Origin of the sequence: uncultured Corynebacterium sp., from assembly GCF_946998835.1 — a bacterium.
Taxonomy (GTDB): Bacteria; Actinomycetota; Actinomycetes; order Mycobacteriales; family Mycobacteriaceae; genus Corynebacterium.
Genome location: NZ_CAMQAZ010000020.1, coordinates 1 through 47,163 on the forward strand (window position 1 = coordinate 1; position 47,163 = coordinate 47,163).

The 47,163-nt window shown below is 58.8% G+C and carries 69 protein-coding genes, 1 tRNA gene and 1 pseudogene; 10 read left to right on the forward strand and 61 right to left on the reverse strand.

The window, feature by feature from the left end; genetic code table 11:
• The 3 genes and pseudogenes from Q0U90_RS07760 to Q0U90_RS07770 form a co-directional block, all read right to left on the reverse strand.
• Positions 1-1,007: pseudogene (locus Q0U90_RS07760) on the reverse strand (hypothetical protein); the annotation flags it as partial.
• A 13-nt stretch (positions 1,008-1,020) separates the two neighbouring features.
• Positions 1,021-2,871 carry a hypothetical protein gene (locus tag Q0U90_RS07765; protein WP_297453220.1) on the reverse strand — a complete coding sequence of 617 codons (1,851 nt, stop codon included), beginning with the start codon at positions 2,869-2,871 and terminating at the stop codon, positions 1,021-1,023.
• A 12-nt stretch (positions 2,872-2,883) separates the two neighbouring features.
• Positions 2,884-3,960, reverse strand: a complete 1,077-nt coding sequence (locus Q0U90_RS07770; protein ID WP_297453221.1) for a phage tail protein — start codon at positions 3,958-3,960, stop codon at positions 2,884-2,886.
• 194 nt (positions 3,961-4,154) lie between these two features.
• On the opposite strand from Q0U90_RS07770, the gene Q0U90_RS07775 reads away from it, so the two are divergent.
• The 4 genes from Q0U90_RS07775 to Q0U90_RS07790 all read left to right on the forward strand — a co-directional run bounded on the left by Q0U90_RS07775 (position 4,155) and on the right by Q0U90_RS07790 (position 6,409).
• Complete coding sequence (locus Q0U90_RS07775; RefSeq protein WP_297453223.1) at positions 4,155-4,553, forward strand: hypothetical protein; 399 nt, start codon at positions 4,155-4,157, stop codon at positions 4,551-4,553.
• Complete coding sequence (locus Q0U90_RS07780) at positions 4,550-5,461, forward strand: hypothetical protein (RefSeq protein WP_297453225.1); 912 nt, start codon at positions 4,550-4,552, stop codon at positions 5,459-5,461. The genes Q0U90_RS07775 and Q0U90_RS07780 overlap by 4 nt, the downstream gene beginning before the upstream one ends.
• Before the next feature lie 113 nt (positions 5,462-5,574).
• Complete coding sequence (locus tag Q0U90_RS07785) at positions 5,575-5,757, forward strand: hypothetical protein (protein ID WP_297453227.1); 183 nt, start codon at positions 5,575-5,577, stop codon at positions 5,755-5,757.
• Between the two features lie 97 nt (positions 5,758-5,854).
• Positions 5,855-6,409 carry a hypothetical protein gene (locus Q0U90_RS07790; RefSeq protein WP_297453229.1) on the forward strand — a complete coding sequence of 185 codons (555 nt, stop codon included), beginning with the start codon at positions 5,855-5,857 and terminating at the stop codon, positions 6,407-6,409.
• Between the two features lie 160 nt (positions 6,410-6,569).
• Here the strand turns inward: Q0U90_RS07790 and Q0U90_RS07795 are convergent, their stop codons facing one another.
• From Q0U90_RS07795 to Q0U90_RS07870, 16 genes are all read right to left on the reverse strand, one after another.
• Positions 6,570-6,956, reverse strand: coding sequence for a hypothetical protein (locus Q0U90_RS07795; RefSeq protein WP_297453231.1), 387 nt, complete (start codon positions 6,954-6,956; stop codon positions 6,570-6,572).
• The gene (locus Q0U90_RS07800; protein WP_297453233.1) at positions 6,953-7,396 is read right to left on the reverse strand and encodes a hypothetical protein; all 444 of its coding nucleotides are present in this window, start codon (positions 7,394-7,396) and stop codon (positions 6,953-6,955) included. Before Q0U90_RS07800 ends, Q0U90_RS07795 begins: the two co-directional genes overlap by 4 nt.
• Before the next feature lie 2 nt (positions 7,397-7,398).
• Positions 7,399-7,791, reverse strand: coding sequence for a hypothetical protein (locus Q0U90_RS07805; protein ID WP_297453234.1), 393 nt, complete (start codon positions 7,789-7,791; stop codon positions 7,399-7,401).
• Positions 7,792-7,793: 2 nt separating this feature from the next.
• The gene (locus Q0U90_RS07810) at positions 7,794-9,305 is read right to left on the reverse strand and encodes a C39 family peptidase (protein ID WP_297453236.1); all 1,512 of its coding nucleotides are present in this window, start codon (positions 9,303-9,305) and stop codon (positions 7,794-7,796) included.
• Between the two features lie 40 nt (positions 9,306-9,345).
• On the reverse strand, positions 9,346-10,941 hold the full coding sequence (locus Q0U90_RS07815) for a hypothetical protein (RefSeq protein WP_297453238.1): 1,596 nt from the start codon (positions 10,939-10,941) through the stop codon (positions 9,346-9,348).
• Positions 10,935-11,999, reverse strand: coding sequence for a hypothetical protein (locus tag Q0U90_RS07820; RefSeq protein WP_297453240.1), 1,065 nt, complete (start codon positions 11,997-11,999; stop codon positions 10,935-10,937). The genes Q0U90_RS07815 and Q0U90_RS07820 overlap by 7 nt, the downstream gene beginning before the upstream one ends.
• Positions 11,996-16,687: a tape measure protein gene (locus Q0U90_RS07825; RefSeq protein ID WP_297453242.1), complete on the reverse strand. Its 4,692-nt coding sequence runs from the start codon at positions 16,685-16,687 to the stop codon at positions 11,996-11,998. Before Q0U90_RS07825 ends, Q0U90_RS07820 begins: the two co-directional genes overlap by 4 nt.
• Positions 16,688-16,699: 12 nt before the next feature.
• Positions 16,700-16,894, reverse strand: coding sequence for a hypothetical protein (locus Q0U90_RS07830; protein WP_297453245.1), 195 nt, complete (start codon positions 16,892-16,894; stop codon positions 16,700-16,702).
• 143 nt (positions 16,895-17,037) lie between these two features.
• Complete coding sequence (locus Q0U90_RS07835) at positions 17,038-17,466, reverse strand: hypothetical protein (RefSeq protein ID WP_297453247.1); 429 nt, start codon at positions 17,464-17,466, stop codon at positions 17,038-17,040.
• Between the two features lie 77 nt (positions 17,467-17,543).
• On the reverse strand, positions 17,544-18,104 hold the full coding sequence (locus Q0U90_RS07840; RefSeq protein ID WP_297453249.1) for a hypothetical protein: 561 nt from the start codon (positions 18,102-18,104) through the stop codon (positions 17,544-17,546).
• Positions 18,105-18,110: 6 nt separating this feature from the next.
• The gene (locus Q0U90_RS07845) at positions 18,111-18,563 is read right to left on the reverse strand and encodes a minor capsid protein (RefSeq protein ID WP_297453251.1); all 453 of its coding nucleotides are present in this window, start codon (positions 18,561-18,563) and stop codon (positions 18,111-18,113) included.
• Positions 18,560-18,898, reverse strand: coding sequence for an HK97 gp10 family phage protein (locus tag Q0U90_RS07850; protein ID WP_297453253.1), 339 nt, complete (start codon positions 18,896-18,898; stop codon positions 18,560-18,562). Before Q0U90_RS07850 ends, Q0U90_RS07845 begins: the two co-directional genes overlap by 4 nt.
• Complete coding sequence (locus tag Q0U90_RS07855; protein WP_297453255.1) at positions 18,885-19,280, reverse strand: hypothetical protein; 396 nt, start codon at positions 19,278-19,280, stop codon at positions 18,885-18,887. Before Q0U90_RS07855 ends, Q0U90_RS07850 begins: the two co-directional genes overlap by 14 nt.
• Positions 19,268-19,675, reverse strand: a complete 408-nt coding sequence (locus Q0U90_RS07860; protein ID WP_297453256.1) for a hypothetical protein — start codon at positions 19,673-19,675, stop codon at positions 19,268-19,270. Before Q0U90_RS07860 ends, Q0U90_RS07855 begins: the two co-directional genes overlap by 13 nt.
• 73 nt (positions 19,676-19,748) lie before the next feature.
• Positions 19,749-20,663 carry a phage capsid protein gene (locus Q0U90_RS07865; protein ID WP_297453258.1) on the reverse strand — a complete coding sequence of 305 codons (915 nt, stop codon included), beginning with the start codon at positions 20,661-20,663 and terminating at the stop codon, positions 19,749-19,751.
• Positions 20,664-20,675: 12 nt separating this feature from the next.
• Positions 20,676-21,458, reverse strand: a complete 783-nt coding sequence (locus tag Q0U90_RS07870) for a hypothetical protein (RefSeq protein WP_297453260.1) — start codon at positions 21,456-21,458, stop codon at positions 20,676-20,678.
• Positions 21,459-21,535: 77 nt separating this feature from the next.
• Between Q0U90_RS07870 and Q0U90_RS07875 the strand changes: the two genes are divergently transcribed.
• The 4 genes from Q0U90_RS07875 to Q0U90_RS07890 all read left to right on the forward strand — a co-directional run bounded on the left by Q0U90_RS07875 (position 21,536) and on the right by Q0U90_RS07890 (position 23,543).
• The gene (locus Q0U90_RS07875) at positions 21,536-22,060 is read left to right on the forward strand and encodes a hypothetical protein (RefSeq protein WP_297453262.1); all 525 of its coding nucleotides are present in this window, start codon (positions 21,536-21,538) and stop codon (positions 22,058-22,060) included.
• 38 nt (positions 22,061-22,098) lie between these two features.
• Entirely contained in the window at positions 22,099-22,299 is a 201-nt protein-coding gene (locus tag Q0U90_RS07880) for a hypothetical protein (protein ID WP_297453264.1), read from the forward strand.
• A 133-nt stretch (positions 22,300-22,432) separates the two neighbouring features.
• Positions 22,433-23,251, forward strand: a complete 819-nt coding sequence (locus Q0U90_RS07885; protein ID WP_297453266.1) for an antA/AntB antirepressor family protein — start codon at positions 22,433-22,435, stop codon at positions 23,249-23,251.
• A 94-nt stretch (positions 23,252-23,345) separates the two neighbouring features.
• On the forward strand, positions 23,346-23,543 hold the full coding sequence (locus Q0U90_RS07890) for a hypothetical protein (protein ID WP_297453268.1): 198 nt from the start codon (positions 23,346-23,348) through the stop codon (positions 23,541-23,543).
• Between the two features lie 7 nt (positions 23,544-23,550).
• Here the strand turns inward: Q0U90_RS07890 and Q0U90_RS07895 are convergent, their stop codons facing one another.
• From Q0U90_RS07895 to Q0U90_RS07925, 7 genes are read right to left on the reverse strand one after another with little or no spacing between them, the layout of a single operon-like run.
• Complete coding sequence (locus Q0U90_RS07895) at positions 23,551-24,720, reverse strand: phage minor capsid protein (protein ID WP_297453270.1); 1,170 nt, start codon at positions 24,718-24,720, stop codon at positions 23,551-23,553.
• 11 nt (positions 24,721-24,731) lie between these two features.
• Entirely contained in the window at positions 24,732-26,210 is a 1,479-nt protein-coding gene (locus Q0U90_RS07900; RefSeq protein ID WP_297453272.1) for a phage portal protein, read from the reverse strand.
• Positions 26,211-26,243: 33 nt separating this feature from the next.
• Positions 26,244-27,536, reverse strand: coding sequence for a PBSX family phage terminase large subunit (locus Q0U90_RS07905; RefSeq protein ID WP_297453274.1), 1,293 nt, complete (start codon positions 27,534-27,536; stop codon positions 26,244-26,246).
• Positions 27,533-27,937 (reverse strand): helix-turn-helix domain-containing protein, encoded by a 405-nt coding sequence (locus Q0U90_RS07910; RefSeq protein ID WP_297453276.1) that lies wholly within the window; start codon positions 27,935-27,937, stop codon positions 27,533-27,535. Before Q0U90_RS07910 ends, Q0U90_RS07905 begins: the two co-directional genes overlap by 4 nt.
• Positions 27,938-27,997: 60 nt before the next feature.
• Positions 27,998-28,246, reverse strand: coding sequence for a hypothetical protein (locus Q0U90_RS07915; protein WP_297453278.1), 249 nt, complete (start codon positions 28,244-28,246; stop codon positions 27,998-28,000).
• Between the two features lie 18 nt (positions 28,247-28,264).
• Positions 28,265-28,801, reverse strand: a complete 537-nt coding sequence (locus Q0U90_RS07920; protein ID WP_297453280.1) for a ParB N-terminal domain-containing protein — start codon at positions 28,799-28,801, stop codon at positions 28,265-28,267.
• Between the two features lie 3 nt (positions 28,802-28,804).
• Positions 28,805-29,179, reverse strand: coding sequence for a hypothetical protein (locus tag Q0U90_RS07925; RefSeq protein ID WP_297453282.1), 375 nt, complete (start codon positions 29,177-29,179; stop codon positions 28,805-28,807).
• Positions 29,180-29,190: 11 nt separating this feature from the next.
• On the opposite strand from Q0U90_RS07925, the gene Q0U90_RS07930 reads away from it, so the two are divergent.
• Positions 29,191-29,448 (forward strand): hypothetical protein, encoded by a 258-nt coding sequence (locus tag Q0U90_RS07930; protein WP_297453284.1) that lies wholly within the window; start codon positions 29,191-29,193, stop codon positions 29,446-29,448.
• Positions 29,449-29,557: 109 nt separating this feature from the next.
• Here the strand turns inward: Q0U90_RS07930 and Q0U90_RS07935 are convergent.
• The 34 genes from Q0U90_RS07935 to Q0U90_RS08100 form a co-directional block, all read right to left on the reverse strand.
• Positions 29,558-29,629, reverse strand: a tRNA-Gln gene (locus Q0U90_RS07935).
• Positions 29,630-29,939: 310 nt separating this feature from the next.
• Positions 29,940-30,428: a hypothetical protein gene (locus Q0U90_RS07940; RefSeq protein ID WP_297453286.1), complete on the reverse strand. Its 489-nt coding sequence runs from the start codon at positions 30,426-30,428 to the stop codon at positions 29,940-29,942.
• A 57-nt stretch (positions 30,429-30,485) separates the two neighbouring features.
• The gene (gene dut, locus Q0U90_RS07945) at positions 30,486-30,947 is read right to left on the reverse strand and encodes a dUTP diphosphatase (RefSeq protein ID WP_297453288.1); all 462 of its coding nucleotides are present in this window, start codon (positions 30,945-30,947) and stop codon (positions 30,486-30,488) included.
• On the reverse strand, positions 30,944-31,120 hold the full coding sequence (locus Q0U90_RS07950) for a hypothetical protein (protein WP_297453290.1): 177 nt from the start codon (positions 31,118-31,120) through the stop codon (positions 30,944-30,946). The genes dut and Q0U90_RS07950 overlap by 4 nt, the downstream gene beginning before the upstream one ends.
• A 141-nt stretch (positions 31,121-31,261) precedes the next feature.
• Positions 31,262-31,777: a RusA family crossover junction endodeoxyribonuclease gene (locus tag Q0U90_RS07955; RefSeq protein ID WP_297453292.1), complete on the reverse strand. Its 516-nt coding sequence runs from the start codon at positions 31,775-31,777 to the stop codon at positions 31,262-31,264.
• 54 nt (positions 31,778-31,831) lie between these two features.
• Complete coding sequence (locus Q0U90_RS07960; RefSeq protein WP_297453293.1) at positions 31,832-32,029, reverse strand: hypothetical protein; 198 nt, start codon at positions 32,027-32,029, stop codon at positions 31,832-31,834.
• Positions 32,026-32,364 carry a hypothetical protein gene (locus Q0U90_RS07965; protein ID WP_297453294.1) on the reverse strand — a complete coding sequence of 113 codons (339 nt, stop codon included), beginning with the start codon at positions 32,362-32,364 and terminating at the stop codon, positions 32,026-32,028. The genes Q0U90_RS07960 and Q0U90_RS07965 overlap by 4 nt, the downstream gene beginning before the upstream one ends.
• A 184-nt stretch (positions 32,365-32,548) precedes the next feature.
• A complete protein-coding gene (locus Q0U90_RS07970) occupies positions 32,549-32,893 on the reverse strand; it encodes a hypothetical protein (protein WP_297453296.1) in 345 nt (114 codons plus the stop codon).
• On the reverse strand, positions 32,890-33,270 hold the full coding sequence (locus tag Q0U90_RS07975; RefSeq protein ID WP_297453298.1) for a hypothetical protein: 381 nt from the start codon (positions 33,268-33,270) through the stop codon (positions 32,890-32,892). Before Q0U90_RS07975 ends, Q0U90_RS07970 begins: the two co-directional genes overlap by 4 nt.
• Positions 33,267-33,668: a hypothetical protein gene (locus tag Q0U90_RS07980; protein WP_297453300.1), complete on the reverse strand. Its 402-nt coding sequence runs from the start codon at positions 33,666-33,668 to the stop codon at positions 33,267-33,269. The genes Q0U90_RS07975 and Q0U90_RS07980 overlap by 4 nt, the downstream gene beginning before the upstream one ends.
• A complete protein-coding gene (locus Q0U90_RS07985; protein WP_297453302.1) occupies positions 33,669-33,983 on the reverse strand; it encodes a hypothetical protein in 315 nt (104 codons plus the stop codon).
• Positions 33,980-34,225 carry a hypothetical protein gene (locus tag Q0U90_RS07990; protein WP_297453304.1) on the reverse strand — a complete coding sequence of 82 codons (246 nt, stop codon included), beginning with the start codon at positions 34,223-34,225 and terminating at the stop codon, positions 33,980-33,982. Before Q0U90_RS07990 ends, Q0U90_RS07985 begins: the two co-directional genes overlap by 4 nt.
• A 74-nt stretch (positions 34,226-34,299) precedes the next feature.
• A complete protein-coding gene (locus tag Q0U90_RS07995) occupies positions 34,300-34,587 on the reverse strand; it encodes a hypothetical protein (protein WP_297453306.1) in 288 nt (95 codons plus the stop codon).
• A complete protein-coding gene (locus Q0U90_RS08000; RefSeq protein ID WP_297453308.1) occupies positions 34,584-34,931 on the reverse strand; it encodes a hypothetical protein in 348 nt (115 codons plus the stop codon). Before Q0U90_RS08000 ends, Q0U90_RS07995 begins: the two co-directional genes overlap by 4 nt.
• Positions 34,928-35,212 carry a hypothetical protein gene (locus tag Q0U90_RS08005; RefSeq protein WP_297453310.1) on the reverse strand — a complete coding sequence of 95 codons (285 nt, stop codon included), beginning with the start codon at positions 35,210-35,212 and terminating at the stop codon, positions 34,928-34,930. The genes Q0U90_RS08000 and Q0U90_RS08005 overlap by 4 nt, the downstream gene beginning before the upstream one ends.
• Positions 35,209-35,760 (reverse strand): hypothetical protein, encoded by a 552-nt coding sequence (locus tag Q0U90_RS08010; protein WP_297453311.1) that lies wholly within the window; start codon positions 35,758-35,760, stop codon positions 35,209-35,211. Before Q0U90_RS08010 ends, Q0U90_RS08005 begins: the two co-directional genes overlap by 4 nt.
• A complete protein-coding gene (locus tag Q0U90_RS08015; RefSeq protein WP_297453313.1) occupies positions 35,753-35,929 on the reverse strand; it encodes a hypothetical protein in 177 nt (58 codons plus the stop codon). Before Q0U90_RS08015 ends, Q0U90_RS08010 begins: the two co-directional genes overlap by 8 nt.
• Complete coding sequence (locus tag Q0U90_RS08020; RefSeq protein WP_297453315.1) at positions 35,926-36,165, reverse strand: hypothetical protein; 240 nt, start codon at positions 36,163-36,165, stop codon at positions 35,926-35,928. The genes Q0U90_RS08015 and Q0U90_RS08020 overlap by 4 nt, the downstream gene beginning before the upstream one ends.
• A gap of 6 nt (positions 36,166-36,171) precedes the next feature.
• Positions 36,172-36,468, reverse strand: coding sequence for a hypothetical protein (locus tag Q0U90_RS08025; RefSeq protein WP_297453317.1), 297 nt, complete (start codon positions 36,466-36,468; stop codon positions 36,172-36,174).
• 33 nt (positions 36,469-36,501) lie between these two features.
• Entirely contained in the window at positions 36,502-36,984 is a 483-nt protein-coding gene (locus Q0U90_RS08030) for a single-stranded DNA-binding protein (protein ID WP_297453319.1), read from the reverse strand.
• A gap of 110 nt (positions 36,985-37,094) precedes the next feature.
• On the reverse strand, positions 37,095-37,349 hold the full coding sequence (locus tag Q0U90_RS08035; protein ID WP_297453321.1) for a hypothetical protein: 255 nt from the start codon (positions 37,347-37,349) through the stop codon (positions 37,095-37,097).
• Positions 37,350-37,457: 108 nt separating this feature from the next.
• Entirely contained in the window at positions 37,458-37,667 is a 210-nt protein-coding gene (locus tag Q0U90_RS08040) for a hypothetical protein (RefSeq protein ID WP_297453323.1), read from the reverse strand.
• A gap of 35 nt (positions 37,668-37,702) precedes the next feature.
• Positions 37,703-38,047: a hypothetical protein gene (locus Q0U90_RS08045; protein WP_297453325.1), complete on the reverse strand. Its 345-nt coding sequence runs from the start codon at positions 38,045-38,047 to the stop codon at positions 37,703-37,705.
• Positions 38,048-38,152: 105 nt separating this feature from the next.
• Positions 38,153-38,797: a hypothetical protein gene (locus tag Q0U90_RS08050; RefSeq protein ID WP_297453327.1), complete on the reverse strand. Its 645-nt coding sequence runs from the start codon at positions 38,795-38,797 to the stop codon at positions 38,153-38,155.
• A complete protein-coding gene (locus Q0U90_RS08055) occupies positions 38,794-39,279 on the reverse strand; it encodes a hypothetical protein (protein WP_297453330.1) in 486 nt (161 codons plus the stop codon). Before Q0U90_RS08055 ends, Q0U90_RS08050 begins: the two co-directional genes overlap by 4 nt.
• A 4-nt stretch (positions 39,280-39,283) precedes the next feature.
• Complete coding sequence (locus Q0U90_RS08060; protein ID WP_297453332.1) at positions 39,284-40,174, reverse strand: hypothetical protein; 891 nt, start codon at positions 40,172-40,174, stop codon at positions 39,284-39,286.
• Positions 40,175-40,224: 50 nt separating this feature from the next.
• Positions 40,225-40,554, reverse strand: coding sequence for a hypothetical protein (locus Q0U90_RS08065; protein WP_297453335.1), 330 nt, complete (start codon positions 40,552-40,554; stop codon positions 40,225-40,227).
• Positions 40,544-41,287: a hypothetical protein gene (locus tag Q0U90_RS08070; protein ID WP_297453338.1), complete on the reverse strand. Its 744-nt coding sequence runs from the start codon at positions 41,285-41,287 to the stop codon at positions 40,544-40,546. Before Q0U90_RS08070 ends, Q0U90_RS08065 begins: the two co-directional genes overlap by 11 nt.
• Positions 41,288-41,467: 180 nt before the next feature.
• Positions 41,468-42,292 carry a recombination protein RecT gene (recT, locus tag Q0U90_RS08075; RefSeq protein ID WP_297453341.1) on the reverse strand — a complete coding sequence of 275 codons (825 nt, stop codon included), beginning with the start codon at positions 42,290-42,292 and terminating at the stop codon, positions 41,468-41,470.
• A gap of 18 nt (positions 42,293-42,310) precedes the next feature.
• The gene (locus Q0U90_RS08080) at positions 42,311-43,324 is read right to left on the reverse strand and encodes a lambda-exonuclease family protein (RefSeq protein WP_297453344.1); all 1,014 of its coding nucleotides are present in this window, start codon (positions 43,322-43,324) and stop codon (positions 42,311-42,313) included.
• Positions 43,325-43,424: 100 nt separating this feature from the next.
• Positions 43,425-43,610: a helix-turn-helix domain-containing protein gene (locus tag Q0U90_RS08085; protein WP_297453347.1), complete on the reverse strand. Its 186-nt coding sequence runs from the start codon at positions 43,608-43,610 to the stop codon at positions 43,425-43,427.
• A gap of 14 nt (positions 43,611-43,624) precedes the next feature.
• Entirely contained in the window at positions 43,625-44,044 is a 420-nt protein-coding gene (locus Q0U90_RS08090) for a hypothetical protein (protein WP_297453350.1), read from the reverse strand.
• A gap of 94 nt (positions 44,045-44,138) precedes the next feature.
• Complete coding sequence (locus Q0U90_RS08095) at positions 44,139-44,399, reverse strand: hypothetical protein (RefSeq protein WP_297453353.1); 261 nt, start codon at positions 44,397-44,399, stop codon at positions 44,139-44,141.
• A gap of 34 nt (positions 44,400-44,433) precedes the next feature.
• Positions 44,434-44,646, reverse strand: a complete 213-nt coding sequence (locus tag Q0U90_RS08100) for a hypothetical protein (protein WP_297453356.1) — start codon at positions 44,644-44,646, stop codon at positions 44,434-44,436.
• Between the two features lie 194 nt (positions 44,647-44,840).
• Between Q0U90_RS08100 and Q0U90_RS08105 the strand changes: the two genes are divergently transcribed.
• Positions 44,841-45,302, forward strand: a complete 462-nt coding sequence (locus Q0U90_RS08105) for a helix-turn-helix transcriptional regulator (protein ID WP_297453359.1) — start codon at positions 44,841-44,843, stop codon at positions 45,300-45,302.
• 137 nt (positions 45,303-45,439) lie between these two features.
• Here Q0U90_RS08105 and Q0U90_RS08110 read toward each other — a convergent pair whose 3' ends face one another.
• Positions 45,440-46,633: a site-specific integrase gene (locus Q0U90_RS08110; RefSeq protein ID WP_297453362.1), complete on the reverse strand. Its 1,194-nt coding sequence runs from the start codon at positions 46,631-46,633 to the stop codon at positions 45,440-45,442.
• Between the last annotated feature and the right edge of the window lie 530 nt (positions 46,634-47,163).

Sequence of the window (47,163 nt, forward strand, 5' to 3'; positions counted from 1 at the left end):
TCCGGCACGTGCGTCAGCGACGAACACCCAGAGAACATGCCGCCCATGTCGGTGAGGCCATCAAAGTCAATCTCGAACGGCAAATCATCCAACGTCACAATATCGGCACGTTTAAATCCGTAGTGGTTTTCCATCTTCTCCCACCACGGTTCCATGCTCGTGTAGTCACCCATGGCTTGTGGGGCGGGTTTTTCGACGGGTTTTTTGGGCCACTCGAAGTGCTTATCTCCAAGGCTGTTCAAGGCGTTGAGTAGGTAGTTGAGTTTTCGGGTGACTCGTGGGTCTATATCGGCGGTGCGGATTTGTGTTGCCAGTGTGTCCAACTCGGTTTTGGTGGCGAGGTCCGGTTTGTCGGTGATTCCGCCCCAAGTGGTGGTTCCGGGTTCGCCTTTGTCACCTTGCGGTCCCTGCTCACCCTGTGGGCCTGGTTTGCCGTCCACACCATCACGACCAGCCGGGCCACGCTCACCTTGCGGTCCCTGCTCACCCTGTGGGCCTGGTTTGCCGTCCACACCATCACGACCAGCCGGGCCACGCTCACCTTGCGGTCCCTGCTCACCCTGTGGGCCTTGTTCGCCCTGTGGGCCGCGAATAATCGGCTCCACCACACCAACAAGAGGTGCAACCAATGTCAGATCGACTTCACCATCAGGCACCGCATCGAATACGACTGGACGGAGTTTCACGGGCACACCAGCGGACTGCAAATGCTTAAAATCAGCCCGCCACCTAATCAATTCTGGGTTGGCCCCTGGCCCGCCAGCAAACAACTGCACACCCGGCGCGCCACGGTGCATGACCACACCGTCACTAATCCTGGCAGTGACGGGGACGGGCACCACGGTCACCATGCCCTCGCCTGTCTCCACCTGGACACTATCCCCCTCACCCAGCATCGGGGTGAACGTGACTTCGCCGTGTACTTGTTCTACTTCTGGTGTGCGGTCTTTGTCTGGCCCGTCTGCGTGTACGGCTTTGACGGCGCGTTTGACGGTGGTGAAATGCATTCCGGTCTACCTCCTACAGTTGCAGGTAGTCTGTCGGAATATCCGGTTGTCCAACACGCGACAACTGGCGTACGGACAGCTCGGTGTATTCGTCACCGATTTCTGATTGGGATAATGGCGAAGAGCCGCGTCCTTGCCGTGCCCACGTCTCAACATAGATGTAATCGTTCGCTTCTACGTCGAACACTGCATGCATATTCGCGGTCCACGACCAGCCGTCATCACCACCTTCAAGCATCGCTTCGCCAACAAGTGTGCCGGAGCGCAAGTGATTGATTCGCACTCTCACACCTGCACCAATGGCTAGTGCTGGCTTGCCAGGGATATACAGGCGTAGGTTGACCTCCCACTGGCCAGCTTCCAGGAACTGCACCCCGCCACCGGAGCGTTGGCCGTTTGTCGTGATGCTTGTCAGTCTGCAGCCGGATGGGGTGCCTTTCGCCAGATCAAAATCAAAGATATTCCACCTGCCAGGAATCGTGTACCGCTTCGACGCCGTAAACGCGCCATGATTCGTGAGGTGGACCAAACCGAGCGCTTCCGTCAAAGCATAGGTGGCCCTGTTCGTGGCACGTAGTGCGTCACGGGTCGCAGCCGAAGAACTATTCGCAGCCACCACCGACCGGTTCGTCGCAGCAATCGCCCGACTGTTCGCGTCATTCGCCACCGTCACAGCAGACACAGCTTGATTCGTCGCCGTCACAGCACGATTCGTAGACGCAATGGCCGCGCTATTCGCCGACACAGCCGTATTCGTCGCAGCCTGCGCCGTATTCGTCGCCGTAATCGCCCGACTATTCGCTGCCGACGACTCCGACACCGCCGAAATAGCGGTGCTGTTCGCAGCCGACGACGCGGTTACCGCAGCCACAGCCTGATTCGTCGCCTTAATCGCCGTGCTGTTCGCAGCCACAGCCTGATTCGTAGCCACCAACGCCTGACTATTCGCAGCAATAGCCCGACCATGCGCCACCGACGCACGACGCAACGCCTCCACCGCATCATTCGTCGCCTTAAGGGCCGTATTCGTCGCCACAATCGCAGACGTATTCGCAGCAGAAGCCCTAGTCAACGCATCCAAAGCCACCTGACGGCCAGCAGCCGATGACAAATCCGCCGACGCAGCCCGCTGATTCGCCGCCGAAGCCACACCCACCGACGACTCCGACCTCGCCAACGCCGACCCAGACTTCTCCAACGCAGCCGACGCATCACCACGCGCCGATTCCGCTTCCACCAAAGCCGACCCCGCCACCGACAACGACTGCGCCGACCTAGACAGAGACTGCTCCGACTTCGCCAAAGCACGAGCAGAATCCTGCAACGCAGAATCCACAAGCGTGCGCTGCCCCGCCGCCTGCGAGAGCGCTTCATCCGCCCGCGCACGCGCACGACCAGCATCCGACAACGCATCACGCGCCACTTGCAACGCATCACCCGACTGGGATATAGCCACACGCGCCTGACCCACCGCCACAGTAGAATCAGCAATAGCCGCCGTAGATTTATCCACCGCCGCACGTGACTGCGTGCGCGCAACAGCCGCGTCTTTAAGCGCGACCCCTGATTCCTCGATGGCTTTACGTGCTTCTTCACGGGCCTTATCCGACTCACGCAGAGACGCTTCCGACTGGGCCAACGATTCACGTGCCTGCTTGATCAGCTTTTCGACGGTTGGCACCTGGGGAATGGTTTCTGCCAGCTCGAAAAACAGATCCGGCCTAATCCCGAACGTGTCGGCACGCGTTAGCCCGTTGTAGGGGTTTATCTCCCCCGGTTTCGGATCTGGTAGGCGTTGCTGTTCAGCGACCTCGGAGGGGAAGTCCGGCAGCTCCGATGATGGTCTGAAATCAGGTTTTGTCATGCCACACCCCGCTTAGGTGTAGGCCGGGTTGACCGGCATAGCCATGAACGTCAGGCCAGCGTTTTGACGGGTGAATTCCCACGCGCCCACCGACCCGTACACTTTTTCAATAACCACATAAATCGTGGTCGCCGTATTCGCCTTAACCACCCCATAGGTAGAGCCAGGCGTAGCGGTCGCCGTAGCCCACGGATGAATGCTCACGTACTGCAACTGCCTAGCATTACGCACACCCACGCCATGGCCAACAATGTCGCCTTTTTGCGCGTTACCCACACGCACATCAACATTGAGTTGGATGCCCAGATCAGACCACCATTGCAGGTGGCCACCGAGTACGACGGGTCGCCAATCAAACGGTAAGCCCGGCACTGTATAGGACGCGATGAGGTGGTTTTTCTTATCCGCCGACCCGATCAGCTTCTGCTCGAACGAGCGGAATTCGTTTGGTCCCAGCGACCAGGGGCCAACTGGTGCGAGGACGTTACGTGGTGCCCACTTTTGGCCGTTCCAGGTGAGCGCTTCCCCCACTTCAGGCTGACGCGTTAAATCCACATCGGGGCTACTGGACAGGTTGGAAGCTTCACCAACCTCGCCCTGCTTGCCCTGTGGGCCTACTGGGCCTTGTGGCAGCACGAAATCAAGCACAAACGTGTCTGGCGTGGATGCGGCCTGGTTCACGGACACCTTGGCTGCACCGCCGGGGGTCACAGATCCGATCTGCACCCTAGGGGTCACACCAGGCTCGCCACGCAGGCCAATGAAATTCGGGATCTCGAAATAATCCGACCCGTCCCACACCCATAGGGACTTCGACTTCGTGTCTGGGAATGCTGCACCACGGTCAACGTCACGCAGATTTTGGGGAAGTTGGCGCTTGTCGGTAATGAGGTTGCGGAACCAGAAGCCTGGGCCAGGGTCGCCCTTTTCGCCCTTTTCACCGCGTAGGCCGCGTGGGAGTTCGAGGTAGGCGGCTTCGGGTGTGACTTCGATGGTGGCGCGCTGGGTGGCCATGACATCTTCGGTGTCTACCCAGCGTAGAAGCAGTTTTGTTTCGAGGTCTTTGTAGGTGGGGACGGTGTCTGCCATGGTGCTCCTTTGTGTCGGGTCTCATGGCAGGAGTAGTGGACGTGCCTGGTTGTCCGGCCGCACGCACGCATCCACTGACAGCGCGGGAGCAACTGTTAAGAATTGATTGACAGTTGCACCAGTATGGATAGTGTTCTTGACACCATAAAGTGCGCTGCATACTGTGGTAATAAAGACGATAGAAAGGACACACAATGACCACCATCGACCAGCTCGCCGCAAAAGTTGCAGGCGCACTAGGCATCGACGACAAAGCAGCCGCCGACACCGCCGAAACGTACACCTCCCAGATTGAAGCGCTTGAGTCCCGCGAGATCGACCGGGACGACATCTCCCCCACCGACGCAGACTTCATCCTCGAAGCGTGCCGACAAGCACAACGCGCCGGAGACCTCGGAGAACGCGAACTCGCCACCCTCGAAGACCACGCCAAGCGCGTCGAGCACGCGCAAGACACGCTCCTCACAGAATCAGCAGAACGCGACCGTGCAATCATCGCCGCGATCCACGCAGGCGCACGAATCAAAGACGTTATGAACGTCACCGGCCTTACCCGCAGCCGTATCTACCAGATCCGCGAGGGCGTCCGATGAATTGGACACCGCTTGACCTGCCATTTCTTACTGAAAAGGCACGCACAAAGTACAATGACCTCATAGACTTTTGGCAAGCGCAGACCACCGTTGACGCGGCAGGGTTCACGCAACGCATGGAGCGCGCCTCCACCACACTCGCGCAGGCGCAGTTGTCGTGGATCGACAGCGACTTGTGCGACATGCTTGAGTCCGTGTGTCAGGATGTGCCGGATTGGTCGCCAGCGGCATGCATTCCTGGCCCGGTCGGCTTTGCCGGTTTTGAGAAGCCTTTCTTCACCGTGCCCTATGAGTCGGCGGTGGATAACTCGATCTTCGAGGTGCCGGTGCGTGCATTGTCGTGGATGCAGGTCGGTGAGGGGTTGGAGATTTCGTGCTGGGTTGCGGCGGTCGATATTCCGGTTGAGCACCGCTCGCCGTTGCGCAGCGATTTGGTGTTGGAGTCCGCGACAACACTCACGGTGGGGGTCAATGATGTGCTTGATGGGGCGCAGCGGATTGAGGTTGCGGAGACGACGGAGGGGCCACGGGGGCCATACAAGCGGGCCGGTGCGGTGTGCGTGACTGTGGCTGGGTCGATGTTTTTGCTGATGACGCAGCCGCGGGTGGTGTCAGATGAGGAGTCAGAGCCTGTACGGGTGCGTAAGCGTGGGGTTGGGCCGCGTGGTGAGACGGTGCGGGTGCCGGTGCGTGTGTCTGTGAAGTCGCTAGTGGTGCGTGATTCTGCTGGTGGTGCGCGGCGTGGTCAGGCGACTTCGCGGTGGTGGGTGCGCGGTCACTGGCGGCAACAGGCCTGGGGTAAGGGCCGGAAACTGCGGAAGCCGGTGTGGATTGCTCCACATACTGCTGGTGCTGTGGGGGTTGAGGTCGATGACAGGCCGTCTGTGCAGGTGTTTCGTGACGAATAACCCACACTACCCCCACCCACTACCCCCGCACGTTTAGCACGCTTGACACTGTATAGTGCGCTAGGTATATTAATAGTTGTAAGGCAGAGACCAACACCGAAAGGCCAAAGAAAATGACCACCTACAGCACCCGCAACGAAGCCATCGCCCGCGAGATCACCGCCCCGCTCGGCGAGTACGCCGACCAGCACGACATCGACGCAATCGCAGACGAGCTGATCAAGACCGAGGGCCAGGGCTTCTACCTCGACGAGGACGCCGACTTCTGGGCCGTTGTCGAAGCACACGCCCTCTAACCAGCCCAGCAGCCCGGACGGTCGCAGCGGGGGTTCGACTCCCCCGCCGGGCACCACGCCACCAGGCGCACCACCACCCACCGAAAGGACAAAGACAATGATCCAGCTCACCAACCAAGGCCCACACCTCGCCAACGGCACCCAGTGGGACGTAAACCACGACGGGAAGAAAATCGGCACCCTCACCGTCAGCAAATATGAGAACTTGTCGGATACCCCATACTGGCAGGCGAAGCTATCCGACGAGGAAGGCAACCTCATCGCCCGTGGGGAGATGACCCACGCCATGCCCGACATGGAAGATCTCGCTGTGTGGGCAGGACACGCCATCAATCTCGAAAAGCACGATGTTATTGCCGCCGACCTGAAAGACCCGTACGGGCGCAAGCACCGCATCGTATGGCGCGCTGTGGAAATCACAGGGCATGACGAAGCGCTGGAAAACTTAGACGTGCGCTCGTTCATCTGGGGCACCAAGGATGATGCGCCGATTCGCTGGAAGCTCGTCAACGACGAAAACGGAGGACGATACGTTGCCGAGCCCACGGCGGTAAGCCCGCGAGGTGATATTTCGTGGCCGGTTGAGTCCCGCGAAGTTGAGCCGGGCGAAATCCTGGAACCGGGCGACTTCTACATCTGGCGACACAGGTAGGCCCGAACGTGGGCATGAAAAAAGACCCCCACCCTGGCGCATAGCCAAAGGTGGGGGTCAAAGTGTAGGGCTGCCCTGGGGCACATCGTTGATAGGTGCGGGCAGTGCAGCTACGGGTAAGCCTAGCAGGTACGTTCAAACAATATTTGAAACTAGGCCGCTAGGTGTTCGGCGGGGTGCGTGCCCTCGGTGGGGAATCAATCAGCTTCTGCCACCGCTCCACATTGGGTGCGGCTGGTGGGGCGATATGCTCCGGCGCTTTGAAGTGCTCCAACACTTCGGCGATCCATGCCAGCGCGGCGCGTAGCGCGTCACGCAAATCACCGGCATGAGACTGGATAGCATGTAGCTCCCGGCGCGCTGCTTGTAGATCGTCCTCCACGGTGTCTAGGCGTGTTTCGAGCTTGTCGATGCGTGCGGACTGGCCGTCAATCAAGGCGGCGGTTGCGGTGTTGTTGCGTTCGTCTTTGCTGCCGCTTTTGCCGACTGCTGCAACGACGATGGCGACGATTCCTGCGATGATGCCGGTGAGGATTTCTGTGCTCACGGCTCACCTCTGTGACGGGGTGCCCCGTCGCGTGCGATGGTCCAGGTCGTGAAAAGCGCCATGAGTGCGAGTAAGGCGTAGTTTTTGCCTGATACCCAGCCGCGTGGCTCCGCGATGAAAAAAGCGATGGTCCACATGGTGAGCATGGCGGCGGCGATTGACATGCCCGTAATGCGTAGCCAGCGGGAAAAATCCTTGACCTTGGCATGCGAGGTGGCGGGTGCCAGCATCCCCAATACGAGCAGGGTGGCAGCGGCTGCCCAGACGGTCCACACGGGTGCCTTAAACGCCCCGTCTACGGCCTGTAGCTGCTCCGGCACGTGATGCACATAAGCAACCGCGGTGGCTACGCACCATGCTGCCCACACCAATGCGAGTAGGCGCGGTAGGCGACGCATCAGCCAGCCGACACACCTACGCACAGTCAGATTACGTGGCACGATTACCGCCACCCATCACCAGGGGTGACACTGCGCATATACGCCGCATAATCCGTAGCCGGATCCACAGTGTTGGCCACGACAGCATTCCCATCCGCTGGCTTCATGGGGGTGTCGTCCGGGGCGTAGGCGGCGATACGGCCCACCATTGACGGGGTAATCCCGTCCTTAGTCAGCCGGTTCGCCATAAACGTCAGCACGGTCGCCACACCCGTGAGAATTACGCCGGTGTTGGTGCCTTGCCAGTCGGGTGATTCCGCGAGCTGCGCGACAATCGCGACCACACCTGTCAGGATGATCAGGATGCTGCCCTTGTAACGCAGCCAGGTGGGGTCAGCGTTACGTGCCTTGGTGACAGCGTTCGCAATAGCAGTAAAGTTTTTCAGCCTAGCCATGGCTACTTCACCATCGCTTCCAAAGCTTCAATCAGATACGCAATGGAATCATTGGCACCTTGGAGGGATTCAGCCATGTGCTGGTTCTGCTTCTGCAGCAGCGCGACCTGCTCCACCAGGGTGATGCCCTGGCCCTGCTTGACCTTGGTTTCAGCGGCTTCGACAACGGTGTCGAAATTCCAGCCCGCAATCAGGTAATTGCCGTCTTCGTCTTTGGGCCAGCCGAGCATTTGGTCAGCCACGAGGGTGACGGTCTTTTCAATGCGTTGGGTCGCTTCGTCAGTGTTTTTGGCAGCGACTTTGGCTTCATGCAGTGCGCCAGCGGATTCGCCGCCGAGTAGTGCGCGTGTGGTCACGTTTTCGTCCTTTCGTTCAGTGTTTTCAGTGGTGGCGTAGGCGTAGCCCTTAGGGGGAATCAGGGTTGCGAGCTGGTCAAAAGCAATCCATCCGCCGTAGGGGTAAAAACCACTGTCGGCGATCCAGACTTTGCGGGTGCCGTCGTCATCGGAGTAGCCCATGACTGCGATGTAGTGGTAGATCGTGCCGGGGCCGTATTTGAAATTGACGGTGGATGGTGCCACAGCGCGTGGGTAGTTCGATGGCGGGGCAACGATGTTGGCGACTACCCCGTAGCCCGCGTCGATTGAGCCGGTGAGGTCGCGCCAGAGCTGTTCTTTTTGGAATTTGGTTGGCGGGTCATTAGCAATGTCGCGGTGCTTGTACTTCCCGTCCGGCAGGTACTGGTTGAGCACCTTGGGGAATTGTCCGATGTAGTCGGTTCCTCGCTTTGTGGTGCCCAGAGCGCTACCAAGTGTGGATTCCGGCACCGTGTCACCGGTGGCAGCCAGGATGACGGTCTGTACAGATGCGGGTCCACAGTTGTAGTAGCTGTCTTGGGTGACGTGGTCGCGGGGATAGTCGAGTTGCTTTTGCTTTTTGCTCACGGGTTGTCCTTTGGTGGGCAGTAGTCGCTGGCCGTATGTGAGGGCACGTTGGTAGCGCAGGCGGCGATCATCTAGGCCGTTGAGTCCGCCGTTGATGGCGCGGGTGACGCGCTCCAGGTCGCGCTTGTCGGACCATGTGTTGATCTGGGGGCGTGCCACCGTCCAATAGTAGGCAGCGGCCAGGAATCCCCAGTGGGGTTCGGATAGTCGGTGTGGCTCACGCTCGAAGTCGATGGTGGTGTAGCCGTTGGATTGCGCCCACCGGGTAAACGCCCGATAGTTGTTCCGCCCGGTGAGTTGGATAGGCCCACGGCCCTTAAAACGCTTCCCGTCACCAGGCTGGGTGTTACCCAAATCGTGGCGGCCCTCGTATGCAGAGCCGTCGGCGATTTCCTCCATGTAGCGCAGCCCGTAGGACTCATGCCCCAGCTGTGCTGCGAACATGGCAGCGCGCTCCACAGTTGTGATTTCTGCTGCGCGCATGGCGTTGTTGTAGCCGTCAATCAGACGGCCATAGCCCCCGTCAGGCAGGGTGCTGCCCATGACTTCACGTAGTGTTTGCGCGTCCACGCCCGTCACAGTCCCCCGCTGTGGGCGTTGTCCGAGATAGTTAGGTGGCGAGCCCCATGTCTCGTAGCGTGCCGAATGCTTTATCCATCCGGTTCACCATGTCGATAAACGGGTTACTCACGTTGCGTTGCTTGCCCACCCGTGGTGTCACACGCAGGCGTTTGCCGACTTCGTCGGTGACTTCCACACCCGTGACAATGTCGGTCACGCTCCTGCCGGATAGGTGCTCGTGTAGCTGCACACGATCTCCGACCCTGTAGCCATGGACAGGCTTGCCATTATCGGCTTTTGCGTCGTCTCCGAGGATTTTGGAGCGCCCGTCCACCATGGTGAATTCGATAGTCTGACCACCTTGTGCGTCCAGGAGGGCACGCTCGGCTAGCGCGGACGTGTCGTAGGTGAACACGCCAGCCGAAGATGAGGTGAATGATTCACGTAGGTGGAATGGTCCCTCGGCGGCGCGCCGGTTCACATCCACACGGTCCGTGAACGCGAAAATCGTGTCCTCGGTCGCGTTTTTAGCGAACATGCCCACAAGCCCGCCGATAATCGCACCAGCAGCAGCACCAGCAGGACCAGCGACACTGCCAATACCCGCACCAGCAAGCGCCGCACCAGCGGCACCAGACACCGCCGTGGTAATCCCCTGCACCGCATAATCAATACCCAGGCCAATCGCTTCATTGACCCAGTCATCGGACTTACCCCCCACCACAGCACGCACAGGGCCAGAAGCCTTACCGGATAGGGTGACGGCTTCAATCTCACCGGACGCGGTCGAGAATCGCACATGCTCACGCTTGCGCACAGGCTCCACCCACACCATCAACCCAGGGGTGGACGGCTCATACAAGCCTGGCATGTTTTCAGCCATGGCGTTATCGGCTTCGGAGCGACGCAGACGAACCTGGTTATCCGTCATATCCCCCAGTATTTGTGTGATGACATCTCCGTCTGGATTGAGCGTGTTAAGCACCTTGCCCAGGGGGTTTTCGCCAGCAATGTTAAACGGCACCATTTTGCCCAGGGGGAATGGTTCACCTGGCCACCACATGCGCGCTGTCAGGTTGTAATCATGCTGGTCGAGTTGTTCGCGTAACAGATCATCCATGTAGGTCATGCGTGCCGAGCAGTCAATCACAGGCGATGTGTCGTTGCGTTTCGACGGTGGCATGAATAGATACACGGGTAGGTCAGCGCGAGCCAGATTGCGGGACAAGTAATGATGCACCACCTGTAGTAGTGGGCCTTTGGCGTAGTCACGCTTGCCCTGCAGCGACAACGACAACCGCGGCGACGCGAACGCCAACACATGCGCCAACTGCACTTCATCACTCACCAGCTCGCAGGTGAGTGTCTCACGCCCCGGCGCGCCAGAAGCCACATACGACGACACACGACCAGTCCACCGCCACCCGTTATAGGACGCGGTCACCGGCACCACATCCACATCCGCCTGCATAAGACGCGATGCAAGCGGGTGGTCGGCTTCCACCGTGATCTCACCAGTGCCCGCCTTAAACCCGAACTCCTCCGAGAAACGACACGAAATGTAATGCCCCAACGGGACTGACTGGGTGTAATCGTTGCTATGCACCCGAATATCCAGCGGGTTCGTCCCCAAACGCTCTACCATGCTTGCTCCGTCCTAGGGGTATAAGCAACCTCCACCTTGAAATCCGGCCCCGGGTTATACGGGGTAACAGTCAGCTTCGTCGCCCTGCCACGCGACACATCCCGCGGTGGTAACGGCTTGGTCCAGAACTTGCGGGGGAAAATCGGCTGCAAATCCTCCCCACTAAGCGACATCAACGATGGCCACGCTTCATCCGTGTCAATCACATAGCCACCCACGTGGTAGTTCAACGCGGGGATACCATCAGTCTGCTTGCGAAGCTGGTCGATAACCTCCGGGTTGTGCAGGAGTTCTTCGACGCTGGTTGCTCCCACCAGGTGGAGTGCGTTTTTTAAAAGCGGGGTGTTTTCAAAATCCGCGTCAGTAAACGCCTGCAACGTGGGAATGTCTTTCGGATCCGGCATGAACTGCGTGTCATCATCAACACCGATCTCCACCCCGGAATGCTCACCGGTGATCGTCCAGCGCAGCCACGCTTCCTGGTCTCCCAGGTTGCGGATTTCAGCCGTGTACCCAGTTTTCGGGGTGAATTCACGCACTTCATCAAACCTGGTCCAAAACGACCGGTCCGTGGTGAACGTGACAATCTCACCGATCTCACCTGCCGCGCCGGGCACATCAGCTTCGGCCATGTAGTCCACCTCTGCGATGGTTTCGGGGCGTACATCAATCCACCAGTAGCCGGACTCTTTAGACACCACGTACAGGCGTGCTGGCTGTTTGCCGCGGCCCAAGCTCTCGCGCCACAGGGTGTGCTGCCTGCGTGCCCACGCCGACGAGCGGGGGTCAGCCACCCACAGCTTCATCGTGATACGGCCCCGCTTATCCGTCGTACCCCGGTACAGGCCACCATCCATGCCGACGAAGTCCTGGTAGTCATGCTCAAACTCGGCCCCCTGTAGCCCTGTGGGGACTTGGGCGAGTCGTACGGGCGAGTCTGGTGCGCCGAACGCCCAGCGGGTTTTGTGGTCAGCGCCGATCAGGAAGAACCGTAGGAAGTCCTTGCGCTGGTAGTCATCACGCCTACGCCACGTGGTATCTGTGCGAATCAGGCTCATTTCAGCATCACGCTCCTCATGGCATTTCCTAGCTGCTTGCCTGCGCTGTCCAGTTGGCCCTGCAGGTAGTTCTTCGGGTCGTTGATTTGCACTGGCCCGTTGAATACGGCACCGACGGCGTTTTGTACCGCGTCGTGTGCGCCGCGCTTAGCCCGATAGGATGCTGCATCCTCGTTGACACCGAGGGCGTGCATTGAGGTGCTGGCCCCGGTGGAGAGGTTCAGCTGGCCTTGCATGAGTCCCGGCAGTGCCGCACCAACCATGTTGAGCATGCTCATGACATCCACACCCAACCGCTTACCGGTTTCCGCCCAGATTTCCAGGGATTGCGCACGCTTATTGCTGGACAGTGGAATGTAGGCTTCCGGCCCATCTTCTGCCCACAGCACAGCGGACCCCTCGTTGATCGACGCGGAGCGCGCATTGCCCAGGATGCCACCATCAGCCATGGCGGTGATCTTCAATCCGTCAGAGGTATCCGTGTCGTCGCGCTGGCGGCCAAGCTCACGCTCAAGGTCAGCAATCTCTTGCTGCATTTCCTCAACCTTGCGCTCCGCCTTGCTCACGCGTTGATCAGCAGCAGCCACCTGCGACGGAGCAGGTTTCTTCTTGCTGTCAAGCTCGTCACGCTTCATTGTGGCGATACGTAAATCTTCCTCCGCGTCCGGCAAATCCTTGCGGAGTTTTTCGAGCTTCTCCGTCTTGTCAGCAATGCTTTTCGCCAGCTGTTTACCGGTCTTTTTGCCGTCTTTTTCCACGGCTTCCGAGTACAGGCCGACAGCCTGGCCCCACGACACCACGTCATCATCCATGGGGGTGCCAGTGTGCAGGGAGTACAGTGCGGCAGCCAGTTCCAGGACGGACCCGTCACGAATCAATGGGCCTGCCCCACCGTTGATTTCACGCGACGTGCCAGACCGTGACCTGCCACCAAGCTTGTTGAAATAGTCCAGGCCTGTTTCTCCATCAAGCGGGGTAGCACCGGGTAGGTAGTAGAAGTCGGTGAAGCCGCGGCCCTCCAACGGGCCAGCCTTACCGCCAATGGTGAACCCGCCACCAGTATTGCCGCCGGATTCAATGTACGTGCCGTCATCCATCTGCATGGCAGCATGTCCACCACCTGGGCCGCCGTTGAGGAAGCCGATGCGAATATCGCCGATGGTGCCGCGTCCGCGTCTAAAGTTCCGCTCGGTCAGCCAGGCTGCCATACCCGCGGTTGCGGTGCGCCCAGCTTTAAACGGATCCTCCGCACCCAACGCGGTGTTCACACCGAGGGAGACCGCGCCGGAGCAGTCCACACCAGCTGGCGACCAGCCACCGAACACGTAGGGTGTGCCGTCCATGTACTTGAGCTTCTGGGTGACCGCTACCCCAGGCAGGATGGCCCCATCAGCCAGTGCGACGGCGTGACCCTCATTAGTCACCAGGTTGTAGCCGAATGCGGTTGCGACCTCGTTGAGGATGCGGGTTGAGCGGTCACGTTTGGACGATGCGAGCGGGATGTAGGCTTCGCCGCCGGTTTCGGATTCGCCGTGTACACGGTACGTGCCTGGTGGGGTGATGGTGGCGACGTGCGCGGGTTCCTTGCGTGGTCCTGCCATTGCCTGGTTGAGGGCGCGTGTGGTGCCACCGTCAGCGAATGCGACAGCGCGCTGTGCCCCATCGTAGATGCCACCGTTTGCGTCGCTACGGGTGAAAATATCCGTGATACGGCGGGTGATGTTGACGACGTGGTCAGAGAACGTGTTGATTTTTTCTGGGGCGAGCACGCTTTTGATGTTCGCGGCGGTTTCAGCGGCGTTATCCGCGATGATGACACGCCCATCTGGCAGCGTCGTGGTTTTGATGCCGAGGTCGTTGAGACGCTTGATGTTCTCGTCCGACGTGTCGGTAATCGCGACGTGCCCAGGCGGCAGGTTCTCGGTGGTGATGCCGAGTTCGGCGAGTTTTGCGAGGTTTTCTGGGGTGGTGTCAGTGATTGCGACGTGACCGTCCGGCAGATCAGCAACTTCGATGCCGAGGTTGTGTAGGTGTGCGCGGACTTCGGGGGTGTCGTCGGCGATGCGCACTTCACCGGCGGGAATGTTGGTTACTTCTTGTCCGAGGTCGGTGAGCCATTGCTTGACCATGGCGATGTTGTCGTTGACAACCAGCTCACCAGTGAGGTCGTCTTCCACGACGGCTTCGAGTTCCATGTGCTGGGCCATGACTTCCGACAGGTTGTCGGTGAGCATGAGCTTGCCGTCCACTTCGGCAGCCAAACCAAGGTCGAGTAGACGCTGCTTGACTTCGTCGGTGTTATCGGACAGGTCAACACGCCCATCTACACCTGCCTTAGCCGTAGCTCCGATTTCGTCGAGCATGGCCATAATGTTCACGCCCTCCGGGAACGTGACTTGCACTGTCCCGTCCGGCAGGTCTTGGATTTCACCTTTCAGCTCGCGAACCTGCTCGCGCACCTCTGGTGCCATGGAGTCCACCACAATGGTCTTATCGTCCGGCACACTCGTAATACTCTCCCCCAGCAGAGCAAACGCCTGGCGCGTGTCATCAATAACACCAGCAGCAGCGTTCATCCGGTCGGTGAAGTGCTCCGCCTGCACCTTTTCCATATCCTCGGCAGCGCCAGTGATACCAGTGCGCAGCTCGTGGAACTTGTCAGTGGTGTCGTCTACCTCGGCCTGCAGGTTGGTGTATTTGCTGCGCAGACGCTCACTCGGCACCGCGTCCATCGCTTGGGACACTTCCCTCGCCGCATCTACATTGCCGTTGATCGCCTGGGCCAGCAAATCCACGCTGATACCTGCGTCGGTGAATGCTTGGCCGTGCTTTTGCCACGCGTTAGATGATTCAATTGCAGAGCGGGTCGCGACGTTGGTGGCGGCTTCCACCTTGCTGATCGCGTCACTATTACCGTTCATCGCGTCGGTAATGTCCGACTGCGCCAACCCGATTTCACGCGCTGTATCCAGCCAGCCGTTTTCTTGCGCGGTCTTAGCCTGCAGCTCGCTGGTCTGCGCGGTGATCGCACCCGTGGTTTCGTCCAGGGATTGCTTCAACGCGACCTGGGCCTGCTCGTGCTCTTGCTCGGCTTGCTTGGCTTTCATGTGCTCGCTCGCCAAATGCCCCAATAGTGCGGTCGCCCCCATGATTGCCACACCCCACGGCCCGCCAAGCATGCTGATGATGCCGCTGACACCCGTCTTGAACCCGCTCATGGCGCCGCTAGCCACACCCGCGGCCACACCGCCAAGCTGCTGAACACTACCCTGCGCGGTACCAGCCACACGCGCCATGCCGGTGAGTTCCTGGGCAGACGTTCGGGTTTCACGGCCCAGCACCATCATTGGGGTGGATGCGGAGCGGAACGCTGCCGCCATCTTCCCGCCAGCACCGTCAGCAGACCTGGCGAAACGAGTCCAGTTACGCAGCGCGTCGCTGCCGGTCTCCAACGATTTTGTCCACCCCTGATGCTTAGCCGTCAGCGTGATCAACCCAGCCGCCAAAATAGGTGTCGGCACCGCACTGATCGCCTTAGTCAGCCCCTGCAACAAGGGTAGGGACAGTTCCAGACCGTCGGACAGCATGCCCAGCGCCGCTGTTGTCATTGGGATGACAGACGTGGCAGCATCACTCAATACTGGGGTGAGCCTTGCTGACCATTCTTGTGCCATCGGGCCGACCACACTGCCGAGCTGGTCCACCTGGCCGGTGAGTTCACCAATAACCGCGGGGGCTTCTGCAAACACACCCTTAGTGGCTTCAGCACCCATACGCCCAAACGCGGCCCCCAGGTTCTTCAACGCACCAGAGACCGTATCGCCCATACGTTTCGCGCCGCCACCGACGTAGCCCTCCATCGCGTCAGCGAACGTCTGAAAATCAATCTCACCCTCGGACACCATCTCCGACACTTCGGCACTGGTCACACCCAGCTGCTCGGCAAGGATCTGCAACACCGGGATACCACGACCCAGCATCTGCATCATGTCATCACCCTGCAGCTTCCCCCTCGCTGCCACGGATCCGAAAATAAGCCCCATATCCTCCATAGAGGAACCAGCAATAGCAGCAGTATCAGCCACCGTCCCCAACACGGATTCCAGCTCCTGGCCAGGCTTGACACCGGATGCCACCATTTGCGCGGATACGGTGGCGGCTTCACCCAAACCAAACGCCGTGCCCTTAACCGACGCGAGCGCGTTATCCATAATGTCGCGCACATCCGCACCAGAATTGCCCAACGCTTCGAGTTTCGCGCTCGCCTGATCAATCGAATCCAAACGCTGGAAACCCTTATACAGGCTGCCACCAATCGTGCCGATAACAGCCGTACCAGCAGCAGCAGCGGTGAACTTCGTGAACTTCGCAGCAGCACCGGCGATACTGTCACCCACGTTTTCCACCGACTTTTTAGCCCGTTCCGCATCAGGCGCGAAATCCTTAGGGAACTTGATCTGTTTCGCCTGGCGTGACGTACGTTCCGACGCTTTCCCCAAGTCTTCTGTGGCACGTTTCGCTCGCTCCGCGTCCTTAGTGTCCGCGTTGGTTTTGATGGTGATTTTCTCCACCTTGTCGGCAGAGGTTTTCACATCATCGAGGCCATCTTTCACACGGTTAAGGGTTGCGTTGACCCCATCGTCTTTGACGGTGATTTTGGCGTAGAGTTCGCCCAGGTTTAGTGCCACAGTGGTGCTCCTTTAGGTGGTGAGGTTGTCGGGCAGTTCGAGTGCTCGGCGTAGCCGTGTTGGCCGGTCGATGATGTCGAGGATGCGGGCTTCTAGCCAGGGCCAGGTGCGTGCGTCTAGCACGTCGGTTTCGGTGTCAATGCCGTACAGGTCGTGCAGGTCAAGGGATAGGTCAGGCCAGTTGGTGAGGATGTCAGCCCACCGCAACTTCCCCGTTTCAGGTTCTGCTTGCGACGGGGGTGTCTGGTTGTACCACAAACGCAGACCCGTCTCCGGGTCGTAGTCACCACCACCTGGGTCATCTGGCCCATACGCGCCAGGACGTGGGTCATACGGCCCCCAGTAACCATCTAGGAGCGCTTCCGTTTCTTCGGCATGTTCGCTGGTGTCGGCCCCGTCGGCTCCGTTTCCGCCGTTGCCCTCACCGGGTCGGCGGTTAATCCTTTTCCCGCCGACTCCCAATAACTGATCGCTGCTTTTTCACCAATGCCGTAGTACACCAGTGCCGTCATACCCAGGTGCATTGCTTCACCCCAGGTCACCCCGTCATCCCACAGGGTGTCCCACAGGCCACCAACCGGCAACGATTCCTCATAGCCGGTGCCACCAAACAGGTGGTGGATTTCGTCCAGCTCTTTAGCATTGGCGGCCTTTTCCGGGTCAGCGAACAGGGCGTGTAGGCGTAGTCCCTCGCGTGCTGATGGTGCTGGCACCTCGTATTCGGTGCCGTTAATGCTGGCGGTCATGTTTGGGTTGTAGAAGTCGCGCAACTCGCGCATAAGCACTCCCTATGTAGACAAAACGGACGATGTCACCACGTAGGGTGGCACCGCCCGCCAATTGTCCGAACCAGGGTCTAGCCGGTGGATACCACCGAACCACCCGCGTTGGTGAAGCCATTGTCGCCACCAGTCTTAACGGAATCACCCTTAGGGTCCGTCACCGGCTTAATGCGCGCAGGCTCACCACGCGACATCATCGTAAAGCTGAACTGGTCCAGGTCCTCGTTACCGCCGTCAGTATCAGCCCACTCCACAGAGAAGTAGGACTCGTAGCCCTCGTCAACGCCGTCGGTGCGCCAGCAGCGCGCCTGGATGACGTTACGCAGGCCCATCTTGCGGCCAACTTCACGCAGGATTGCCTGGCCCTCGTCCTGCTTGAACGTCTCGCCGTCGAGGGTGCCCTTGCGGAAACCCTCGCCCTCGAACGTCATCTGCAGAGCGGTTGCGATCTGGGACTTGTAGCCACGCGAGTCGATGTCAGAATCATCTTTCATCGTCGGGGTGGTCTTGGGCGCGAACTTGGACAGGCCGCGGACGAATACCCACTCGCCCTTGTCGTTCTTGACCTGGACACCCCAGTCGCGGGCGAGGGTGGATGCAAGGTCGTGGGAGGTTGGTGCTTGTGCTACTGCCATTTCTGGTTACTCTCCTTGAGGATTGAGTGTGAGGGTGTAGGAGTCGGCTCGCGTCCAGCGGCCTTGTGTGTCCTGTTCCTCCGGTCCTCGGAGGTGACGAATGCAACGTAGGATTGTGGTGGCGTTGTCCAGGTCGAAATGCTGGCGGTCGTGCAGCTCTTGGTAAATGCGGTCGAGGATTTTTCCGGGGGAGTGTGGGTGTCGGTCACCACGTGCCCGGAACTGGATTTTGATCGCTGGGGTGGATGTGGTGCGCCCAAAATCGGTGATCATGTCGTACTGGTTGATGGCGATGGCGTAGCCCGCTTCGTCCGGGATGACACCGAAGTAGATGGCTGGTGGGGTGAACGTTTTGTAGATGCCGCGCAGGTTGAACTGGCCGATCTTTTGGCCTGCGAGGTGGTTAGCCAGGTCAGGCAGCAGGTCAGGAAACACTGGGGGTTTGCTGGTGCGGGTCATTTGAGTGCTTTTCCGATCTCTTTAGCGATGGCTTCTTGGATACGGCTGGCGGCTGCGCTCATGGCGTTTTCGAGGTATTTTGCTTCCCCACCACCTGGGTGGTTCCAGCCGATTTCTTCGTGCTGACGTGCCGCATATGGGGTGTCGAATGAGACAGCGGAGGTGGCTTTACCGTCGGTAGTGACCTGCATGGAGCCTTGTAGGGTGCCGGTTTCTTTCGGGGTGCGGGATACGGCTTCGTCGCCGAGGATTTCGCCGCCTGCTTCTACCGCTGAAAGGATTGCGTCATCCAGGTTGGTCAGTATTTGGTGGCCTTTCCAGTCAAGCTTGGCCATACGGGCCTACCTCCCCTGTGTAAGGGTCACCTGGTGCGGTGGTGGGCACGTCACACACGAATTTCTGGTGGTTCGGGAGGTTCAGCTCGGCCCCGTGATGCACGCTCTTAGCGATGATCTGCCACGGCCCCGGCTCGAACGGCTCCGGCAGGGTGAGTGTGTCCCCGCGGCCTGCCATCACCGCCAGGGGTGCGTAGACAATTGTTTCCGTGGTGGTCTGCTCACCCTGTGGGGAATCCACACGCCGCACCGACTGGCGCACGTGACATTTCACCGGCAAATCATCACCAGCACCGGGACCATAAGGTGACGCACCCGCCCCCTGGTGGAACACCACGTCCTGCGTAAACCACTCTTTAGCCAGATCATCTACCGCACCCATGGGTGGCCCTCCCACAGTCCAGCAGCGTCCAGAATCGTCAGTGCGGTTGGTGCGACAGCTGACGCGACAAGCTCACGGTCACGCACCACACTTGCCGTCTCATACGAAATCGACGCGTCCCCGATACTGGTTGAGGTCACCGCGCCACGCTCCGGGTTCTTACCCGGCTGCACGTCGTTTTCCTGCCATACCAATACCTGTTCACACGTTGCGTCACGCAGCGCATCCACAATGTGCGGATCCGTCGGCGCACCGTCCTTGTCCACCGCAAAGCGAGCACGCTTGACGGTGTCCTGCACCCAGGCTGACGCGATACGCAGCAACCGGTCGATGTTTTCCGGAACGTCCGCCTGGGCGTACTGCGCGTAGTCCTCGGCAGTCGCAAAAAGGTTCATTGATTCCTCCCTTGTAGATAGGCGAAAAGCCAGGAACCACACAAGTCCCTGGCTTCCCTCTCCGGCTCACTGGTTAGGCAGCAGCAGCACCAGCGGCAGCGCCAGCAGCACCAACGGTCACATCAACCGTGGCGATACCCTCCGGGCGCACAACCGACGCACCAAAAACATGCAGGCCACGCACAATGTCGCGGAACTGGTTCTGGTCACGCATCGCTTCGGTCTCCAAAATCTGGGACGCGAACGCGAACGCGTCCGGCACACCAGCCACCAGCGTCTCGGTGACCGGGGTCTTACCGGTGCCGCCCTTCTTCTGGATGTTGTTGGACACCATCACGTCGAAGCCGATCACACGACCGATCACACCGTTGCGCAGGCCCTCGGAGGTGCCGGCCTTGTCTACGTTGACAAAGCGCGGGTCGTTCAACAGTGCCGAACGGGTCTTACCACCAATGACAACCCAGCGGCCCTCGGTCGGCACGGACTGATCGTCCAGACGCTCGGACAGCTCAACGAGTGCGTCGTAGGCGGTCAGTCCCTCGGTCACACGGTGTGGGTCGGCCTTGATGATGTTCATCTTGTCGACCTTGTTGTCCTGGTGCGCACCCTCGGCGAGCACCTTGGACAGGTACTGGTCAGCCCGGTCGCGCAGCTGGATACCAGCGCGCTTGGTAGCCACGCCCTGCAGCTCACCTGCAGCCTGTACCTTGTCAACGTCGTCAACACCGAACGCGAAGTACTTACCCTGGTCAATCTTGATCTTGGTCGGAGTGGTCTCCAGGTTCTCGATCTCGATGTCCTGACCCTTGACGTAGTCGCGAATGGTCAAATCGTTGAGGGTGTTGATAGTGACGGTGTCACCCACATCGGTGATGTCGCCGTAGTAGGACGTGGATGCGATGCCGTCCTGGCCGAAGATGAGGTTCTTCTGGTACGGCTCAAGGATGGCCGCGTTCCACAGTTCGGGGATGAAGCTTGCTACAGACACTTGTTGGTCTCCTTAACCTTTGAGTAGGTGGTCGAGCAGCCCGTCGCGTGATGCCTGGTTGATTTCCTCGGGGGACATGGTGGCGAGGTCATCGCGGGTGATGGGTCGCTCGGTTTTGGTGTTGGTCGGGTCGATGCCGGACTTCCCTGGTGTCGCCTGGACTAGTTCGGGGTTTTCGTCGATGGCTCGGGTGACGGCTTCGGACACCTGGTCTGCGAAGTTGTCGTCTGTTACGTCTACGCCGGTGAATGCGTTGTCCAACTTCAGCACTGCTGTGAGCAGGCGCTTGTTGACGTTGCGGTTGCCGATAGCTGCGTCGATAGCTGCTTCGCGCTTGTAGTCGTTAACCTGGGCAACGAGTTCATCGATGCGCTTTTGCTGCTCACTGCTCTTCTGGTTCGCTGCTTCCAAAAGTGCTTGCGGGTCTTGTTCCTCTTCCCCACCGATACCCAATGCCTTAGCCAGGTCGTTGACAAGCTGGTCGCGTGCCTGAGTGGCGAGTTCCTTTTCACGCTGGGCTGCTTCTTCGGCAGCGGTCTTGGCCTTGTTACGGTGCTTGGCGTTTTCATCACGCAGGCCACGCACGAGGTCTTGTGCCCAGGTGGGCAGACTGTCGACGGTTTCCGGTTCTGGGTCTGCCTGCTTGTTGGTAGCGGGCATGTTCGCCGGGGATGGTGCCGTCTGTGCAGCGGTTTCGGCGGCTGTGGCAGCTTCCTGTGATAGCTGGACTGCCTTTTCGCCTGGGGCGGTGATGGGGTTGGTGTCGTTGGCGGTCGCCTGGACTTCGTCAGACACTGATGTGCTCCTTGATCGGGGTTGGTGTACCCCGGCACTGTCAGTGATTTGGTGCGTTGTCCAGTAAGGTCACAGGTATGACAAAGCGCCTACTCCCCCTCGTTTTCGTTCCCCTCGTCGCCCTTGCTGGGTGCTCGGATGCTGACACAGCTCCGTCGGCCCAGTCTTCTGGCGATTTTCCCAGCCAGGTTGCTCCCGAGTTTGACACCGCGGTTGAGAACGATCTGCCGCCCAGCAATGCGCTTGCCTGTGATTCTCGCGTTGTTCGTACGTCGGAGCATGATGTCGCCCTCACGCGGGTTGCAAAGGTAGATGGCGAGACCACTTTCTACTTCGCGCCGCAAGCGAGTACGTATAACTCGTACGACTTCTTCATCCAGTTCGAGAATGGCAGTTTTTGGGTGTCTGAGCCGTCGTCTGGCATTCACCGCGCCGTGGTTTCCGAGGGTTCTGACCAGGAGGAAATTCCGCTCGCGTTGTCGTCGTCGTTTCATACGTATGGGTTCACGGTTCCCGCTGACGTTGAGCAGCGTCTAGGTGCTGTCCGCTTTTATAGCGCGTCGGTGAACGGCGAACATGTCGGCACCTGCATGAACTCGTAATGTTGCACCAATGTGCAACATGGAGCAACATTAGATACATGGAGAAAACACACGACCAGCTACTCGCAGATGCCGTGCGAGCGCATGAAGAATTTGTCATAGCCGTCGAAGAGGCCCGCCTGCGACGGCAAGTCGCGTTCCGGGCGGCTACCACCAGTACGGTTACTGGCCGAGAAATTGCAGAAGCAACCGGACTATCGGAGTCAACCGTTAGCGCTATTAAGGCTGGTAAATACTAATTGTTGCGAAATATCGCAGACATGGTTTAAAGTAAAGGGCACCGGGCCACTACACCCGGTGCCCTTAATCATTTTGGCTACGGCGGTGCTACCAACACCCCGTGGCGTGGACTCAACTGATTGGAGTTGAATCATGGAACAGTTTCCCATGCTGCCCGATACCGGCGCAACTGGCCTCATCCCCATCGAGCGTGACGGTGACAACTATGCCGTGATGGGCCGCGACCTCCACGAGTTCCTGGAAGTCAGCACCGAATACCGCCACTGGTTCCCGCGCATGATCGAATACGGCTTTGAGCAGGACAAAGACTATACGGTCATTTTTGACCGAAACCCTCTCGGTGGTCGTCCGGCTGTAAATCACATCGTTTCCCTGGATATGGCGAAAGAGCTGTGCATGATCCAGCGCACCGAGCGCGGCAAGCAAGCCCGCCAATACTTCATCGAAGCCGAGAAGCAGCTGCGCGCCGCCGACACCGCACCCGCCCACCAGCTCCCCCAGGACTACGCGAGCGCACTACGCGAACTCGCCAACGCCGTAGACACTGTCGAAGCACAACGCGAGCAAATCGCACTTGACGCACCCAAAGTCGAGTACCACGACCAGTTCATCAAAGATGACGATCTACTCTCATTCCGCACCGTCGCCAGCAGCTTCGGAATCGGTGAGCGCAACCTGCGTCAACTCCTCATTGACCGCAAGTGGATCTACCGCGAAAGCACCCAAACCTACGACAAACAGAAAGGCTGGCGTACCCGCAACCGATATAGCGAGCACTACAACCACAAACCACACTTCCGCCGCGTACTCCACCACGACGTACCGAAATTCAACGGCGAGGTGATGCACACCCTAAAAATCACCCCTGATGGTGCCGCCGCGATCCTCGGGCTGCTTGACCGCATTGCACGAGAGCCTATTGAGATGGAGGAATTGGAATGGGTGTCTTAGTCAACCTTGACGACTACCGCGTGGAGCAGACCCTCTACGGCCCGGAGCCATGCTTCGATACGCAAATTATCCAACTGTTCCCGGAGGAAGTGGCATGACGTTCACGATCACACCTGCGCAGGAAGAACGTATCCGAAGCGATGAAACGGCCCGCTATATTGACCAGCTGCGGCTTCGTTACCACCAGTCCAATAATCAGGCAGATCGTTGCCATTTTAGCGACATGATTGGTGCCGCGGAATCAGTGCTAGCGATATGGGTTACTCCGATGGAGCACTTCTGGGACGAGTAACCAACGCCTATTCGCGGCGCAGATCGATCACGTCTGCGTCGCGTTTCGGTGGGGTGTAGTCGACGGACACGCGCCCACCTGGGGTTTTGAGTTGTTCGCGGTGGCGGCGGCGTGGCAGGTTGTGCTTTTCAACATGGTCACGCAGCTGGGCTTGGTAGTTGCGTTTACGCTGCTTGGCTTTGGTGAGCGTGTCATCATCAATGGCGGCGGCTTCCATACGTTTGCTGGCGCGGATTTGGCGTTCCAAATAGCGCTGTTTCTGGGTGGCTTCGTAGCCTGTGTGGTCGTCGTCGTGTTCCGGTGGGGTCAGGTCGGTGTAACCGGGAACGTAGGCGCTAAATCTATGCCTACAGTTCGGGTGGAGTAACCCGTTTTCCACGGCTTCGTCCAAGGTGGCCGCCACCGGCACGATTGCATCACCCACACGATGCGTACCCGCCGAATACTTCCCAGACAGGCTAAGGACTTTCCGCTCATAGGGGGCACACACGGGTGCCGGGTTTGGGTGCGCGGATACTACAACGAGGTCTACCCCGCGCTGCACCATTGTTTCCGTATGGCCCGCGATTAACGCCCTGGTCGTGGCGGTACGGGTCGCCATTTCCGCATAGGTGTCCAGTCCCCACTTGCGTCCGGCGCTGTCAACAAAGAACCCCATGCCCTCGCGTGCCATGCGGGTAAAAGCACGCTGTGCTGCCTGGTATGGGGTCATAGCACCTGTGACGGTGTAGCCGGTGGCTTCGGAGACAATGGCACGCCAAATATCCTCGGTGCGCCTAAGGATTTGGCGGTGCATGGCCGTCATGGCGGTGACGGATTCAGCGGCGATAGCTTGAACAGCCATGTTGTTGATGACGGTTTCGCCCGGCGCGGCCTGGAAGAAACCAGTGGCGGCAAGCTGGCCAAGTTCACGCTCGGCTTGTATCACGCCACGCACGTACGCTTCGTCCACGGTTTGTGACCACAGCTCTGGGGAACGCTTTTGTAGTTCTGCTACCAGACCGTCTACTTTGTAGCGCTCTTGACGGATCGCCAGTAACTGCCCCATGGCCCAGTGTGGTTCCTCACCTGTTTTGATCAGCGCGTCACGAATCACCCTGATCAGATACAGCTCGGCACGCTCATAGGTGTCAGTGATCGAGCCACCGACACTTTTAAGCACGTCCGGGTTGTACATAGTGGTTTAGCCTACAGGTCGAGTGGTTCGTCCATGCTGGCAAGCAATTGCGGGTCGTATGTGCCTGCCTGCTCGGTCTTGATGCGTTCGACTTCCTGGGCTTGCATGTCAGCGTCCCATTCTGGCCACTGCATAGCCACCTTGGTTTCCACCGATGCAGAACGTGCAGCATCCAATGCTTGGATGGTTTGTGCGCGGTCAAGCGGGGTTTCTTGTACTGGGCGTTCCATCTCCACGCGGGGCGCGTCGATGTCGATAGTGCCACCGTGCATGTAGCGGTCACGCAGCATGAGCGCGGTGGCTGCTGCTTTCAGCCCGGCGCGCCAGTATGCGGATTTCGCGGACCAGGTTTTCATTGATGCGTCGTAGCGCGCTTCAATCTCACGGGCGGTTGGGTTACCACTGGTGGCGGTATCCAGACCAAACGACGCGGGCGAGTAGTTGGCGCGCTGGATGATCTTGTCCGTCCACGCGGTGGCAGCGTCCAACATGTCGTTGATACGCAGCGCGGGTGCGTACACTTCCACAACTTGATTACCGTCGGGCCTGCCGCGTACTGGGGAGAATACTTCGCGGTCGTTGTCGAATGATTGGCCGCCGCCTAGGCCGTGGGATTCGAGCATCCAGTCCGGGACGATGATCTTCTTACGGCTAAGGCGAATCTCGGCGCGGATCTCCGTCCACACTTCATCCAACGCGTCGAACATTGGGTACAAGTCCGCGGTCAGGTCAGGCCTGCCGATGTGGCGTAGCTGGCCATGCTTACGGAATCCAACCACAGGTCTTGCGTTCGGGATGTAGCCCGCGGTCAGGATTGGGATGCCCGTGTCTTGGCCGGAGTCCTGGTCCACGTGCTTGGCAAGCCCCACGGTGAGCGGATGGTCGGTAAGGGGTACGATACGGCCAACGTTGCCGGGTTTGCCCTGCATAAGCCGGTAGTTGATACGGCCTGCCGTGTGCTCGGTGAATAGTCGGTAGGTGTGGTTGTTGTGGGGTTTGAGTTCTTCCATGAACGTGACGGCTTGGAGTTTGCCGTAGGCGAATATGGGCCAGCATGCGTCTGCGTCTACCCAGTCAATCCACGGGTGGTCAGCAATGTCAGCGTCCCACATGACACGCCAGCCGACACCACCGAGTGCTGCACACGATTCAGCAGCAACCAGTAGTTGTGCGGGGAATTCGTCGGGGTTGACCAGCTCGTCCAGATGGTCCTGCACCTGCCCGTCGGGGTGGGTGAACCGTGGTGGCCGGTCAAACAACAGGGTTGCCGACGTGGCTGTAATGTCAGCAGCCAACGGCATATGCACACGCCGGTCCTGCTTCTGGTCAGGGTTACCCCAGAACCAGCGCGACACTGCCCCCTTAACCCCACCGGAGTACTGCGACGGCTTGTACTTGCCGTGGTACTTCGACGACAGTTGAGAGACGTCGCCCTCCCACCACATGGCTGCCTCGTTGACCATGTTGCGCACCGGTTCCCATTCCGGCATGGGCCAAGGTGTGTGGGGTGTGGGGAATGCCATTTAGGTTGTCTCCAATACGCGGTCAAGGAGTCGTGCCCATTCCCACCTGGACGAAAAGATGCTGTAGCGGAGTGCGTCTACTGCGTCGTCGATGTCTTTGACGGGTGCTTCGACTCCACGGTTTGCTGCTTTGTCGTCCCAGCGGTAGCCGGGCAGTTCTCGTATGAGTTCTGTACAGGTTGTTGATATGCGGAGCTGGTCATTGTCCAGCAGGCTGGCGACGGTGCGGATGCCATCGAGGACGGCGTTGTCGGCTTTTGCGAGGTTGGGGTGGTGATCTTCCCAAAGTTGGATGTGGAAGCTTTTTGCAGCAGGGTCGGTGTAGGTCCACTCCGGCTCCGGCCAGTGCTGTTTCCACTGGTCGCGTTTCGCTTTGAGGTCGGCTGATAGTTTCGCGTCCGTCAACCCCGTCGCGGGTGCCCACTCGTCCAGGACGTATAGGCGGGTCACCCCATCATCGTCAGCGCCTACGCCAAGCAGCATGCCGCGGGTGGGGTGTGTGGTGCCGTAGTCGATACCCAGTGCGAGGGTGCGGTCAATGGTGGGCAGCTCCGTGGGGTGAATAGTATGGCGGCTCTCGTCGAACATGGGGTAGATCGCCCCCTCCGCCGATACCCATAACCCTAGGATGAAGCGTTTGTACCACAGGCCCGTGTACTCACGTTTGAGTGATTCCTTGTAGTCAGGATCCAGGCTGGGGTTGTCGTCCATGGTGAAGTGCCAGTAGGACCATGTGGTGAGCTGGTCACCCTCGGGGGTGTGGTCGTCGAAGTGCATGGTGCCGGGAATTTTCGACAAGTAGTCCGTTTTCAGCCAGTGTGCGGGGCTGTCGGGGTTGGTGGTGCCCCAGAGTTTCGCACCTGCCACGGACATACGCGCCAACATCTGCTTAAAAAAGCTCTTGTTGAGCACAGTGATCTCGTCACCAAACGCCCGCCCAATCGTCATGCCACGGATACGCGCTTCGGATCCCTCGTCGTTCGCGCCGATGACGTGAACTTTACGTCCGAAGATAGTGGCAGTGGCTGCGCCCTGGCGGTAACGCACAAACTTACGGAATGGCGCGAACACCCCAACATTCTCGATAGGTTCGAACACGTTGCGGTAAATACTGTCGCGGTTCTTCCCGAAGATCACGATCGAGCCTGCCCCGGAATACAACGCAACCTCGTTAAGGATGATCCACAACCAGCCGAACGTTTTACCAGCACGCACAGACCCATCAAAGATGTTCACGCGGCACTGCGAGTAGGCAACACTGTCAATCTGCTTTTGCGACATACCCACCGTCACGACGCAGCCCCCTTAATCGCGGACATCATCGCTGCCAGCTCGTCACGGGCGACTTGTTCCCCGCCGTCATCTTCAACACGGTTCGTGCCCAATAGTTCGGTACGTAGCTGGTCGTACTTCGCCACCACCATTGCTGCCTTGTAGTCACCCTTGAGTGCTTTAGGCACCCACCGGCTGATCATCATCTCGTGCAGGGCGACTTGGTGGTCGCGGTATTCGAGGGCTTCTTCTTTGGGGAGGTCTTGGGTGTAGCGCTTGATGTCGTTGCGGACGGTTTCGGTGGAGACACCAAGTTGGTCGGCGATTTGTTGGTAGGACATGCCGATGATGCGCATGTCGCGTGCTCGGCGTGCGCGTTCGGCTATGCGTAGGTTGTCCTTGTCGCGGTGGAGTGCGGGCAATGTGTGTGACCTCCCGGATCAGCTTCGGGTGGTCACGGTATGAGGTGCGTGGGGTTGTCCCTATTCGTCGTCGTCGAGGTAGTCCAGGCGGCGGTGGTCGTCTGCGACGTAGTTTTGGGCGATGTGGAGCATGCCTGCTGCGGTGACGTTGGAGAGTCCACCGGATGTGTACGCGCCGACGGTTTCGCTGCCGTCGAGGTTTTCCCATCGTGTGACGAGGATGTAGTCGGTGACGAGTGCGTCGTCGGTTTGGTTGATGTCGTCGTGGAGTAGGTCGAGTATTTCTTGGAGTGCTGTGGGTGGTTGCATGGTGTCCTTTTCGTCACGTTACGCTAGTCCGCAGGTGTAACCCTCCGCGGTGAGCTTCGCCTTAAGCAGCTTTGCTTCATCCTCCGTGGCGCACTCCACAAGCAGATTCCACGCGGTGGGTTCCTCCGGCGGCATATCCGGCACATCATCCGCCGTCGGTGTATCCAGCTCTTCCAACAACGTGTCCAGCTCGTCGCGGGTAAACCCAGTACCGTCCAGGTCCGGGTATTCAGTAAGCAGGTCCACCAACGCTTCCACCTCATAAGACGCAGCGTCGTTAGCGCGGTTGTCAATCAGGACAATGTCACGCGCCTGGCGCTCATCCACATCCACCCAATGCACGTCGATGGTTTCCCACCCAAGCTGTTTCGCAGCTTCCCACGTGTGATTCCCAGCCAGAATCGTGTTCGCCAGGTTGGGCGCTTTTGTCCCCTTGTTCACCACAATCGGCTTGTACTGCCCATGCAACTCAAGCGAACGCGCAATCATATCCACATCACCCCGACGCGCATTACCGGGATACGGGTTGAAAATCTCAATAGCTTCAAGCGCCACGGCCTACTCCCCTCTCCTCGTGCCTGGGTATCTGCTTCTCACGCTCTCATTGACGCGTTGCCTGTACAGCTCGGCGATTTCATTGCCAGCCCAACGCCGCTCAAACTCACGACGCATAACCTCTTCCTGACTGATCTTCATAAGACGCGGTAATGACGGGCCAACCGTGTTAATGAAGTCCACCAATTCCTCAACCATCGGAGACGGCTCACAATTTGGAAGCACTAGGACATTGTTCGCGTCCACCACGCCCCATACCTGCGCGGTCTTCACCTTGCGGTTAGGGTCCACCTTGCCGTTAGGGTCCACGTGATCAAGCGTCAAACCGCCAATAATTCTCCACGGGGTGGGGTGCTTTTCCAGGAAATGTGGTTTCATGCTTCCTCCATGTGTTCGCGGCCGTCCAGGCTGTGGTGGCTGATCACGTAGTTAACGGTCCCGTCGTCGGTTTTGACGGGTTCGATTTCTGGGCCGCATGGGCAGTCTTCGGTGTGCTCGTGGGTGACGCTGTCGTTGATGGGGATGATGTGGACGTGCCGCCCATCATTGGTGGATACGCCCCATCCGGTGGCGGCGCTGGTTGTGTCGAGGTTTACGGCTGCGTAGACGAGTCGTACGCCGAGCCAGGCGCATGCTTTGGCGAGTAGGTTTCTCATTGTTCTCTTTCGTGGTTGGTTGGCTTCCCTCCGTGGGGTCGAACCACGTCTGCCGCATTCAAAGTGCGGTGTGCTACCCGATACACCAGAGGGAACTACGCTCCCCTGTAAGGATTCGAACCTCAATCTGCAGAGCCAGAATCTGCCGTGCTGCCACTTGCACCACAGGGGAATGCCACCTGTTGCTTTGGTTCTACCCCCGGTGGCGTGGGATCAATGACGGATAGCTACCAGTCCGTGCCAAAGCCTGTGGCCTCACCGGGTGGCCGAAAGAGAGTAACTGCACCCGTTAAGGCCGTGTGTGTGACTGCCGTAATCACACTGCTGTAACTATACCCTGGTTTGTTGCCCTGCGTTGCGTTAGTGGTGTGGTTTTTGCCAGCGTGGTTTGCGTCTGCCGCGGCGTTTCTTTTTCGGCGGGGTACGCGTGTCTTGCTTGCCTGGTTGTGGCGGCGAGCTGGGGGTGACACTGCCTCGCCTGGTCATGATGTTTTCCTTTGGTGGTGTTCACGCCACCCCAACGCGGCCTGGTGCTTCGGGTGCAGGGTGGCGAGTTTGCCCTCACGCTTGAGCCGCGAGTAGCAGACGCGGCAGTATCCGCGTGCGGCATGGGTGAGGATAGTTGCGTCTAGGCGTATGGATTTGTCACGTGCGATCATGTGCCGTCCGCATTCTTTGCAGGTGGTGGGGGTTGGCATGCGCCTGCGTTTAATTGGTGGGGGTTGGCCCACTAGTTCGTAGAGTTGCAGTGTTGCGTCAATCGTGCCGTCTAGCCAGATACCAGCCTGGATGACATCCACTGCGTGCGTTTTCCGTTCCCCGTCAAGTGTGTTACCCGCAACGATGGCTTGTTTGGCGCAGTCAGTGCGCAGCGGGCAGTGGTGGCACATTTCGAGTGCTTCGGTGATGGTTTTGGGCGTGGCTTTGGTGGGGTTGGTGAATTCTGTTTTCCCCTCGCATGGTGGCCGCACACCATGTAATGCTGCCCTATCATGCTGTTTTAGGCAACATTACGCCACGGTGGTGTGTTACTTTTTTCCGGTTGAGCCGAAACCACCCTGTCCCCTTACTGTCTCGTCCAGGTGCTCAACCTCCACCCAGTCCGTGAGGTCCACCGGCACCACAACCAGCTGGCAGATTCGGTCACCACGCCTAATGAACTGGTGCCTCCGGCCTGTATTGCGCAGGCACACTTTGACCTCACCGCGATAATCAGCGTCGATAACACCAGTGCCGTTTGCCAGGTCCAGGCGACGCTTCACACCCAGTGAGGAACGCACATACAGCAGCCCCACATATCCCTCTGGGATAGCCACTTTTACGCCTGTGCTGACCATGAGGGTGCCGTCATACGGTACGGTGCTACCCACCCAACGGCCTGCCCCACAATCGTCAGCAGACCACGCTGTAAGGTCTACACCAGCGTCTGTGGGGTGCGCCCGGCATGGGGTGGGTACGTCCGGGTGAATCTTCGTGAACTTGACTGTCATGCTGTTCTCCTCTTTTTGATTCGTGTTGTGTAACCGTCTGCTTCCCACGCGGCTGCAACCTCAACGGCTTGGTCACGCAGGCTGTAATCCATGCCGTCTACAGGCAGCCATGCGCCAGGGCAGGTGCCGCGACCATCGTGGGTTATCCAGACTTCGACGATGTATTCCCCCACGGGTCACCTCCAATCATGCTGGCGTACAAGTTGGTAAGCGCTGTGCGGCGATGGCCCACATGACCGGATGGTGGCGTTGTTCGTAGGCCAGGGCACAAAACATGATTGCTATGCCGATCAGGCAGGTGATTTCGAACATGATCATGCGGCTGTCACCACCACGTGTGCGCCGGGTTGGCCGGTGGTGTATTCCTGGCGTGCGTCCCAGTGGACTATACGGGCATCATTTTTGAGCACCCCGGCTTGTTCAAGCCCATCACCCAGGGCACGTTCGTTCTTGTCACAATCCACCGCGGTGGCGGGCAGTTCGAACCGTGGATTCTTCGGCCTGGGGAGGTAGAACACGACAGTGACCTTGACTGGGTAGTCAATCGGCACGCCTTTGTATTTCATGTGGCAGACCAGTTTGATTGCTTGCCGCCAGGCGGGCAGTTTCTTGTCCATCTCGATCATCACCCCGTTACCCACGTGGCGCTTACTGCCTTGGGTGGCGGGGTGACCGGGGATGAACACGTCAAGCAGCGGTGGGCCAGAGGGGTTTGCTGGTGGTGTGCCATTGGCCGCACACGCACAGGTAGGCGCGGATTGGCATGTGTTTGCGGCGGCCCTCGCGCCATTCTTTGCCGAGGGCTTCGTCTGCGTCTTGTTGTGTTGCATATTTCCTTTTGTGCGGTTTAGGGCACTTGTTGTGGTTGGTGGGTTTGCGGCGGGTCATGCTTCTAAGTGGTAGGCCACGCCTAGCAATGTCCCAACCGTGATCGCCAGAGTGATGAGGTAGATCGGCGTAGCGAGGTACTCCGCGTCTAGGCGTTCTGCGATTAGTAGGGCTACTGCCCCTGGAAGTATCAGTGCGGCGATGATGGCGAGCATGAAGCCGACGCTGGTGATGATGCTTATAGCTAGGCTCACTTGGTGTTCTCCTTGAACCAGTCGGCCCAGAACTTGATCAACGTGTGGACGGTAATCGTTCCTCGTTCTGCGGCTCCGTACATGTCCGGCAGGATCGGCGCGCCGGACAGTTCGAAGATGCGGAGGTCGGAGGGTTGTACTTTGCCGCGTGCCCAGACCGCGGCGAGTGTCTTGGTGGACGTTTCGCCGGGGAGTAGTCCTGCTTCGTCGAGGGCGTTGGCGGCACGGTAGTGCAGCGGAATGTCGCTGTTTTTCTCGGCTTCGCGCATGATGATCACGGCGGCTTTGCCTTTGGGGGTTATGCGGATTACTTGATTCTCGTCGTTACTGCTCATTTTGTGTTCTCCCAGTCGCAGCTGATTGCGCCGTAGTTCGTGTGGATTAGGCACGTCACGGAGCGCCCGTCTTTCAACGTGAATGTTGATTCCCTCACGATTAGGCCGTTGCCGTCGGTGCTTTTCGTGGGTGTGCCACACGCAGCCAGTGTCAGCACCAGGGCGAGGGCGATGGCTACGCGCTTCATTGCTGCCCCTCGCTACGGAACTTTGAGGGGTGTTTTTCCGCGTAGTCAGCGGCAGCGAGAAGCTTGTACGCCATGGTGCGGATTACGGCTGGTGGGTATGAGTTGCCCCAGCCGAAGTAGTCGCTGATGTGGACTTGTCCTGCGAGTACAGCGGCGTATTTGTCTTGGTCTATTCGCCAGCCTGGTGTGTGTATGTCTTGTGGGCATTCGTCTGGTTCGGGCAGGTCTGGTGCGAGTAGGCCTGCGTCCTGCACCAGGTTTGCGATGCATTCTGGTTCAGCGCAGCCGGTGGGGAGGTGCTCGCGGATTACGTCGCAGGCGCGTCCGTAAACAGTCCTCATTTGGTGTCTCCTTGGATGATTCGTGTGAGTCGGTAGGCGTGGTTTTCGGTCCAGTCGGCGGCGGTGCTGTAACCGTCTTTGCGTTGGTATCCCGCGTGGGTGTACATGAGATCACGCAAATCGCGCAGTTCCCGGCGCAGGCGCAAAAGTTCGCGGGCCATATCCGGGGCAAGGGCGGCGAAGGCGAGGTTTGTAAGCTCTTTATCTTCCTCTATCTCCATGCCGCAGCCGAAGACGCGCTCATTGTCAGCTTCTACCCACGCGGCCAACCCCTCTATGAGGTCGCCGCAGTCGCTGGTTTCTTCGGCTTTTACCTCCCACGGGCCGGGTCTGGCTGTGTCCGCAAGTTCCCGTAGTCGGTCGTAATCAATGCTCATTCGTCGTCCTCCCAGTGTGTGAGGTCGGTCAGTAGGTTTTCGAGGGTTGCCCACTCTCGGTGTTCGATGGCGCGGGTGACAGCAGCGAGATCAGTCAGGTTGCAGGTGCCGTGCTCATAGTCACCGGGGTACCCCTCAAGGTTTCCGAGACACAGAAACATGGCCTCATCGGGGGTTGCAATGTCGCTGATTGACCAGCCTTTACTGTCCGCACGCCGCAGGGATTTTTCTGCTATGTCCATGCTGATCGGGGTTCCCATGATGGAGCACTCCCCGCTAGCCCAGGTGGCTTTAGCTGTGTCACGGTCCATCACCCCACTGACTGGTAGGTCCACCACCGTGGACCAAATCACATACTCATTCCGGTCAGCGCGAGGCTTATACATAATCCGTGGCATTTAGTGGTCTACCTCTTCCTTTTCTGCTGCTAGTTCACGTCGCCAATACTCACTCCCGGTGAGTTCTTCCCATTCGGCCTGGTCGTGGGGTTCACGGATTCCGTAAAGGTTGCCGTACCGGTCGTACTCAATGACACGCGCCCCGTAGATACGTTCTTGCTGCATGATCATGTCCCATGACCGGGTGTGAAAGTCTGCAAAGTCGAAACCTAGGGGCTTATCTTCGAAATTCCATGCGCCGCAGATTTGGGCTACTCCCCGCTCGCTCTTGTCGTAGTAAATGTAGGTGGCGTGCCTGCGGATTTTCCCTCTCATGCGGTGTCTCCTGCTGCGAGTGTGAGTAGTGCGGTGGCGATTTTGCCCCAGTGTTTACGGTGAAAACCCGTTACCATCACGCCGCCTTTGCCGATGACGGCCACCGTGTTCGGATCGGTCAGCACCAGCTGTTTCTTCCCCACGGTCATGGGGAATGCTTGGCGGTGAAACGTGACCTCACGGGTGCGGGCACAGTAGTCGGCGTAGGCCAGGGCACTAGCGTGCGTGGGGAAACGTTCCACCTCGGCGTGGTTACCCGTGTTTTGTGCTACCCATTGCCGCGGATATGTCTGGTCTTTGAAAACTCTCCAACGGCTCACTGCTCCACCTCCATGGTCTTATCTAAAAGCGCTTCCCAGAACGGGTTGTCGATTCTGGCCAGCTCCGACTGCTTAGCACCCTCGTTGCGGCGTAGCTCAACCTCAAGCGCCACATCACGAGCAATCACAAAACGCGTGTTCTCCGACAAGTCCTCCCAGTGATCGATCACCCATCGGCAGGTTTCCTCCACCACGTAGGTGGCACGCCCACGGGCATACCGCACCGCACCAATAATCAGGAACTCCTCCGAGGGGGTGATCTGAATAGGGCTATCCCAGCTCACTCCGTCACCTCCGGGGTGGACACGAGACGGTGCACAATGCGAAATTCCACTGTGTCTGCACCTACGTCTTTGCGTTTGAGTGCGGACCGAATGGCGTTCTCACACCCACGTTTCCTCTTGCACCAAACGCTCGTGCTACCCCTCTTGCTGAAATGCCCGTTTTGCAGGACGTACAGCCACGGGCTTGCCGATCCCCGCCGCACCTGCGCCGCGTACTCCACACGCATTCCTGCGATGGTTTCGAGTGCGTTGGCTACGTCTTTCCAGTCCATGTGAAACTCCAGGGCGCTTGCGTCCGTGCCCTTAACCTTGGCCAGCAACGTCTGTGCTTCAAATGGGGTCATTTGATTACCTCCGGGTCCGACACCAACCGTCGCACGGTGTGCTCCGGCCAGCCACGGTCTTTTGCATACCGGCCAGCGTCGCCAGGAGTTGTAAACCACTTAGCTTTATGGGACAGCTGCGTCACGGTTTCACCATGCGACAAATACCGCCACACACCAGGTCTAATCTCCACCTGCACCGCGTATTCCCAGGTCATTTTTGCGATGGTGGCGAGTATTGATTCGACGCGTGTCACGTCGGCGTTTTCCAGCATTCCCTGGTCTTTCTCCGGGGTGATCATTCCTCACCACCCCAACCCCAACGCAGGACCTCCACACTGCCCTCTTCGTCAAACATCTCATTAGGCGTGCGGCGGCCACTCCCATCACCACACACCCAGTCACCCACTTCTTTCCACCACGGCAAACCATCATCAGTCCCCACGATGGTGCCCTCCGGCGCGTCCCAAAAACCCTGCACAGAATCCAAATGCGTCGGGTGATCTGGCAGCTCAACGATCTTGTACTTCTTGCCGTTCGGGGTCAGCGCCGAGGGGTAATACGCACCCTTATCACAGCAGATAAGGCTCTCTTTCCCGTCCCAACTGCCGTCCAGGAACATCATCACTACATCGCCATCACGCTGCGTAGTAGCACCCGCCAGGTGGTATTTATCCTCCTCCCAGATCATGTCGTCCATCGTCTCCGGCTTCGTAGTGGCCATGATGTACTCCGCGGCAGTCCTAGCTTTCTCCACTAGGTCGGCAGCCCACACAGCCCCAAGCTCCGGCAGATTATCGAGATACTCCACAGCCCACTGGCGGGCTATCTGTTCTTGGTTGTTAAGCATTGGTTTTCTCTTTCAGTTCGGTCAAGGTCAGCTTGTATAGGGCTACGGCAATGTCGGTGGTGAGCCGTGTGATTTTGTTGATGCCGTCTGTGGTGTATGCGTCCATGCGGGTTACTTCGGCATGAAATGTGTTCACCGCTTCGGCAAGGTCCTGGTGCTGGTTTCTCATGGTTTTTTCCTTACGTACAGCCACCCGGCGCGGATGGCTGCTTGGTAGCCGTCACCGAGTAGTTCGCCGGTGTTGATTCGCCACCTGTAGGTGTTTCGGGTGCCTGGTGTGAGGTCGTGTTGGTCGGGAAATGGTAGCCACGATTCGTCCGCGGGCTTTTGGTCCGCTTTTTCGTCGAGTTCGCGGGCGAATTTGTCGTATATGGGTGGCCTGCCTGGGTGGTTGGGTAGCTTCATGACAGGTCACCTAGTGTTGCTTGCGCCTTTGTAGGCGTTCGCTGCTCGTGTCGCGATGGTGCTGTTTGTCCAGGAGGATGGCACGTTGATCGTGGACGTGATAGAGGTGGATGACACTTCAACGTTGCAGCGGTTGCCCTCGTTAATGTCCAAGACACTGAAAGTCAGGCCGTTGTTGAGGGTGCCGGAGCAGTACGCCATCCCCTCTTTCGCGTCTTCACCAGCGGACTTCGATTTGATGCTGTTGCCGAGATTTGTGGCGACTTGAGCAGCGATGTTTTCGCATTTGGCCATGGATGCCATGAGTGGGTTCTCCTTTTTGGTGGTTGGTGGGGTTTAGTACGGGGCTTCGTCGGTGTTTGCGCCCTGGCCGAACCCGCCGCGACTGTCTTGCGCTACCCAGCCGGTGGGCTGGCCTTGGTTTTGTTGTGCCGTATTTGGTGCGTTGTCGCGTGAGGTGCGCGCCACCTGGGCAGTCGCGTATTTCAGGGACGGTCCGACATCCTGTACATCGATTTCGTACACGGTGCGGTTGTCACCCTCCTTGGTCTGATAGGAGCGTTGTTTCAGGGTGCCGGTGACGATGACACGCATGCCTTTAGACAGGGATTCTGCGACATTTTCAGCCATGTCACGCCAGCAGTTACAGGTCATAAACAGTGCGTCGCCGTCTTCAAACTCGCGGGTTTCCCGGTTGTAGACACGCGGGGTGGACGCGATACGGAAGTTGGTGACGGCCGCGCCGTTGGGGATGAAACGCAGCTCCGGGTCGCCGGTGAGGTTGCCGACGATGGTGATTGTGGTGTCTCCTTGTGCCATTAGTGTCTCCTAGACGTATGCGAGCTGGTCGAGAATGTGGGCTGGCAGTAAGGGCCAGATGATGTCAAGTACCGCGTGGATGGCGAGTTGTGCGGTGGTGGGGTCTGGGTTCATGGTGTGGTCCTTATGGGTGTGCCGTCTGGGTTCCAGGCGGGTGGGTAGTTGGTGGTTTCCCAATTAATGGGGTTGCTGTAGTTGGTGTGCGATGCGCGGCCACGTGAGGGGATCGTCAGCTTCATGTAGATGCGGTCTGTGCCTTGCATGGCGTGGCGAATGATGGCCAGCTCACCTGTTTCGGTGTGGCGTATCCACCGGCCAGACATGGCGAGGATTTCTTCGGCGCTGTAATCGGCGAGTGCTGACATCGGGTGTGTTCCTTATTGGTTTCCGGTGGCGATCAGGATTAGGCGTACGAGGTTGAGCACCTGGGCGAGGATGTCGAGCAGGTCAGGAATCATGTCGGGACGCATTAGTTACTCCTTATTGGCGAGGGCAAGCGCGGTATCAGCGTGGTCAGCAAACGAGGATCCGTAGGTCCACATGCCGACCAATGGCACTGTGAAGCTTGCCCACACGAGCGGCAGGATTGGTGCAGTACCGGCCTGGATAATCAGCACGGTTAGGACGAGCGCCACGCCGATAAGCGCAATGGCAATGTGGCGCGGGTTGATGGTGTTAAGCATTGTGTTTCTCCCTTTTTTTGGGTGGTTGGTGGGGTTTAGAAGCCGATCGTGGCGACACGCTCACAGCTATCCGTGTTCGTCAGCGTCCACGCGTGACCAGGGATGACTGGCAGATCATCAGCGATCATCTCGACGAACGCGCCCTGGTCACCGCCAAGGTAGTCGTAGCCGTACTCCAGGACGATGATGTCGCTGTTGTCTTCCATGCCGTATACAAACTGGCCTGCGTAGTCACCGTGCTTAGCGGCGACGTAGCCAACAACCTGGTCGATGGTTGCCAGCGGCGTATCGGCAATGATTTCGGTGCGTGCAACGACGGTGTCACCCTCGGTCAGGTTGGTGGTGCCGTGGGTGATGGTGGCGGTTGCGGTGGTCATCATGGTCTCTCTTTCGGTTGGTGGGTGGTTCCGGTGGCAGCCGGTCTCACTAGGTATTAATGCTACACCACAACGCAACGTAACGAAACACTACAGCGCAACATTAAGTTAGCGACGCTCACGAGCAGCACGCTCCGCCGCCGCACACTCCACACACCCAACCCCCACCGCGCCACCAGCATGCACCTCACACCGCGCATCCTCCACATAATCCACCACAAGCGGATGACCAGGCCAAATAACCTCTGGTAGGCGTGCTACTTTCGGCAGGACAGGTGACTTAGGCGCGGGGTTGAACGACGGGTAGTCGGCGAGGTATCGCGTCGCTGCGTCGGTCAGTAACCCACCAGGCGCAGGGGCAACATTAAGCGCATGCAACCGCTCTGCGACGGCTTGGTTGATGCGGGTGGATGCGGTAGCTCGCAGCCTGTCAATCGCGTTTTTCGTGACATACGGCTGGCGCAGCGTCGTCGTGTCCTCCCACCACGTCAAGATCGCCAGCTCCTCGGTGTCACGATCCACGACGATCAGCCCAGCATGCTCCAGCTCCTGGGCGGTCACGTCAACGTGCTCGAATTCGAGGTCTGCCGTCAGGGGTGCAAGTCGGCGCGGGTTGTAGTCGAGAGTGCCGGCTGTGGTCAGCGCTGGGTGTGTCCACAACATCAGGTAGAGGTGCTGCTGTGCTGCGGTGAGGGCGCGGAATTGGGGACGTGCCCATAGCTCGGGGGGCAGGATGCGGTAGGTGCGGCTCATACAGCGTCCCCTTCGGGGTGACGGCGGTTGAAGATGTCGTTGAGCCGGTCGGTGAATTTGGTGGCGGCGTTGGTGTTTGGGGGGTTGATTGCTGGGGGTTGGTAGCCGCGGTGTGTGCCGAATGTGCCGTCGGCGATTTGTCGGTCGCGTTCGTCTTGTGCGGCCTGGCGGTGCGCTTCGATGGCGGCTTTTCGCTGGGGGTCGTTTTCCCACTTTGCGAGTACGGCTTTTGCGGCTTTGTGCATTTCGCCGGTGGTGACCATGCGTCCGTGGTCGATGTGGTTGACCCAGTGGTGCACGGCTTGTTCCCAGAGGTCAAGCGGGTAGTTTTTGGTGCCGAGTGCGTGTGCCCATTCGTTGATGAGTTCGCGGTTGGGTTGGCCGGTGCGGTCGAGGTGTGCGGGGAAGCGGTCGGGGGCGAGTCGTTTGCCGATTCCGAGGACGCGGACCGCGATGGCGGTCTTTTGTTGTGGAGTGAGCATGTGGTTATCCGATCTGTCGTTGGTGGATGACTTCCCCGTCGATGACGGGCTGTGTGCCGTTTTGCGGGCCTGCAAGCATTGCGGTGAGTACTTCTTCATCTGTGCGCTGTTGTCGCGCCTGTGGGCCGTCTGGGCGTGTTCTTGGGGTGAGTTTGTCGCCCCACCCATCCCGATTCAGCCATGTTGTCGGGTACGGGATGAAACGTTCGTCGGTGCCGTCCTGGGCGTGGAAGTCCGCAAACGTTCGTGTCGCGTCAAGCAGATCGTCAATGCGGATCCGCTTGAGCGCCCTGAACCACGCTTCGAACGCTTTGCGTTTACCGACGGGTCGCGGGTAAGTAGCCCACCATGTTTCGAATCCGTCTGGGTAGCCGTTGGTGGTGTCGGGGATGTCTTCGGGTTCGTCGGTTTGGTTCACGCGCCCGACTTGTCGGGCATGTATTACCTGTTCCCCTGTTCCCCTGTTCCCCTGTTCCCCTGTTCCAGGCGCGAGAGTGTCGCGAGGGTCTCGCGAGGGTGTCGCGAGAGTGTCGCGAATAACAGCGTTTTCGCTGGTCGGCTCCGGGTAACGCGGCTTGTTCGGCTTATCAATGCGCTGATGGACATGCCAATTCGTAATTGCGATGTAATTACGGTCATCGACGGTGTAGCGAACAATTCGGCCCGCTTCAGACAGTCTCTGTAACCCTCCGGAAACCCTCGCGAGAGTCTCGCGAGAGTCTCGCGAAAGATCATCCGCGAACAAATCAGCCGCGATAAGAGCCATGCGGTCCAGGCCGACTCCATTGTCATCGACGTAGGACCACAGGCCGATAAACAGCAGGCGGTCTTCGATGGACAAGTTGGAGATGTCTTCGGAGCGCCAGAACTCTGGCTTGATGGACCTAATGCGCACAGTGGGTTCCTTTGAATGTCAGTGTCGTAATTACAAATGTTGGATGGTGGCTAGGCGGCTTGGGTGTCCGGCATGGTGCCGACCCATTCGCGGATTGCTGCCCCGTGGCGAGACGGTGTGGTGGCACACACGAACCGGCCTGTGGGTGTGATCAGTCCGTCAGCGTGCGCCCGGCGAAAGAAACTGCCGATTGTGTTTGGGTGGTGCGGGTCTGGCGCGTCAGCCATGAGCAACCGGAAATGATCAGCGGTAAAAGGTGTGCCACGCCTAGCGAGGTGGTTCATCGCTTGTTGTGCTGCTGCGTCCCAACCACGGTGGATAGCGATCTCCGCGAAATAAGCCACATCGCGTACGTCCAGGTCGAAAAGGTTAGGCTGCATGACGCACCGACTTTGCCTGCTTAGCTGCCTTTGCTTGCCGTCCGCGTTCTCGGTCGCTTTCGAGGTAGATGAAATCGATGATTTCGTTGCTTGTTCGGGCTGTGGTGCCGTCAGCGATGTCTTTTAGCCGCGGGTAGCTGATTTCGGTGTGCTGCCATTTTCTCTTGTTGCCTGCTGGTGGGTGGTGTTCGTTGGGGTTGTCGATGTTGTCCCATTCCATTGGGGTGGCCCATTTGCGGCGTTTGGCTAGTGGTGTGGGTGGGCCTGCTACTGGTTGGTGTGCGACCTGGTCCCAGAGGGTGTTGATGGCTTGTGCGGTGGGGTGGGTGATGTTGACGCGTCCGGTGCTGATTTTTGAGATTAGGGCTTGGGCGAGTCCTGTGTTTGTGGCGATTTCGGTTTGTGTCCAGCCTGCTGCTTGGAGCGCGTGTAGGCGGCGTTGTGTGGGCCAGGCGGGTACCCAGGATGCGCCGGTGCGTGTGTGTGGGTTGATGCGTGCGATGCCGTCGGCGGTGGTTTTGCGGACTGTGCTGCGTTTGCCGTCCCGGAGGTTGTAGACGGAGTAGATGCTGATGCCGACGGTGTCGGCGATGGCGGCGCATGACCAGCCCGCGGCGAGGAGGGTGTGTAGTCGTGTGATGGTTGGGCCGGATGGGTGGTAGGTGTTGGCGGCGTTTTCGGTTTTGGCGTGTTTGCGGCAGTAGCCGTGTTTGGCGTTGCGTTGGGGTTTCATGTCGCAGGTTGGACGTTTGCAGGTGTCCAATGTTTTGTCCTTTGCGTGGTTGGTGGGTGGTGTGGCGCGGTGGCAGCCGCGCCGGGTAGTGGGGTGTGGTCACCGGATACCCCGCCCCGGTCCTGGCTTGTAGTCGAGGGCGTGTCTACGCGGGGGCGTGTGGAGTCGCCCCCGTTCTGGCTAGGCGGTTTGTTCTTCCGGTTCGTCTACAACTTCACCGTCGATGTGCTCCGGCGCTTCACCATCACCCTCCGGGTGCTCCCCGTAATTAATCGCGTCTGGGGTCAGGTCCACACGCACTGTCTCGTCTGCTGCGATAGCGGTCGCCAACTCCGTGGACTTCGGCATCCACTTCGACAGCTGGCGTACACACGTCTTATGCGCCATTGCTTCGAAATTGTCCACCCACGGTCCAAATTTCTTCGACTTGGCGAAACGATCACGGTATACCAGCATTTCCGGGTAAGACATGACGTAGAAAGCGTGCCCACCCGTGGTGAATTTCGCGACCGCGTAGTAAGCAACCGGCTGGCCCTTATCGCCACCCATGTACGGCTTGTGGACCAGCTTGTCCTCCAGGCCGTAGTCCACCTCAAAGAAGTCGTTTTCGTAGACGGTGCGTGCGATCAGCGACTGGATTTTGCCGGAGCGGTGCGCAAGCTCCACCAGCCCCTGGTAGCCAACGACGAGCTGTGCGACCTGGCCGCCCTGGCGGTTGTCGTAGAACGGAAGCAGGTAGGCGTGTCCAAGTACACCGGGGCGTAGGCCGAGCTGTGCGCAGGTCATGAGCGAGCCGAGTACGGACTGTGGGGTGCATTGTGCGAGTTTCGGGGTTTGGCGTAGGCAGGTCAGTGCGTCGCGTACAAGCTGGGATGCTTCGGCACCCTTGGGGGCTGCGAGCGCGAACTGTGATTCCATGCTTCGGATTTGGTCTGCGAGGGTGGTGGGGCGCTGCTGTGCAGGCGTGCTGTTTGCTGCCATGCGCTGTTCTAGGTTCTTGGCCATTTTGGTGTGTCCTTTCGGTTAGGCGATTGCCTGGGGGTTTATGGATATGTGCTGGTAGTCGGCGTATACGTCCGGGTGGTCCGCTTTGAGCCGGTCAGTGGCTAGCGCGAGTCTGGTCAAATACTTGGCGTACAGATCCGGCTTTTCGGCTTGTAGGCGTTTCTCGTTGAGCCTGCCGCGCTGCGTTTTCGCCCAGATGGTGTCGCCGGTGGCGATCTGGTCATGCCCCGCCATGAGTTTCAACAGGTGGTTGGTGGCTTCACGCTTACGCTTTTCGGCGTCCTTGTAGTCGGCTTGCGCTTGGTGGTACTGCTCCACCCACTTGCGTGCGTCCTGCTCTTCGACTTCCTGGGTGCCGATCGTGCGGGACTGTCGCCACTCCGTGGCAAGCGCGTCCTTGGTTGATTCGTGCCACTCGATAGGTGGCTCCGTATCTGTCTCGACGAAGTTCCAGAATTCCTGCTCGGCTTTCCAAAGCATTTCGAGAATGTTGGGATTCAGCTCGACCCGGTGGATAGACAGGCTGTTGCCGCCGATTAGGCCCGCGACGACCGCTTCACGCCAGCCGGTTACAAGTCCTGCATGGTGTACTTGCACCTCGGCATGGTCTGGGATCTGGTCTGCCCATTGCTTCGCGTTGCGCGCTGAAGTGTTTTTGAACTCGCAAATGATGTTCGGGGCGATCATTCCGTCGAGGTTGGCGCGTAGCCACGGGTAGTCCTTGTGTGCCCATGCCTGTTCCGGTTTGTCGATTTGTACACCCAGGCGTTCGGCGGTTGTGGATCGGATGACGGGTTCGAGAATGTTTCCCCATTCCATCATTTCCGCTGTTTCCGGGTCTACTGGAACGTCCAGCGGGACGCGTCCGGTCTTTTCCAGCCAGATCGTGTAGGGAGACGGGCCTTTTTCGTATCCGACACCGGCAATGACGCTTGCGTCCGATGATCCGATGCCGTGTCGGCGTTGCTCGAGCCAGTCGTAACGGTCACGTGTTTCGGGTAACACGGTGACGGTGTTAGGGTGAAGTGGCATTGTGTTCCTTACCTTGGTTGGTGGGTACATGTGCATTCGAGTGGTCACTGTGGTGCGTTTTATAGGGGTGGCAGCCCCTGCGCCTGGTGGTCACTCTCTTTTATGCGGCTGTGGTGTCTGCGAGGAATTGCATGAATGGTTCGACTTCTTCGGCGCGGATTCGGTAGGCCCGTCCGATCTTCAATGCGGCCAGGTTCCCGGCTTTGATGTGGTTTCGGATGAACCTGTCCGAGAAGCCTGTGACGTGCGCGACTTCATCGACTGTTAAGTAGTCCTTTTCCATCATGTTCTCCCTTGTGGTTAGTCGTTTAGCGCGTTGAGTAGGCCTACGAACTGCACGGCCAGGTGTGCGGTCTTTTCCGGGCCAAATGGGGAAATCCGAATATTGGCGATGGTCTCGCCAGTGATGTTGCTTTCTACCTCAATCGAAGCAACCTCCTGGTATTCGACAAAGGCACACATCGACAGGGTGTAGTCGCCGAACTCATATTGCAGTCTCTGCTTGCCATTTGGGGTGTATCCATCAACTTTGGGTTCGATGATGTTTGGGGCTACCCCTGCTGCCTTGGTTAGGTGGTAGTCAACTTCTGTGACCATTTCGACAAATGCGGTCTGCCTGTCCTCGGTTTGGCCTGCGAGGGATTCAAGTCTGCCGCGTAGGTCTTGATCGTCGGTGGTGTCGAGGATCTCGCGTAGCCCCTGGCTAGTGGGAGTGCTCATTGTTTTGGCTCCTTGTCGGTTGGTGGGTGGTATGGCCTTGGCAGTGGCCTGGTGCCCGTGGTGGGGCTTGCACCCACCTGCCTGCTATGTCGGGCTATGCGGACTTTTCGGCGTAGTCGATGATTTCGTTGCCCCATGCGTCGATCTCGTCGAGGGCGCACGTGAGGGCGTCGAGGTGGGTGCGGAGACTCTTTCGCGCTTCCGGAGTGCCTAGGCCCATGCCCCCAGGCCCGTTGGTGGTGAATTCGTGGTGCATGTCCTGGACTGCTTCGTAGATGCTGTTTAGGCAGTCGTTGACGGTGGGGAGTGCTTCGGGGTCTTGGAGGGCTTCGGTGAGGGGGAGGTTGTTCTGCATTTTCGGGGTCTCTTTCGGTTGTGGTTGGTGGGGGTTATTTGGTGGTGACGCGCCAGTATGGGTCGATGCTGGATAGTGCGTCGTTGTAGATGCAGTTCGCGAGTCCTGGGGTGTCTTCGGTGATTTCTTCGATGGCTTGGACGAGGGCTGCGATTGCTTTTTCGGGGACGTATTTGTCGGGGTTTTGGGCGTGGAGTTGTGCGACTCGGGCCTTGAATGACATTGCTGCGCTGATGTGGGTGGTCATGGTGTTCTCTTTCTGGTTTGGCCGGGGTGGCAGCCCCGGTCTTTGGTTGGTGGGTTCCGGTTGGTTCCTGTCGGTTCCGCTCGGTTCCTGTTAGCTATAACATTACATGACGCAACATTGCGACGCAACATTATGGGTAAATTACCTGCTTGTAACGTGCTTTCACCATGCTGCACCGGGTAGCATCTAGCGGCATGGAAACCAGCAACACACAGCCGAACATGCTCCTGGCCAACATGGCGCGAAACGCCAGGCTTGCCCTAGATATGAGTCAGGAAGATGTAGCCCTCGCCATGGATCGCTCACGCCATTGGGTTACCCAGCTGGAGCGTGGCACTTGGTACAAAAATGGCGAAACGTTCACGTTGGATGGGGATAATGCGCTGCGTTTGGCGTTGACGCTTGATTTGGATCCGGTTGAGGTTTTGCGTGCTGGCCAGGTGGAACTGGAACGCTGGCCCGATCTTTCAAAAGTACGTTCGAATAGTGATAGCGTTAAGAGCATCGACATCAGTAGTCTGTCACCACAACAACAAAACATCATCGAAAGGCTGGTAGATGAATTCAAATACCCAACCAGCGGCAACGACAAACCAGAGCCGGAACCCCGATCTCATCGTCGTGCCTCAAAGAGGTACCGCTTTCCCCAACCGTAACCTCACCAAACTCGAACAGGAAGCCGTCAAAAAAGACTGGGCCAACTTCGGCCACCACCCCCAGGCCGACAATGACCAAACCTGGCTAATCCAGGTCTGGCACATCAAAAACGGCACCCCCACAATCACACGCGAAATCACCCTCCCCAGGCAGACAATGCTGCCCTCGCCGCATCCTGCGATACATGCAAATAATGCCGCGTCGAAACCAGCGTCGAGTGCCCCACAATTTGCCTAATGATCTCTGGATCCACACCAGATTCCAGCATGAGTGACACCATCGTGTGACGTGCAGAGTGTAAATCCACATCACGTACCCCCGCTCTCGCGCAGAGTTCATGCCACGCCAGGTTGTCGTAGCGTGACGTTAATGGCCGCCCCTTTTCATCGACGAACACCAGACTTTGCCCGCCGGATTCTGCTTTCCAGTCGCGCATTGCTTGCGCTGTCGCAACGGTCATCGGAGTCACACGGATAGATGCAGCAGTTTTCGGACGCTGCAGCCACAGCCCCATGTATGCGGGCCGTAGCTCGAAATCCTCGGCTGCGTCCGGCTCACGTACCGTACAACGCGCTGCAGACACCCCCGCCCCGCACACACAGTCGCGTCCGTGCCGCCACGGCACCCGCTGCAGCTGCCACGACAAGTCCAACGCTTCCACCCCAGGGGTAAGGTCCACCCGCTCCCATTCCAGGCCCAGACACTCCCCTTGGCGCGCCCCGGTCTGCAACGCCATGAGCCAGCGGGCGCGCCACATCGCGGACTCACCCTGAATCGTGGTGATCAGGGCGCGGACTTCAGCGGCCGATAGGGCTTCACGTTCACGGCTGACAGCGCGGGGCTTGTCCATCTTGTCGCACACGTTTGCCGCGATCTTGTCCTCGCGTACCGCGTCCTGCAAGCATTTGCGCAGCGTGTTGTGGACCGCTTCGACGGTGCGTGAGCTGGCCCCACCGTCACGCATGACCGTATGCAGGTGACGCACATCGTCGGTAGTCAGCGCGTCGAGTTTCCTAGCTCCCAGGGTCGGGATGATATGCCTGCGACCATAGGAGCGGTAGTTGGCGAGCACGTTTGGGCGTACCCGGTGCGCTGCAATCTCGTCACACCAGTGCGTCCACCACTGCCCCACGGTCGGGGTGGTGCCTGCGATGTAGGTGCCGGTGGCGATTTGGCGAGCGATTTCACGACGACGGGCCACAAGGTCGTTCTTGCGTGTGGCGGTGACTTCACGACGGCGGGGTTTGCCGTCCGGGCCGACACCGGCGTTGACCATGAAGCCGAAACGCCCGTTCTTCTTGCGGTAGATGTTGCCTAGGGTTGCACTCATTGGGGGTAGCTCTCTTTCGGGTCAGAGTGGTTGGCTGCATGCATGCAGTTTTGCTGCACCGCCGGTTCCTCCCCAGTCCGCACGGTTCCTATGGGCAACATTAGGCCGCAACTCGCGACCTGGGGAAACTGTAACTAACGCTGCCTAGGATAGCATTAAAGTTCAGCTTCCCAAGCTGAGAGTGCGAGTTCGATTCTCGTCGCCGGCTCCAAGGTAAAACAGTATTTTCGGGGGATTCTGTCAAGCGGGTGCTGCACAAATGCATGCACTTGGACAAGGGGGACGATAAACCCCCGCCGACAATGCTGTCGAGCGGGGGTGTTGCAATGCTGCGCGGGATAGCGCAGGCCCTTAGTTGATTGGTTGTCCGTCTGGTGTGTAGAAGATTTCTCTGAGTCTGAGACCGGATTTTGCGTTTATTCGCATAATGTTTTGTGGTTTTGTGCCGTCTTTTCGGATTAGTCGCACCGTCGTGAGCGACGAACACCCAGAGAACATGTAGGACATGTCGGTGACCTGACTGGTGTCCA

Bases quoted from the DNA above. Each gene is read 5' to 3' on its own strand.
- Q0U90_RS07765 (WP_297453220.1), bottom strand. From the start codon at position 2,871: ATGACAAAACCTGATTTCAGACCATCATCGGAGCTGCCGGACTTCCCC.
- Q0U90_RS07770 (WP_297453221.1), bottom strand. From the start codon at position 3,960: ATGGCAGACACCGTCCCCACCTACAAAGACCTCGAAACAAAACTGCTT.
- Q0U90_RS07775 (WP_297453223.1), top strand. From the start codon at position 4,155: ATGACCACCATCGACCAGCTCGCCGCAAAAGTTGCAGGCGCACTAGGC.
- Q0U90_RS07780 (WP_297453225.1), top strand. From the start codon at position 4,550: ATGAATTGGACACCGCTTGACCTGCCATTTCTTACTGAAAAGGCACGC.
- Q0U90_RS07785 (WP_297453227.1), top strand. From the start codon at position 5,575: ATGACCACCTACAGCACCCGCAACGAAGCCATCGCCCGCGAGATCACC.
- Q0U90_RS07790 (WP_297453229.1), top strand. From the start codon at position 5,855: ATGATCCAGCTCACCAACCAAGGCCCACACCTCGCCAACGGCACCCAG.
- Q0U90_RS07805 (WP_297453234.1), bottom strand. From the start codon at position 7,791: ATGGCTAGGCTGAAAAACTTTACTGCTATTGCGAACGCTGTCACCAAG.
- Q0U90_RS07815 (WP_297453238.1), bottom strand. From the start codon at position 10,941: ATGGTAGAGCGTTTGGGGACGAACCCGCTGGATATTCGGGTGCATAGC.
- Q0U90_RS07820 (WP_297453240.1), bottom strand. From the start codon at position 11,999: ATGAGCCTGATTCGCACAGATACCACGTGGCGTAGGCGTGATGACTAC.
- Q0U90_RS07835 (WP_297453247.1), bottom strand. From the start codon at position 17,466: ATGCGCGAGTTGCGCGACTTCTACAACCCAAACATGACCGCCAGCATT.
- Q0U90_RS07840 (WP_297453249.1), bottom strand. From the start codon at position 18,104: ATGGCAGTAGCACAAGCACCAACCTCCCACGACCTTGCATCCACCCTC.
- Q0U90_RS07845 (WP_297453251.1), bottom strand. From the start codon at position 18,563: ATGACCCGCACCAGCAAACCCCCAGTGTTTCCTGACCTGCTGCCTGAC.
- Q0U90_RS07850 (WP_297453253.1), bottom strand. From the start codon at position 18,898: ATGGCCAAGCTTGACTGGAAAGGCCACCAAATACTGACCAACCTGGAT.
- Q0U90_RS07855 (WP_297453255.1), bottom strand. From the start codon at position 19,280: ATGGGTGCGGTAGATGATCTGGCTAAAGAGTGGTTTACGCAGGACGTG.
- Q0U90_RS07860 (WP_297453256.1), bottom strand. From the start codon at position 19,675: ATGAACCTTTTTGCGACTGCCGAGGACTACGCGCAGTACGCCCAGGCG.
- Q0U90_RS07875 (WP_297453262.1), top strand. From the start codon at position 21,536: ATGACAAAGCGCCTACTCCCCCTCGTTTTCGTTCCCCTCGTCGCCCTT.
- Q0U90_RS07880 (WP_297453264.1), top strand. From the start codon at position 22,099: ATGGAGAAAACACACGACCAGCTACTCGCAGATGCCGTGCGAGCGCAT.
- Q0U90_RS07885 (WP_297453266.1), top strand. From the start codon at position 22,433: ATGGAACAGTTTCCCATGCTGCCCGATACCGGCGCAACTGGCCTCATC.
- Q0U90_RS07890 (WP_297453268.1), top strand. From the start codon at position 23,346: ATGACGTTCACGATCACACCTGCGCAGGAAGAACGTATCCGAAGCGAT.
- Q0U90_RS07895 (WP_297453270.1), bottom strand. From the start codon at position 24,720: ATGTACAACCCGGACGTGCTTAAAAGTGTCGGTGGCTCGATCACTGAC.
- Q0U90_RS07900 (WP_297453272.1), bottom strand. From the start codon at position 26,210: ATGCCGGAATGGGAACCGGTGCGCAACATGGTCAACGAGGCAGCCATG.
- Q0U90_RS07915 (WP_297453278.1), bottom strand. From the start codon at position 28,246: ATGCAACCACCCACAGCACTCCAAGAAATACTCGACCTACTCCACGAC.
- Q0U90_RS07925 (WP_297453282.1), bottom strand. From the start codon at position 29,179: ATGAAACCACATTTCCTGGAAAAGCACCCCACCCCGTGGAGAATTATT.
- dut (WP_297453288.1), bottom strand. From the start codon at position 30,947: ATGACAGTCAAGTTCACGAAGATTCACCCGGACGTACCCACCCCATGC.
- Q0U90_RS07955 (WP_297453292.1), bottom strand. From the start codon at position 31,777: ATGCAACACAACAAGACGCAGACGAAGCCCTCGGCAAAGAATGGCGCG.
- Q0U90_RS07965 (WP_297453294.1), bottom strand. From the start codon at position 32,364: ATGAGCAGTAACGACGAGAATCAAGTAATCCGCATAACCCCCAAAGGC.
- Q0U90_RS07970 (WP_297453296.1), bottom strand. From the start codon at position 32,893: ATGAGGACTGTTTACGGACGCGCCTGCGACGTAATCCGCGAGCACCTC.
- Q0U90_RS07975 (WP_297453298.1), bottom strand. From the start codon at position 33,270: ATGAGCATTGATTACGACCGACTACGGGAACTTGCGGACACAGCCAGA.
- Q0U90_RS07980 (WP_297453300.1), bottom strand. From the start codon at position 33,668: ATGCCACGGATTATGTATAAGCCTCGCGCTGACCGGAATGAGTATGTG.
- Q0U90_RS07985 (WP_297453302.1), bottom strand. From the start codon at position 33,983: ATGAGAGGGAAAATCCGCAGGCACGCCACCTACATTTACTACGACAAG.
- Q0U90_RS08000 (WP_297453308.1), bottom strand. From the start codon at position 34,931: ATGACCCCATTTGAAGCACAGACGTTGCTGGCCAAGGTTAAGGGCACG.
- Q0U90_RS08005 (WP_297453310.1), bottom strand. From the start codon at position 35,212: ATGATCACCCCGGAGAAAGACCAGGGAATGCTGGAAAACGCCGACGTG.
- Q0U90_RS08010 (WP_297453311.1), bottom strand. From the start codon at position 35,760: ATGCTTAACAACCAAGAACAGATAGCCCGCCAGTGGGCTGTGGAGTAT.
- Q0U90_RS08015 (WP_297453313.1), bottom strand. From the start codon at position 35,929: ATGAGAAACCAGCACCAGGACCTTGCCGAAGCGGTGAACACATTTCAT.
- Q0U90_RS08020 (WP_297453315.1), bottom strand. From the start codon at position 36,165: ATGAAGCTACCCAACCACCCAGGCAGGCCACCCATATACGACAAATTC.
- Q0U90_RS08025 (WP_297453317.1), bottom strand. From the start codon at position 36,468: ATGGCATCCATGGCCAAATGCGAAAACATCGCTGCTCAAGTCGCCACA.
- Q0U90_RS08030 (WP_297453319.1), bottom strand. From the start codon at position 36,984: ATGGCACAAGGAGACACCACAATCACCATCGTCGGCAACCTCACCGGC.
- Q0U90_RS08035 (WP_297453321.1), bottom strand. From the start codon at position 37,349: ATGTCAGCACTCGCCGATTACAGCGCCGAAGAAATCCTCGCCATGTCT.
- Q0U90_RS08040 (WP_297453323.1), bottom strand. From the start codon at position 37,667: ATGCTTAACACCATCAACCCGCGCCACATTGCCATTGCGCTTATCGGC.
- Q0U90_RS08045 (WP_297453325.1), bottom strand. From the start codon at position 38,047: ATGATGACCACCGCAACCGCCACCATCACCCACGGCACCACCAACCTG.
- Q0U90_RS08050 (WP_297453327.1), bottom strand. From the start codon at position 38,797: ATGAGCCGCACCTACCGCATCCTGCCCCCCGAGCTATGGGCACGTCCC.
- Q0U90_RS08055 (WP_297453330.1), bottom strand. From the start codon at position 39,279: ATGCTCACTCCACAACAAAAGACCGCCATCGCGGTCCGCGTCCTCGGA.
- Q0U90_RS08065 (WP_297453335.1), bottom strand. From the start codon at position 40,554: ATGCAGCCTAACCTTTTCGACCTGGACGTACGCGATGTGGCTTATTTC.
- Q0U90_RS08070 (WP_297453338.1), bottom strand. From the start codon at position 41,287: ATGAAACCCCAACGCAACGCCAAACACGGCTACTGCCGCAAACACGCC.
- recT (WP_297453341.1), bottom strand. From the start codon at position 42,292: ATGGCCAAGAACCTAGAACAGCGCATGGCAGCAAACAGCACGCCTGCA.
- Q0U90_RS08080 (WP_297453344.1), bottom strand. From the start codon at position 43,324: ATGCCACTTCACCCTAACACCGTCACCGTGTTACCCGAAACACGTGAC.
- Q0U90_RS08085 (WP_297453347.1), bottom strand. From the start codon at position 43,610: ATGATGGAAAAGGACTACTTAACAGTCGATGAAGTCGCGCACGTCACA.
- Q0U90_RS08090 (WP_297453350.1), bottom strand. From the start codon at position 44,044: ATGAGCACTCCCACTAGCCAGGGGCTACGCGAGATCCTCGACACCACC.
- Q0U90_RS08095 (WP_297453353.1), bottom strand. From the start codon at position 44,399: ATGCAGAACAACCTCCCCCTCACCGAAGCCCTCCAAGACCCCGAAGCA.
- Q0U90_RS08100 (WP_297453356.1), bottom strand. From the start codon at position 44,646: ATGACCACCCACATCAGCGCAGCAATGTCATTCAAGGCCCGAGTCGCA.
- Q0U90_RS08105 (WP_297453359.1), top strand. From the start codon at position 44,841: ATGGAAACCAGCAACACACAGCCGAACATGCTCCTGGCCAACATGGCG.
- Q0U90_RS08110 (WP_297453362.1), bottom strand. From the start codon at position 46,633: ATGAGTGCAACCCTAGGCAACATCTACCGCAAGAAGAACGGGCGTTTC.